This window comes from Campylobacter concisus, assembly GCF_003048555.1.
In the GTDB taxonomy this organism is placed as follows: Bacteria; Campylobacterota; Campylobacteria; order Campylobacterales; family Campylobacteraceae; genus Campylobacter_A; species Campylobacter_A concisus_AO.
In genome coordinates this window covers 1-42238 of record NZ_PIRR01000015.1, presented here as the reverse complement: position 1 = coordinate 42238, position 42238 = coordinate 1, and the positions used below count along the sequence as shown (strand labels likewise).

Annotated in this window: 40 protein-coding genes and 1 pseudogene; 15 read left to right on the top strand and 26 right to left on the bottom strand. The window is 36.5% G+C overall.

The features are described from left to right. Positions 1–183 precede the first annotated feature (183 nt). The 7 genes and pseudogenes from fdh3B to selA form a co-directional block, all read right to left on the bottom strand. Entirely contained in the window at positions 184–744 is a 561-nt protein-coding gene (gene fdh3B / locus CVS92_RS04190) for a formate dehydrogenase FDH3 subunit beta (RefSeq protein WP_103560538.1), read from the bottom strand. 11 nt (positions 745–755) lie between these two features. Beyond that, complete coding sequence (locus CVS92_RS04185; protein WP_234398698.1) at positions 756–3410, bottom strand: formate dehydrogenase subunit alpha; 2655 nt, start codon at positions 3408–3410, stop codon at positions 756–758. Between the two features lie 60 nt (positions 3411–3470). Continuing rightward, positions 3471–3665: pseudogene (locus tag CVS92_RS09155) on the bottom strand (hypothetical protein); the annotation flags it as partial. Between the two features lie 77 nt (positions 3666–3742). Further along, positions 3743–3949, bottom strand: coding sequence for a twin-arginine translocation signal domain-containing protein (locus tag CVS92_RS04175; protein ID WP_009294906.1), 207 nt, complete (start codon positions 3947–3949; stop codon positions 3743–3745). 302 nt (positions 3950–4251) lie between these two features. Continuing rightward, complete coding sequence (locus CVS92_RS04170; protein ID WP_107686256.1) at positions 4252–4992, bottom strand: thioredoxin domain-containing protein; 741 nt, start codon at positions 4990–4992, stop codon at positions 4252–4254. A 53-nt stretch (positions 4993–5045) separates the two neighbouring features. After that, positions 5046–6866, bottom strand: coding sequence for a selenocysteine-specific translation elongation factor (selB, locus tag CVS92_RS04165; RefSeq protein ID WP_107788609.1), 1821 nt, complete (start codon positions 6864–6866; stop codon positions 5046–5048). Beyond that, positions 6863–8188 (bottom strand): L-seryl-tRNA(Sec) selenium transferase, encoded by a 1326-nt coding sequence (gene selA / locus CVS92_RS04160; protein ID WP_107788608.1) that lies wholly within the window; start codon positions 8186–8188, stop codon positions 6863–6865. Before selA ends, selB begins: the two co-directional genes overlap by 4 nt. A 154-nt stretch (positions 8189–8342) precedes the next feature. Between selA and CVS92_RS04155 the strand changes: the two genes are divergently transcribed. Further along, a complete protein-coding gene (locus tag CVS92_RS04155; RefSeq protein ID WP_107788607.1) occupies positions 8343–10016 on the top strand; it encodes a 4Fe-4S binding protein in 1674 nt (557 codons plus the stop codon). Beyond that, positions 10009–10722 (top strand): molecular chaperone, encoded by a 714-nt coding sequence (locus tag CVS92_RS04150; RefSeq protein WP_107788606.1) that lies wholly within the window; start codon positions 10009–10011, stop codon positions 10720–10722. Before CVS92_RS04155 ends, CVS92_RS04150 begins: the two co-directional genes overlap by 8 nt. A gap of 34 nt (positions 10723–10756) precedes the next feature. On the opposite strand, the gene CVS92_RS04145 is transcribed toward CVS92_RS04150, so the two are convergent. The 6 genes from CVS92_RS04145 to gltX all read right to left on the bottom strand — a co-directional run bounded on the left by CVS92_RS04145 (position 10757) and on the right by gltX (position 15577). Further along, the gene (locus CVS92_RS04145; protein ID WP_107788605.1) at positions 10757–11455 is read right to left on the bottom strand and encodes an MqnA/MqnD/SBP family protein; all 699 of its coding nucleotides are present in this window, start codon (positions 11453–11455) and stop codon (positions 10757–10759) included. Next, positions 11452–11724 carry a barstar family protein gene (locus tag CVS92_RS04140; RefSeq protein ID WP_107788604.1) on the bottom strand — a complete coding sequence of 91 codons (273 nt, stop codon included), beginning with the start codon at positions 11722–11724 and terminating at the stop codon, positions 11452–11454. The genes CVS92_RS04145 and CVS92_RS04140 overlap by 4 nt, the downstream gene beginning before the upstream one ends. Beyond that, positions 11721–12227, bottom strand: coding sequence for a ribonuclease domain-containing protein (locus tag CVS92_RS04135; protein ID WP_107788603.1), 507 nt, complete (start codon positions 12225–12227; stop codon positions 11721–11723). Before CVS92_RS04135 ends, CVS92_RS04140 begins: the two co-directional genes overlap by 4 nt. A gap of 9 nt (positions 12228–12236) precedes the next feature. Further along, a complete protein-coding gene (gene upp, locus CVS92_RS04130) occupies positions 12237–12863 on the bottom strand; it encodes a uracil phosphoribosyltransferase (protein ID WP_004317747.1) in 627 nt (208 codons plus the stop codon). A gap of 84 nt (positions 12864–12947) precedes the next feature. Continuing rightward, the gene (locus tag CVS92_RS04125) at positions 12948–14201 is read right to left on the bottom strand and encodes a malic enzyme-like NAD(P)-binding protein (RefSeq protein ID WP_107788602.1); all 1254 of its coding nucleotides are present in this window, start codon (positions 14199–14201) and stop codon (positions 12948–12950) included. Further along, the gene (gene gltX, locus CVS92_RS04120; RefSeq protein ID WP_107788615.1) at positions 14198–15577 is read right to left on the bottom strand and encodes a glutamate--tRNA ligase; all 1380 of its coding nucleotides are present in this window, start codon (positions 15575–15577) and stop codon (positions 14198–14200) included. Before gltX ends, CVS92_RS04125 begins: the two co-directional genes overlap by 4 nt. Before the next feature lie 70 nt (positions 15578–15647). Between gltX and CVS92_RS04115 the strand changes: the two genes are divergently transcribed. Further along, entirely contained in the window at positions 15648–16478 is an 831-nt protein-coding gene (locus tag CVS92_RS04115; protein WP_107788601.1) for a peptidylprolyl isomerase, read from the top strand. A 136-nt stretch (positions 16479–16614) separates the two neighbouring features. Continuing rightward, positions 16615–16764 carry a hypothetical protein gene (locus CVS92_RS08985; RefSeq protein ID WP_159070347.1) on the top strand — a complete coding sequence of 50 codons (150 nt, stop codon included), beginning with the start codon at positions 16615–16617 and terminating at the stop codon, positions 16762–16764. 242 nt (positions 16765–17006) lie between these two features. Here CVS92_RS08985 and yedE read toward each other — a convergent pair whose 3' ends face one another. Next, on the bottom strand, positions 17007–18065 hold the full coding sequence (gene yedE, locus CVS92_RS04110; RefSeq protein ID WP_107788600.1) for a YedE family putative selenium transporter: 1059 nt from the start codon (positions 18063–18065) through the stop codon (positions 17007–17009). A 134-nt stretch (positions 18066–18199) separates the two neighbouring features. Here yedE and CVS92_RS04105 point away from each other — a divergent pair, with 134 nt between their 5' ends. Both CVS92_RS04105 and CVS92_RS04100 read left to right on the top strand, forming a co-directional pair. Beyond that, positions 18200–19399, top strand: a complete 1200-nt coding sequence (locus CVS92_RS04105) for a molybdopterin molybdotransferase MoeA (RefSeq protein ID WP_107788599.1) — start codon at positions 18200–18202, stop codon at positions 19397–19399. 18 nt (positions 19400–19417) lie between these two features. Continuing rightward, complete coding sequence (locus CVS92_RS04100; protein WP_107788598.1) at positions 19418–20419, top strand: TerC/Alx family metal homeostasis membrane protein; 1002 nt, start codon at positions 19418–19420, stop codon at positions 20417–20419. A gap of 120 nt (positions 20420–20539) precedes the next feature. On the opposite strand, the gene CVS92_RS04095 is transcribed toward CVS92_RS04100, so the two are convergent. From CVS92_RS04095 to nspC, 10 genes are all read right to left on the bottom strand, one after another. Further along, on the bottom strand, positions 20540–21103 hold the full coding sequence (locus tag CVS92_RS04095; RefSeq protein ID WP_084109057.1) for a MotE family protein: 564 nt from the start codon (positions 21101–21103) through the stop codon (positions 20540–20542). Then, positions 21103–21525: a flagellar export protein FliJ gene (locus CVS92_RS04090; protein ID WP_107788597.1), complete on the bottom strand. Its 423-nt coding sequence runs from the start codon at positions 21523–21525 to the stop codon at positions 21103–21105. Before CVS92_RS04090 ends, CVS92_RS04095 begins: the two co-directional genes overlap by 1 nt. After that, a complete protein-coding gene (locus tag CVS92_RS04085) occupies positions 21522–22772 on the bottom strand; it encodes an adenylosuccinate synthase (protein ID WP_107788596.1) in 1251 nt (416 codons plus the stop codon). The genes CVS92_RS04090 and CVS92_RS04085 overlap by 4 nt, the downstream gene beginning before the upstream one ends. 2 nt (positions 22773–22774) lie before the next feature. Further along, on the bottom strand, positions 22775–23641 hold the full coding sequence (locus tag CVS92_RS04080; protein ID WP_107788595.1) for an ATP phosphoribosyltransferase regulatory subunit: 867 nt from the start codon (positions 23639–23641) through the stop codon (positions 22775–22777). After that, on the bottom strand, positions 23641–27735 hold the full coding sequence (locus CVS92_RS04075) for a diguanylate cyclase domain-containing protein (RefSeq protein WP_107788594.1): 4095 nt from the start codon (positions 27733–27735) through the stop codon (positions 23641–23643). Before CVS92_RS04075 ends, CVS92_RS04080 begins: the two co-directional genes overlap by 1 nt. Before the next feature lie 146 nt (positions 27736–27881). Further along, the gene (locus CVS92_RS04070) at positions 27882–28511 is read right to left on the bottom strand and encodes an NAD(P)H-dependent oxidoreductase (protein ID WP_107788593.1); all 630 of its coding nucleotides are present in this window, start codon (positions 28509–28511) and stop codon (positions 27882–27884) included. Positions 28512–28603: 92 nt separating this feature from the next. Continuing rightward, entirely contained in the window at positions 28604–29626 is a 1023-nt protein-coding gene (gene selD, locus CVS92_RS04065; RefSeq protein ID WP_413784236.1) for a selenide, water dikinase SelD, read from the bottom strand. Then, the gene (yedF, locus tag CVS92_RS04060) at positions 29623–30222 is read right to left on the bottom strand and encodes a sulfurtransferase-like selenium metabolism protein YedF (protein ID WP_084041655.1); all 600 of its coding nucleotides are present in this window, start codon (positions 30220–30222) and stop codon (positions 29623–29625) included. The genes selD and yedF overlap by 4 nt, the downstream gene beginning before the upstream one ends. A gap of 149 nt (positions 30223–30371) precedes the next feature. Further along, positions 30372–31319, bottom strand: a complete 948-nt coding sequence (locus CVS92_RS04055; protein ID WP_021090567.1) for a formate dehydrogenase subunit gamma — start codon at positions 31317–31319, stop codon at positions 30372–30374. 777 nt (positions 31320–32096) lie between these two features. Continuing rightward, the gene (gene nspC, locus CVS92_RS04045) at positions 32097–33236 is read right to left on the bottom strand and encodes a carboxynorspermidine decarboxylase (protein ID WP_107788591.1); all 1140 of its coding nucleotides are present in this window, start codon (positions 33234–33236) and stop codon (positions 32097–32099) included. Positions 33237–33319: 83 nt separating this feature from the next. Here nspC and CVS92_RS04040 point away from each other — a divergent pair, with 83 nt between their 5' ends. The 9 genes from CVS92_RS04040 (at position 33320) to CVS92_RS04000 (ending at position 40759) form a co-directional block, all read left to right on the top strand. Next, positions 33320–33541, top strand: a complete 222-nt coding sequence (locus CVS92_RS04040; protein ID WP_087578320.1) for a MoaD/ThiS family protein — start codon at positions 33320–33322, stop codon at positions 33539–33541. Between the two features lies 1 nt (position 33542). After that, entirely contained in the window at positions 33543–33977 is a 435-nt protein-coding gene (locus CVS92_RS04035) for a molybdopterin synthase catalytic subunit (protein WP_072593913.1), read from the top strand. 11 nt (positions 33978–33988) lie between these two features. Further along, entirely contained in the window at positions 33989–34450 is a 462-nt protein-coding gene (locus CVS92_RS04030; RefSeq protein ID WP_107788590.1) for a molybdate transport repressor, read from the top strand. A 239-nt stretch (positions 34451–34689) separates the two neighbouring features. Further along, a complete protein-coding gene (locus CVS92_RS04025) occupies positions 34690–36543 on the top strand; it encodes a TonB-dependent receptor domain-containing protein (protein ID WP_107788589.1) in 1854 nt (617 codons plus the stop codon). 11 nt (positions 36544–36554) lie between these two features. Next, positions 36555–37520, top strand: coding sequence for an ABC transporter substrate-binding protein (locus CVS92_RS04020; RefSeq protein ID WP_107788588.1), 966 nt, complete (start codon positions 36555–36557; stop codon positions 37518–37520). Beyond that, the gene (locus CVS92_RS04015; RefSeq protein ID WP_054196111.1) at positions 37517–38314 is read left to right on the top strand and encodes an ABC transporter permease; all 798 of its coding nucleotides are present in this window, start codon (positions 37517–37519) and stop codon (positions 38312–38314) included. The genes CVS92_RS04020 and CVS92_RS04015 overlap by 4 nt, the downstream gene beginning before the upstream one ends. After that, a complete protein-coding gene (locus CVS92_RS04010; RefSeq protein WP_107788612.1) occupies positions 38314–39003 on the top strand; it encodes an ABC transporter ATP-binding protein in 690 nt (229 codons plus the stop codon). The genes CVS92_RS04015 and CVS92_RS04010 overlap by 1 nt, the downstream gene beginning before the upstream one ends. Beyond that, entirely contained in the window at positions 38996–40102 is a 1107-nt protein-coding gene (locus CVS92_RS04005; protein WP_107788613.1) for an NnrS family protein, read from the top strand. The genes CVS92_RS04010 and CVS92_RS04005 overlap by 8 nt, the downstream gene beginning before the upstream one ends. 111 nt (positions 40103–40213) lie before the next feature. Further along, positions 40214–40759 (top strand): hypothetical protein, encoded by a 546-nt coding sequence (locus CVS92_RS04000; RefSeq protein WP_087585424.1) that lies wholly within the window; start codon positions 40214–40216, stop codon positions 40757–40759. 239 nt (positions 40760–40998) lie between these two features. Here the strand turns inward: CVS92_RS04000 and CVS92_RS03995 are convergent, their stop codons facing one another. Continuing rightward, complete coding sequence (locus CVS92_RS03995; RefSeq protein ID WP_107788587.1) at positions 40999–41982, bottom strand: TIR domain-containing protein; 984 nt, start codon at positions 41980–41982, stop codon at positions 40999–41001. Then, a complete protein-coding gene (locus CVS92_RS03990; RefSeq protein WP_107788586.1) occupies positions 41919–42122 on the bottom strand; it encodes a hypothetical protein in 204 nt (67 codons plus the stop codon). Before CVS92_RS03990 ends, CVS92_RS03995 begins: the two co-directional genes overlap by 64 nt. Between the last annotated feature and the right edge of the window lie 116 nt (positions 42123–42238).

The window sequence follows — 42238 nt, the reverse complement described above, 5'->3', positions numbered from 1 at the left end:
GAGCAAATTGAGATAATAAAGAGAAATTTGTCCTCAAATAGCCAATTTTAAATGGTTTTAGAAATTTTCTAATGTAAATTTAAAATTTATCTTTTGAATAAAAAATAGTCGCTTTATAAAAAATGAAAAGGTTTTTAAGTTTAAAATTTAGAATTTAAAGGAGAGCAAATGCTCTCCTTCTTGTTAGGCATTTAGCCCAGTATTTCTTAGCATAACGCGTTTGCGATATACATTTGATACTTCAGCTGCATCTCCAACTAAAAGTGCATTTGTAGCACAGATGGCCGCACACATAGGCACTTTGCCCTCAGCCATTCTATTTTGGCCGTAAAGCTCTCTCTCCTCGTGTGAATTTGTTGGCTCTGGACCGCCTGCACACATTGTACATTTATCCATTACACCTTTTACACCAAATGCACCATCTTTAGGGAACTGTGGTGCACCAAATGGACAAGCATATAAGCAGTATCCACAACCTATACACTTATTTTTATCATGAAGTACGATGCCATCGGCTCTAATATAGAAACAATCAACCGGGCAAACTTGCTCACAAGGTGCATCAGTACAGTGTTGGCATGCAATAGTAGTTGAAACCTCTTTACCTTCAATACCATCATGAAGTGTAATGACCTTTCTTCTATAAATTCCCACTGGAAGTTCATGAGCAGAAGAGCAAGCAACTTGGCAACCATAACAACTAATACATCTATCAGTATCTACGAAAAATTTCATTCTTGCCATTTTATTCCTCCTTACTCTTTACCCATGGCGTCTCTCTCGCCATATTCATGGAAAAACGATGTTTTAAATGTATTTTCCTCAGCTTTTTCTATACGGCAAAGACCTGCGTTAAACTCTGAAATTTGAGTAACTGGGTCAAATCCGTAGTTAGTAACTGTGTTAAAGCTCTCGCCAATAACATAAGGCTTAGTGCCCTCTGGATAGCGAGCTGAAAGATCAACGCCTTGCATAATACCAGCGAAGTTGTATGGCATACAAATTCTATCTGGAGTTACCATCTGGCTGTGATAGCATCTTACTTTGATCTTTGTGCCTTGTGGGCTGTGAATCCACATCATATCGCGATCTTTTATGCCGTATTTTAAAGCTAGCTCTGGATTAACATTAGCAAACATCTCTGGCGTAATAGCTGATAGATATTTACTAGTTCTTTCGATCATTCCTGCACCACTTAAGTTTACGACGCGTTGCGTGCTAAACACGATAGGGAACTCTTTTGACCAATCTTTTGCTTGTTGCTCTGACTTAAACTTAGTAGAAACACGGAAATTTCTAGCTTGATCTTCAAATGTCGGATACTTTTGAACAAGATCCCAGCGTGGTGAGTGAACAGGCTCTCTATGTTTTGGAATAGGATCAAGGAATTCCCAAACGATAGCTCTTGCTCTTGCATTACCATAAGGTACAACACCTTTTTCGCGACATTTTTCAAAGATAATACCACTATAATCCATACTCCAGCTTGGTCCCATCTTAGCTTTCTCTTCTTCAGTTAGAGTTATGCCTAAGACTTTTTCTATATTCTCTTTTGTGATTTGTGGATATCCACCTTTTATAGCTGAGCCAACAAGTGTTGTCTCTTCACTAGCTAGCTGACTAACGCCGTTGTGCTCTAGACCAAAGCGATTTCTAAAGCCTGAACCACCTTCAACATAAGGCTTGCTCATATCATATAGTATTGGTGTTCCAGGGTGTTTTTCATCCCATGCTGGCCATGGTTTACCGTAGTACTCGCCTTTAACTTCACCAGCAATACCCATTAGTGTATCTGGGTCAAATTTATCCCAGTTTGCTTGATGACGTCTAAACATCTCGGCTGTTCTACCACCATAACCTATAGAATTTCCAACTCTTGCTATCTCATTTGTCGCATCATCAGGCCATACAAAGTCATCTTTTACTTGTTTTATTTCACGATCTACGATACCCATTTTCATGCCTTTTACGTATTCATCGTAAAAGCCAAATTTCTTAGCAAATAAGAACATTACTTCGTGATCGCCCTTGCTCTCATAAAGTGGATCAACAACTTTTGTTCTCCATTGACCTGAGCGGTTTGTAGCACTTAAGTGACCTTCATTTTCAAATGCAGTCGCTACTGGCAAGATATAAACGCCATCTTTTCTGTCTGAAAGGATAGAAATTTCATTTACAAATGGCTCAGCTACAACGATCATATCTAGTTTTGAAGCTGCTTCTTGAATTTTAGCTAGGTGCGCCATAGACGTTAAACCAGTTCCTTGAACCCAAAGAACTCTCAATGCACCACTACTAAATGTGTTCTCCTCTTTCAAGACGCCTTGCCACCATTTTGAAAGTGACCAGCCTTTTTCGTTTCTCCAGTTCCTATCTTCTGGATGTTTAGGATCGTGGTAATAATACTCTTCAAAGACTGTGTTTTTAACAGGAGTGCCGCCTTGTTTTGGCTCTTTTGTTGAGACCGCAAAGCGTTTAATAAATTCATCATAATCAACGCCCCAGCCTTTGCAGTAATATTTCCATGCTGCATCAGTTAAGCCATAATACATTGGCAAGCTATCTGAAAGGTTACACATATCAGTTGAGCCTTGAACATTGTCGTGACCACGAATGATATTACAGCCGCCGCCTGCTTTACCCATATTTCCTAGAATTAGTTGAAGGATAGGTAAAATTCTTGTATTTGATGTACCAACTGAGTGTTGAGTAATGCCAAGTGCCCAAACAACAGTACCCGGTTTTGTATGAGCTAGGATATCTGCGGCTTTTAGTAGCTTATCAACTGGTACTCCAGTAACATCAGATGTAACCTCTGGTGTCCAGTGCTCAGCCTCTTTTCTTATCTCATCAATACCATAAGTTCTATTTTCTATAAATTCTTTATCTTCCCAGCCATTTTTAAGAATGATGTGGATAAGACCATAAACAAGTGCAATATCAGTTCCTGATCTTTGTCTCAAATAAAGATCAGCATGTGCAGCTGTCTTTGTAAAATTTGGATCAGCTACGATTACTTTTGCATTGTTTCTATCTTTTGCTTGCAAAGTGTGCTTCATACCGCCAACTGGGTTTGCCACAGCTGGGTTTGCTCCAATTATAAATATACATTTTGAGTTTGCAGCCATATCTCCAAAGTGGTTTGTCATTGCGCCATAACCCCAAGTATTCGCCACACCGGCGACTGTTGCGCTATGTCAAATTCTTGCTACGTGGTCGTTGCTGTTTGTGCCCCAAAACGCAGCAAATTTTCTAAAGTAATATGATTGCTCGTTGTTAAATTTCGCAGATCCTAAGAAAACTACACTATCAGGTCCATCTTCTTTGCGGATCTGAAGCATCTTATCACCGATCTCATTTACAGCTTGATCCCATGAAATTCTTTGCCATTTGCCATCAACCTTTTTCATAGGATATTTGATGCGCTGTTTACTATGTGTAAGGTCGATTTGATCGATACCTTTTGAACAGTGTGAGCCCTGAGATATTGGGTGGTACATCGCCATATCTTGGCGAACCCAAACACCATCTTTTACCTCAGCCTCGATACCACAGCCTGCTGAACAAATAGAACAGATAGTTCTAACCTTTTTCGAGCCAGGGAAAGGATCTTTTATCTCTTCCGCAGTTGCCTCTCTGATCGTATCATTTTTTCCAAAAGCCATTGTGGTGCCAGCACCAAGTGCAGCTAGCTTTAAAAATGAACGTCTCCCTATACGTGCATCACTCATGGTTTTCTCCCTTAGTAAGCGATTTTATAGTAGGTTTCCCAGTTCTTGCTTTTTTTATAAAGCACCTCTTTTTTGTTTGACTTGCCAACGACGACACCATTGTCATCAGGAGCTAAGTCGTCACTAGTCACTTTTGCTACGGCTGAGACTGCGAGTACACCGCCGGCAGCACCGACTTTTAGAGATTTTTTTAGAAAATCTCTTCTTGATCCTTGCATTTTTTCTCCTTAGCTCTCAAACTTAAAAATTTGAGAATTTGGTTTGATTGGTCTTCACAATTTGCAACTTTAGAAATTCTAAAATATTGCAAGGCCTATTTCAGGGCTTTTTATAGCCTAGATTTAAACTCTGCAAATTTAGCATAATTGCAAGATAATCAAAGTAAATATAAAGCTTTAATTAAATATGTTAAGTTATTGTTAAAAATATAAGAAAATATATTTAATATTTTAACTTTTATGAATTTTGAGAGAAAGGCTAATTTAAAGTATAAATTCTAGGGAGAGCTCCCTAGAAAAGATTATTTTAGATCACTTTTGTTTATGATAAATGGCACTGATCTAACTCCAGCTGAGAAATATTTTTTACGTAAAGTATCTATCTTGTCGCTCTCTTCTTTGCTAACATTTTTTTCATCTACGTTATAATCTTCAGAGAAATACTTTCTTAAAATTTTAACCTTATCGCTATCACTTTTTGCATTTTTTATATCTTTATAGATCAAAGCACTTTTTTGTAAAGACGATAATTCATGCACTGGAGTTAGGATGATTTCAACGTTATTGTCTTTTAATGTCGTTTCGATCTTTGCTAGCTCGGCTCTACAATATGGGCATTCAGGATCTGAAAACATGATAAGAGTTGGCTTTTTGCTATCATTGCCAAGAGTTATAACATTTGCCTTGTCTTCATTTTTATAAATTTTAGCTAGTGACTTTACTAAATCAAGTGCTGCTTTTTCTGCGATTACCTTTTTTTCTTCAGCCAAATAAGACTTTTGCTCCTTTAAATTTACAACATCAGGAAACATAAGATCGCCCTTAACAAAAGTCACATCTTCTTGAGACATATCTCCTTTGCTAAATTTTAAGCTTACTTTTTCTATATCATCTAAAATTTTAGTGCGTTCTACGACTTTTACATTAACACCATCGATATTTTGATTTTTAAAAACTTCTGAGTAAAAATCTTCTATTTGCTTATTGCTAGCTGCCATTAGGCTAGTTGCCGCTAATATTGAGGCCAAAACCACTTTTTTCATTTTTTTCCTTTTAAAAAATTTGGCGGATTATATTTGCTTTTTGTAAATGAATACTAACCGCGAAAGACTCTATCATTTCCTTGCTTCATTATGTCACTCTCAAGATCGAGCTGCTCAAGATAAGCGATTACATATTTTCTACTTAGATTTAGTGCATCCTTGGCGTTTGTGACATTTACAAAGCCTTGATTTTTGATGATCTCTCTTAGTTTATCAAGTGCCATTTTTAGCGAATTTCTAGTGATAAAAAGATTATGCTCCAGCCTTACAACTCTGCCCATTGCAGTTAGTTTTTTAAGGGCATTATCACCACTTAGCCTATCTATTTCCAGCTCATCATATATATTATAAGGTGCCGTAGGAGCTAGTTTTCCGCTTTCTAAAATTTCATAAATTTTCTCTTCAAGCCTTACTTTTAGTTTGCTTATATCAACGCCCTTTTTTGTATAGACGCCATCATTTTTAGAGATTAAGTTTATACTTTCAAGCTCATCAAGTGCTTTTTGAGCCAAATTTTGACTAGCCCAAGCAAGCTTTAAGCTTATACTTTGAGCTGAAAAGACAGCAAATTCATTTTTCTCTATCATAAATTTAACCACAGATTTTATCCGCTCAACCGCGCTTAGATCGTAGATATTTAAAGCCTTTTCATCAACAAAGACGTTTGAGACTTTTTTGGCCACATTTACGGCCTCTTCGTGACTTAGTCCAAACCTTTGATAAGAAGAGATGATGCCAAAGCCATTTTTGTGAGCCTCTTTTAAGATAGAAAAGGCTCCAACAAAATCATTCTTTAAAAGTGCAGCCAAAAAGAGAATTTTGCCAGCTTTTTTTAGTGGCTCAAGCACAGGATTTAGCACTCTGCCACCGCCTATCACGCGTGCGTCTGAGATGAGCACAAATGCCTCGTCAAATTTCAAAAACATATCGCTTTGAAATTTAAATGTTACAAAGTAGCTATCATCTTTTTGGCTAAGGATTAGCACCTTTGCAGGGACGTTTTTAGCACCCACGCAAAAAGTTACACTTTGAGAGTGGATGAGATTTTTAGCAGTTACGACCGCATCAACCTCTCTAAATCCCCTAAAAAAGCCCTTTTTACTAAGTAACTGCCCTTTTTTTAACTCATTAAGCTCAATTCCTGTCAAATTTAGCGCCACTCGGCTGCTAACCCCTGCATTATCTACAAATTTATCATGGCTTTGCACGCTTCTTACTAGCACCTCTTTGCCAGCATCGTAGTTAAAAAGCTTCTCGTTTTTACTAACGCTTCCCTCTATAACGGTGCCAGTTACGACATTTCCGATACCTTTTAGGCTAAAGACCCTATCGATGTAGTATCTAAAAACACCTTCCTCATCGCGTTTTCTAGCCCTTAGTGTAAAGAGATAGTTTCTAAGCTCGTCAATGCTTGCCTTATCCTTTATACTAACGGCAAAAATTTCTAAAATTTGTAGGTTTTTAAATTTAGAAATTTCATCTCTTATCTCTTTTTTTCTTAAATTTATAGTCGCTTCATCTACGAGGTCACACTTTGTAAGTGCCACGATCAAAGACTTCACACCAAGAAGATTTAAAATTTCAAGGTGCTCCAAGCTTTGAGGCATAAGGCCGTCATTTGCCGCCACCACAAACAAGCACGCATCAAAGCCATACGCGCCACTTATCATCGTTTTTATGAGATTTTCATGCCCAGGCACATCGATAAAGGCGATATTCTCATCATTTTTACTTAAATTTGAAAAGCTTAGATCGATCGTTATGCCACGCTTTTTCTCCTCTTCAAGATTGTCCCCCTCAAAGCCATTTAACTCTTTTATGAGTGCGGTTTTGCCGTGGTCGATATGCCCTGCTGTTCCTATTATTAGACTCATTTTTCTTCCGTTTCATTTATTATTTTTATTAGTTCATTTACATCTTCATCTAAAAGTGTTCTTAAATCAAGCAAAAATTTATCATTTTCTATGCGGCCGATCACCTTTTTTTGTCTAAATTTCTGCTCATTTAAAACTGCATCTCCACTAACTGCCAAAGCCACGCTTGGGATCTTTTTATTTGGCATCGCACCACCTCCTACAAAGGTTTGTGTGCGAACTATCTCAAGCGGGGTTTTTAGATTTTTATTTATAAAATTTGCTAAGTTTTCAAGCTCTTTTATGCTTTTGTGAAGTAGTTTTTGCGTTGTGATTAGCTCAAATTCTTTATTTAAATAAGCTTTCATGCTCTCAGCCAAGAGCGAGATGATCACTTTATCTATGCGAAGCATTCTTAAAAGCTGGTTTTTTCTAAGTTTTGCGATGAGCTCTTTTTTGCCAACAATGATGCCACACTGCACCGCACCAAGCAGCTTATCACCGCTAAAACTAACTAGCGAAACATCTTTTAAATTTTTTAGATCTGGCTCATTTTTGTCTAAGTTAAATGGCAAATTTCCGTAAAATCCACTGCCAAGATCAAAATAATCTATCAAATTTTGCTCACATGCCAATTTACTTAGTTCATTTGCTGTAACCTCTTCGCTAAAACCCACAATGTCAAAATTTGAGCGATGAACCTTTACAAGCATCGCCGTATTTTCACTAATTGCCTCTTCGTAGTCTTTTAGCTTAGTTTTGTTTGTCGTGCCAACCTCTTTCAAAAAGCAGCCCGCATTTGCCATCACCTCAGGCACCCTAAAACTACCGCCTATCTCGACTAGCTCGCCTCTGCTAACGACGACCTCCCTACCCTTTGCAAAGGTGTTTAGCACCAAAAACACAGCGCTTGCGTTATTATTTACGACGATGGCGTCTTCAAAACCAAATGCTCTTGCGATCATCTCACCGATATAGTCATATCTGTTGCCACGGTTGCCTGTTTTTAGGTTGTATTCAAGGTTTGAATACCCTGTGATTACCGGAGTTGCACGACTTAAAATTTCTTTATCGATGACACTTCTAGCAAGGTTTGTGTGAATGGTCACACCGGTTAAATTTAGCACTCTTTGAAGGCTTGATTCATTAAATTTATGATATTCGTTTAGGATTAAATCTATTATTTCTTGCAACGCAAAATTTGCATTTTCATTTAAAATTTTAGCTCTAACTTCATTTAAAATTTGCCTTGCAAGCAATGTGACTAAATTTATATCAAATCCTGAAAATGCTTCGTTTTTTATGATCTTATCAACTTGTGGGATATCTCTTAAATCGCTCAATTCGTGCTCCTAGTAAGTTAGTTTTACCAAGCCGTGATTTTAACATAAAAAATATTATAAATTAAACCTTAGAGCAAAAAGGAACATATAAAATTCAGAGTCCATTAATCCCATTAATATTAAAATAAGCCTGTTTTTGATAATAGGAGAAATTATGAAAGAATTTGGCTTTTATAACGATTTTGACGATACTTTGATGTTAAATGAACAGATAGAAATAAATAACGAAAAGGAAGAATATCTAGTTTCTAACTCACCAAAGCTTAAAGCAAACATTACCGCACCTGAGATAAATTTTTATCTAAAAAATACAACCGCAAGCGTCTTAGAAAAAGCTAAAAATACACTTTTGCTTTATGAAGCAAGAGCAACTGCATTTGACATGGCAAAGGATGTTGATTACGAAAAAGAAGTCGGCAAAAATGTCGTAATAGTAAGCAACTCAGGCCGTGAGGAACTAGCAAATTTATTAAAAGAAAATGGCTATAAAGTCATTGAATTAACGCATTTTGAAGTGAAATTTATTTATGGCGCAGCTGGCGAACTTAGTGTTTTGATACTTAGAGCAAATGACGAATTTGAGGTCGATTGTGACTTTTTCTTGGTTGAAAATGCAAGGGATTATATGCTAAAGCAAAGCGGCTGTTACGAAATAGCTGGGCTAGAAGATGAAGCTGTGCTTAAAATCTTAAATGAAAAAACTCCAAAATTTAAGTACAAAAGTCTAACTCAATACGACTCTTCGATCTGTCAATATCACGAACGACGAAATGAAATTTGTGGACGCTGTGTCGATGTTTGTCCAACTGTGGCCATTTTAAAAGAAGATGAGACAAAGCATCTTGTTTTCTCACAAATCGATTGCGTAAATTGTGGCAACTGTATTAGCGTCTGTCCTAGCGGATCTCTTGACTCTACACTTATGCCACAAAACTCATTTGCTACTATTGCCAAACTTTACAAAGGTAAAATTCCACTAATAATCTCTAATGAAACAAATTTAGACGAGCTAAATATAAGCCTACCTGAAAATGTCTTGCCTTTTTTCATATCAGCACCACATATGTTAAATCAAGCGCATCTTCTTACATTGCTTCAAGAAAGTGGTGCGAGTGTGATTTTATTTAGCAAAACTCTTGGCAAAGGCGAAAAAGACGCCATTAGCATCTTAAATCAAATTTATGAGCTTAAATTTAAAGAGACGGCGATCTATCACGCTAAAGATAAAAACGAGCTTGAAGAATCGCTCAAAAAAGCAAAATTTATAGCTGACTCACAACACACAATAAACGAATATGCCTTGCCAAAAAGGGAAATTTTTGCAAAAAGACTCGAGTTTTTAGTAGGTAGCGAAGATCTTGGCGTTGTAAAAAGTGGCGAGATGATAAGATATGGCGATGTCAAGATAAATACTGATAGCTGTACGCTTTGTCTAAGTTGCGTTGGCGCTTGTAACGTAAGCGCGCTAGTGGCTGATAAAAAGACAAATTCGATTTTATTTAATCCAAGCGTCTGTACAGCTTGCGGATACTGCGAACTAAGCTGTGCTGAAAAAGATACCATAAGCCTTGAGGTTGGAAAAATTTCTCTTAAGCCTGAGTTTTTTACCTATAACGAGCTAGCACGAGATGAGCTTTTTGCCTGTGTTGAGTGCGGAAAAGAGTTTGCGACTAAAAAAGCGGTCGAAAAGATCGCAACTATAATGCAACCAAGATTTGGCAACAATAGGGTCAAGATAAAAGCGCTTTACTGCTGTGCTGACTGCAAGGCCAAACTAATGGTTCAAGCCCAAATAAACGCGATGAAAGAGGATTTATTAAATGGATAAAAACATCATAAAAGCAAGATCATATTTTTACGAATTTCTAGCATATCCTATGTTTTTTTACACAAATGATGAGAAATTTTCAAGGTGGAAAGAGCAGTTAAGATACTTAAGCGCAAATCCTTTAAGCGAGGATAGTGATGCTGCATTTAAAAATTTAGATAAATTTAGCTTTGAAGAATTTTCAAAAGAACAAAATGACGTTCTTTTTGGCTTTACAAATATCCCCTTAAGCGCTTCATTTTATGAAGAGGGCAGAGACAACGGAGCAGCTAGGCTTAGGGTTATTGAATGTTTAAAACTAAGCCCATATAGACGTGATAGCGAGCTTTGCAAAGATAGCGAGGACTACGTTGGATTTATATTTTTAGCAATGGCTACATTTTTAAAAGATGAGTTTGATGATGCAAAAAATATCAGCAATAAGCTATTTTCTGAAACCTTAAATTTATTTGTAGACGAGTTTGGCTCGCTACTTTTGGCTCACAAAGAGGCAAATTTCTTTAAATCATATACTATTATTTTAAAAGACTTCATCGAGCTTGAGCGCTCTATACTAAACGTAGAAGCACCAGCTAAACCAAAAGGCGATAGTGTCGCTATGGCAGCTCTTAAAAAAGAGCCATTTCAAAGCAAGATGCCAACATTTAAAACAAAGCTTCATTGGGAGGAATTTTCTCCAGTCATCTCACACGAGTTTAAAGACTAGCTTAAATTTACTCTTAGCCTGGATAGGAGTAAATTTATATCTTCTTAAATTTTGTAGCTATTTTTGGTGTTTTTAATAGTCTATTTTCTTTAAAAAATTTTCTGAGTGATTTTTGCTCTTTTGGACCAATCTTATAGCTTATAAATTTAAGATACCACTTGATATCTTGCTCGCTTATACCGCGACTTTTAGCATACTGAGCCAAGATATAGTTTGGGATCTTTATATTTTTTTGTAGAAATTTTGCGACCAGTTTTTTGTAAAACGAGCCATTTTTTACGTAAGAAAATCTACCAAAAACAAATGGCAAATTTGTCTTTTCGTACCAAATTTTACCAAGGTCGTAAAAGCACTCTTTACCCTCTCTTAAGTATGCCTTTAGCGCCCTGTCGCCTATGATCACCTCGCCGTTTAGTCGAAGCACCTTGGCTAGGGCATTTGAGCTAGCTGAGGCAGGATCTGGCTTTGGGGCTGAGTTTTTGCGCACAAGCACGCTTTTTACTTCTTTTTTGGCGACTATCCCAAAATTTAGCTTCTTTAAATTTGCCTTTTTACTAGCTATGCTTGAGATCACCGCGGCGTCGATCTTTCTAGCGTTTAGCGCCCTATTTAGCTTGCTTGGCACACCTTTTTTAAACTCGATCGCCTTTTTTATCTGAGAGCTTAGTGGGGCTGATTTTAAAAAAACGTGAAATGGAAGTAAATTTAGATAATCAATCTTTCCAAATATCATTTTTCATCTTTTACAAGCTCAAATTTAACTAGCTCGTTTTCATTGCAAACATCGCGAAATAGCTGGGTTAAGCTCTCTTTTGCACTATCATCCAAAAAATTTTCATTTTTTAGCTTTATAAGCGTTGGCTCATTTATCTCGCAAAGGCAGTCAAAAAGTGCGTCTAAATTTCTGCCGTAGTACTCTGGTAGCTCAAATTTCTTGGCAATATACTCATGCATCTTCTCTTTTTCGAGTATCTTTTTGGCATCTAAGTTCACGCTTTTCATTGCATCCTCTTCTCATAAAGCAGGTAAAAATGCTCGTAGTGATCGGGTGTGTAGTAGATAAGCCCGTCGTTTGAGTATAAAATTCTCTCAGCGCCGCGCCTACCACCATTATAATTTACATCGCACTCAAACCACTTTCTACCATCAGCCTCTGGCAGCCTTTTTTCTCTGTTTGAAAATCTATCTCCGCCGATACTTTTGCCACCGCTTATCTGCCATAAATTTCCGCTTTTTGTATCCCAGCCAAGATTAAGTGCCTCTTTTTTGGTTATGAAATTCTTTGGTAGCTTGTTAAATTTATAGATATAAAGAGCGACCTCATCTTTTGAAGTGTACGAGCCATTTTCTGTAATGCTCTGGCTCTTTTGTCCCTCTTTGTTTAGTTGCTCAAGTAAAATTTGAGCGTTTTTATTTGCCTCACTACCATTATTTGAAAAAAAGAAGGTGCCAACAATAATAGCAATGATAAAGGCGACTAAGGCTGGCAAAAGTCTTTTATTCAAATTTAGCCCTTAAAGCGTATTAAAAACTCTATCGCCAGCATCACCAAGACCTGGAACGATATAGTTTTTCTCGTTTAGTTTTTCATCAATCGATGCCGTATAGACCTCGACATCTGGGTAAATTTCACTAAATCTCTTTAGCCCCTCAGGAGCAGCGATGATAGAGATAAATTTGATCTCTTTAACGCCCTTTTCACGCAAGAATTTGACCGCATCTATAGCCGTGCCACCAGTTGCAAACATAGGGTCGATGATGATCGCCATGCGCTCTTTTGCGTCTTTTGGAAGCTTTGCGTAGAAAAACTCAGCCTGCGCTGTCTCTTCGTTTCGCTGAAAGCCCAAAAAGCCCACGCTTGCATCTGGAATGATAGTAAAAACGCTATCAAGCATACCAAGTGCAGCCCTTAAAATAGGACATATCATCACTTTTGTAGTAAGCCTTTTTGCATCTGCCACCGCAACTGGTGTTTGGACTTTGACATCTTTTACCTTTAAATTTCTGGTCGCTTCAAAGATCATAAGATAACTGATCTCATCAACTAGCATACGAAACTGAAAAGGCTGGGTATTTTTATCACGTAGAATGGTTAATTTATGCTCGATCAGTGGGTGCGAGATGAGCTTCACGTTTTGCATTTTTTATCCTTAAATTTACTGTTTTTAGAAGGTTTATCTTTACAAAATGCCAAAAAGAGTTTAGCCCAAAATTTGGGCTAAATTTTAAAATCCTTTTGCAAGTTTGGCTTTGTAAGCCTCAACATCAAAATCTTTTACTCTCGCCACGCCATCTTCAACCGCAGCTTTCGCAACTGCTGGAGCAACTGCTGTTAGCACGCGTTTGTCAAATGGTTTTGGGATGATGTACTCTTTGCCAAATTTTAGCTCACTAACACCACTTGCCTTTAAAACTTCAGCTGGCACTGGCTCTTTTGCAAGCTGCGCAAGCGCTCTAGCTGCAGCCATTTTCATATTTTCAGTGATCTTTTTAGCTCTAACGTCAAGCGCGCCTCTAAAGATAAATGGGAAACCTAGCACGTTATTTACTTGGTTAGGATAGTCGCTTCTGCCTGTACCCATCATAACGTCACTTCTTACAGCCTCAACATCCTCTGGATAAATTTCAGGCACTGGGTTTGCCAAAGCAAAGATGATAGGCTCTTTATTCATTGAAGCAACCATCTCTTTTGTAAGTACGCCAGGCTTAGAAAGGCCTAAAAACATATCAGCGCCCCTCATCGCATCAGCCAAAGTTCTATCCTCAGTTTCAAGCGCGAACTCTACCTTTTCAGATGTAAGATCTGTTCTTTTTGAGTGGATGACGCCTTTACTATCTATCATCACGATGTGTTTTGCACCAAGCGCTTTATACATCTTCGCGCACGCTATGCCAGCTGCACCTGCGCCACTAACTACGATATTTATCTTTGAGATATCTTTGCCAGAAATTTCCATCGCATTTATCATGCCAGCACTTGTTATCATCGCCGTGCCGTGCTGATCGTCATGCATGACTGGGATATCGACTGCTTCTTGAAGCTTTCTCTCGATCTCAAAGCACTTTGGAGCACGGATATCTTCTAAATTTATACCGCCAAATGTCGGAGCAAGAGCCTTGCAAATCTCAACGATCTTATCTGGATCATGCTCGTCTAGCTCGATGTCAAAGGCATCAACATTTGCAAATTTTTTAAATAAAACTGACTTTCCTTCCATAACTGGCTTGCCAGCGATCGCACCGATGTCGCCAAGCCCAAGGACAGCCGTACCATCGGTGATAACGGCTACTAGATTTGCTTTATTTGTATATTTATAAGCTAGTTCATTATCAGCTTCTATCTCTTTGCAAGGCTCTGCAACGCCAGGTGTATAGGCCATTGAAAGGTCTCTTGATGTCTCGCAAGGCGTCTTTACCTTTATCTCGATCTTACCGCCTATGTGGTAGTTTAATGCTTCTTCTTTAGTTACATGTGTCATTTTTCTTCCTTTAATAAATTTTGTATTCTATTTTTTGTCTCACCGCTGCCTACTACTTCAAGCACCTCAAATATGCTTGGGCTCACGCTTGAGCCAGTTAGCGCTATCCTTAGAGCCTGAGCTAGGTCTTTTAGCTTTAAGCCATTTTGCTCTAAAAATTTATTTGTTAGCTCCTCGTAGCCCTTTGCGTCAAGGTCACGATCTAAAATTTGAGCAAATTTAGCCAAATTTTCTTTACTATTTTCATTTATAAATTTAGCCCAAGCTTTCTCATCGTAGCTTTTTGGAGCGTTGATGATCGTGTTTGCGCTATTTGCCATTTCGATTAATGTCTTTGATCTCTCACGGAGCGAATTTAGCAGTAGCTCGCCCTTTACCAAAGCCTTAAAATCAACGCCAAACTCGAGCATATCGTGAGCTAGTCTCTCGTAAGGCAGGGTCTTAATGTAGTGAGAATTTAGCCAGTCAAGCTTTTGAGCGTTGTAAGTGCTTGAGCTTTTGTTGATATCGTTTGGATTGAAGTATTTAAGCATATCCTCAATAGTAAAAATCTCATCATCGCCGTGGCTCCAGCCAAGACGAACGAGAAAATTTAAGAGCGCTTCAGGCAGGTAGCCCATCTTTTTATACTCCATAACGTCAGTTGCGCCGTGTCTTTTGCTAAGCTTTTTACCATCCTCTCCGTTTATCATAGCGACGTGATAAAATTTTGGTACCTTAAAGCCAAGTGCCTCGTAAAGAACGATCTGTTTTGGAGTATTTGAGAGGTGATCGTCACCACGGATGACGTCTGTTACGCCCATTAGTGCGTCATCTATCACAACCGTGAAGTTATAAGTTGGTGTGCCGTCGCTTCTTGCGATGATGAAGTCATCTAAGATATCTTCAACCTTAAATTTAACCTCGCCCTTTATGCCATCATGTATGACGATCTCGCCACTAAGTGGGGCTTTGATACGGATGACTGGCTCGATGCCAGCTGGAGGCGTGCCAGTAAAATCTCTATATCTATTATCATATTTTGGACGCTCTTTTCTTGCCTCTTGGCTAGCTCTAAGCTCTTCAAGCTCGTCCTTGCTCATATAGCATTTATATGCTTTGCCTTCTTCAAGTAGTTTTTTAACATACTCTTTGTAAAGATCAAATCTTTTTGATTGATATGTCACTTCGCCGTCGTGATCTAGCTTACACCAAGCAAATGCCTCTTTTATGGCTTGCGTGGCCTCTTCTGAGTTTCGTTTTAAGTCAGTATCTTCGATGCGAAGTAAAAATTTTCCATTATTAGCTCTTGCATATAAATAATTATAAAGGGCTGTCCTAAGTCCGCCTATATGTAGGTATCCAGTAGGCGACGGAGCAAATCTAGTAACTATCATTTTGTGCCTTATTTTTATGTTATAATTGCCCAAAATTATATTTACTAAATACTTAAATAAAGGTTTTATTATGAAAAAATTGCTCTTTTTGGCTGCTGGCATGCTAAGTGCTTTAAATTTATATTCGGCTCAGATGATAAACGGTATCGCAGCTATTGTAGAGAACGAACCAATCACGCTTTATGAAGTTTATAGCTTGAAAGAACAGCTAAGAGCTAGCGAACAAGATGCTTTAAATTTACTCATAAGAGATAGGCTCGAAGATGCTCAGATAAAAAATTTAAACATTAGTGTAACGCCATTTGAGCTAAACGATAGAATCGAATCGATCGCAAAGCAAAATGGCATGACAAATTCGCAGTTTAGAAGCTCTATCCAAGCCCAGGGCATGGACTTTTTGGAGTTTAAAAACAACATAGAAAAAAAGATGCTTCAAGAAAAGCTTTATAAAAGCATCTTGGCTGAAGCTGGCAAAAATGTAAATGAGCAAAAAGCAAAGATGTATTTTGATGCTAATCCTGATAAATTTAAGGTCTTTAGCACTGCTAAAGTAGTCCTTTATAGGGCAAAGAATCCAGAAGAACTAGAAGCTCAAAAAACAAGTCCATCACTACTTAACAGCGTACGAATGCAAGAGCTTAGCCTAGACTATCAGAGCATAGATCCAAGGCTAGCTGCCATCATAGCCGGTACAAATAATGGCGAATTTACCCAAATACTACAAGGTGCTGATAGTTTTGATATGTTTTATGTAAAAGAGAAAATTGGCTCATACACTCCAAGCTTTGCAGATGTTAAGGATAATGTTATAAACGAGCTTTATCAAGGCGAACAAGAAAAGCTTATGGCTGATTATTTTGATAAACTCCGCGCAAAAGCAAAGATTCAAATTTTAAGATAACTTCTCTTAGCCGTCATTTGGCGGCTAAATCCTCTCAATAGAATTAAACTTTTTTCAATTTTAACTCCCATAAATATACATTTTAGCTTTAGCATAAGCTACCTAAAAGTAACAAATCTTATCCCAAAAGCCATATTTGGTTAGATCTAGCCTAAGAGAACTCATCTCCTATCCGAACAAAAATGAGCAAAATGATAGTGAAATTTATAAAATTTTAGCCAGAGTTGGCCTTAACAAATTTAAAAATTTAGATGAAATTTTAGACTATCCTAAGATCATGAGTTGAGGCGAGGCTCAGAGACTAAATTTTGCCAGAGTCTATCTTGCAAAGCCTAAATTTTTATTCTTAGACGAGGCAACCTCGGCACTTGATAATACTTCAGCAGCTAAAATTTTGAAAAATTTAAAGAGCGATTTTAAGGAACTTGGCGTGATGATCACACATCAACGCGAGCTTTTTGAACTTTTTGATAAGGTGATAGATATAAAAAGTGAATAAATTTGACTGCAAAGGCAGCCAAATTTATATTATGCTTTTTTAGTAAAAACTCCAACATAAATAGCATAGATAAAGCCGATCGCTACGGCATATGGAGCGTAAGGAGTGATGCCAGCTCCAGAGCTTGCAAGTATGAAGTTGTGGCTTATCGCAGCACCTGCTCCCATACCTAAAACAAATACAGCTGAGCTTAAATTTCCAGCTCCCATTTGCACTAAATGTTTGCCTGGGCAGCCATAACTTAGGCTAAAGCAAAGACCAGCCAAGCTCATGCCAAGGAAATTCCAAAAAACATCATTATGAGCGATAGGTTGAGCTTCAAAGCCAAATTTATATTGTCCAAGAGCTAAATTTGTGATACTTGCAAAAACGATGATAGATACAATGCCATAAAACATTGAAAGATCACGCTCAAAAACTTTGCTAATCGCACCAACCGAGCAAAATTTACTTCTTTGCATAAAAATGCCAATAACAATGGCGCAAATAAGTGAGATAAAGATATTTGCATGCTGTGAGCCTGGGCCTTTTTCTGAGCTAAATAATGCACCATTATCGCCAAGTTTTAAACCAAAGACAAGGGCTATTAAAAGCAAAATAGCAATGATTAATGGCAAAAACGCAACTGGCTTTGTCGTGGCATCATTTTCAGGTATGACGTAACCATTTTTTTTGAAAAATCGTCCAACAAAAACGCCAGCAAATAGACCGACAAGACCAGCAATAGCAGTCATATCTCCGCCGCCAAGGCGCAAAAACGCTCTCCATGGACAACCCAAAAAGATAAGGCAACCAATCATAGCAAACACGCCTAAGAAAAATCTAGAAAATGCCGCACTGCCAGATACTGGAGTGAAATTTCTACTCCAAAGCATACTTGCTAGAAAGCCTCCGATGATAAGACCTAAAATTTCTGGCCTTAGATACTGCACGACCTTAGCTTGGTGAAAGCCAAGAGCACCTACGCTATCCCTTAAAAAGCAAGCCGCACAAACGCCCATGTTTGCTGGGTTGCCAAAATAAACAAGCACTGGGCCAAGAATGCCAAGGCTTGCACCTGCGATGATGTAAAGCACTGTTTTATTCATAAATTTTCCTGTGTATAGGGTAAAATCAAACTGATTTCTTAAATGGCATTTTAATAATCATTAAATAAAACAAAGATTAATTTTTTAAGAGCGAAATGGATAGAATATGCAAAAATTTCATAAAAAGGATAAAAATGAAAGATTTTATGAGTTACGCAGATAGCCTAAAAATTCTAAAAGATACAATAAATGCGTGGGAAAAGGTCGAAAAAGTAGCCATCACGGACGCACTTGATAGAAATATCGCCTACGACGTGACAGCCACTGAAAATTACCCAGCAAAGCCGGTTTCAGCGATGGATGGATACGCTTTTGCCTTTAAAGATGGCCTAAGCGAGCTTGAGCTCATCACAGACCTGCCCGCTGGAAGCGACAAAGGACTAGTTATAGAGGGTAGTAAATGTGTAAAAACTTTCACTGGCTCACTAATGAGCGAAGGCACTGATACTCTTGTGCCGGTAGAAAATGTCGAGGTTAACGGCTCAAAAATACTCATCAAAAAGAGTGTGCCAAAGGGCTTTGCCGTGCGCGCGGTGGGAGAAAGCTACAAAAAGGGAGAAATTTTAATAAAAAAAAACACAAAACTTAGTTACGCAGAAATCGCACTTCTTGCTGAGCTTGGCATCTTTCACGTAAGCGTTTTCATCCGCCCTAGAGTAGCGATAATTGCAACTGGTAGCGAGATCAAAGACCTTGGCGAGCCACTAGAAAACGCTGCACAAATTCACAGCTCAAACCACGTAGGGATCGCTATGCAGATACGCAAAATGGGTGCGGAGCCGATCCTTTGCGAGATCGTAAGAGATAAGGCCGAGCTTGTCGAAAAAGCGATCATAAACGCACTAAAATCAGCTGATATATTAGTGACGACTGGTGGCATAAGCATGGGTGATTACGACTTTGTAAAAGGCGCTTTAAATGAAAATTTTAGTCTTATCATCGAAGGTGCTGCCATAAAACCGGGCCGTCACATCAGAGTGGCAAAGTCAGGCGATAAATATATCTTTGCACTGCCAGGATTTCCGTACTCGGCAATGGTTATGTGTGTGCTTTACGTAAGGGTCTTAATAAATGCGTGGTTTGGTCAAGAAGAGCCAAAGATCACGGCAATAATGGACGAAGACTATAAAAAGCGTTCACCATTTTTAGAATTTACGGCTGTAAATTTAGAAAATCGTGAAGGAAAAAATTTTGTAAATCTAAATGGCAAAAAGCTTGGCAGTTCAGCAATCGTAAATAATTTAACAAACAAAGCTGCACTTTTAATGATCCCAATGGATAAAGAATTTCTTAAAAAAGGCGAGATAGTAGAAATCTTGATGATGCCTTGCTAAAAATTTTAAGGATAAAAGTTGAACGCATTAGAAATTCAAACAATTATAGTTTTTCTGCTAATGACATCACTTGCCTTTGGAATAGATCTTTTTGCTCATAAGCATGATGAGAAAATTTCACTAAAACAAGCCGGTATTTGGTCTATCTTTTGGATAGGAGTTTCGGTACTTTTTGGCATATATTTATATTTTGAGCGAGGCAGCGAAATAGCAAGTCTTTATTTTGCAGGATATGCGCTAGAAAAGTCGCTCTCGGTAGATAATCTTTTTGTGATGATGGCGATTTTTTCATGGTTTAAGATACCTGAAATTTATCGCCACAGAGTGCTTTATTTTGGCGTTATAGGAGCTATGATATTTAGGTTCATCTTTGTAGCCGTAGGTACAATACTTTTTGCCATCTCTCCTTGGATGGAGCTAATATTTGCGGCAATAGTCGCATATAGTGCTGCAATGATGATAAAAAAAGATAAGTGTGATGAGGATATAAAAGATTATTCAAACCATATAGCCTATAGGGCAGTTTATCGCTTCTTTCCGGTTTTACCACAGCTTTTTGGACATAGCTTTTTTGTTAAATTTAGCGAAATTTCTAAGCAAATTTCAGATAGTCAAAAAACTACTCTTAACGATCAGATTTTAAGGCTAAAAGCTACTTGGATAGCAACACCGTTATTCTTGTGCCTCTGCGTGATTGAGCTAAGCGATGTGATATTTGCTTTTGATAGCATTCCAGCCGTCATTGCTGTGAGCAAAGATCCTATCATTGTTTATTCAGCGATGATATTTGCGATACTTGGGCTAAGAACGCTTTATTTTGTGCTTGAAGCACTCAAAAATTTTTTAAAGTATCTAGAAATTTCTGTGATAGTGCTTTTATTTTTTATCGCAGCAAAGCTAGCTGTAAATGCGACTGCTCATATATTTCATCATACTTTTGAAATTTCTGCACAAATTAGCCTTTTTATCATTCTAGCCATCCTTGGAGTTGGGGTCGTAGCAAGTTTGGTTAAAAAATAGCTACCACAAAAGTATACAAGCTAAAGTTAGGCGAGCTTAAAATTAAAAATTTATAAGCAGGTGCTTTATATTTTGGTGTCTAAATTCTTTAAAATTTTACTTGCTTGTGTAAAAGATTGATTACTGTATATTTATGCTACCGGCTGGAGTTGGCATATCACCTTTTTCATCAGCAAATGGTGGCCCTTTTTGAAGCAAAGTGGTGATCTCGGATGCTACTTTTGGATCCATTTTCGCCATGATGGTTGATATCTTTTTGGCATCAAGAGCATAAAGTATGGTGGCTGCGTTTGATCTAGGCATTTTAGAGAGCACCTCAGCTGCCGCGCCATCTTTCATCTTAGAATATGACTCATTGACTTTATCACTAGTCATTGTGCGAAGTTCTTTTAAAATTTTCTCATTTTTGGCGACCACTTCATCGATCTCTTTACGTTTTTGCTCGATTACTTTCATTGTCGCATTTAGATCAGCTTCTTTTTTGGCAAGCTTTTTATTATTTTCTTCATAGGCTGCTGCTGAGCTTGCGCGAAATACCTCTAAAGCTTGGCGCTGTTCATCTATAATCTCAAGTTCCTTTGAAATTTCTTCTTTTCTAGCTTCGAAAATTTGCGTACAATCAACTGGTACCTCAAAACAAAATGCAAAATTTAAAATAGTTAAGAGTAATAAAACCGCTCTCATCACAACTCGCTCTTAGTTGTAAATTTCATCACTGCAAACTCATCAAGTGCAAGTGCTTCGGCCTTTTGTATGCGTTTTATCTCTTTTTTAAACTCTTCTTTTTCTAGATATTTCATCTTTTCGTACTCTAAATTTGCATTTTTATATTTATGTTCGTAATGCGAAACCTCTTTTTTGGCTATCTCAAGGCTCTCTTTGCAGGCATTTAGCTCTTGTCTTGCTATCTTTATAAACTCTAAATTTTCCTTTAGCTCACATATATTGCCACTTTTTGGCAAGCAAAACTCCTCAAGTCTTGCTCTTAAATGCACTAAATTTTCTTCAAAATTTCTCACATTAAGCCTAGCAACAGCAAGCTTTGCCTCTACCTTATCCATCTCTTGTTTTTTTACACGGACGATAGAGGTAAATTTGCTTTTCATCTAATGATCGTATCACTTCTTTCAGGGCTTGTTGAGATATAGCCGATCTTTACGCCAGTTAGCGCTTCTATTCTCTCAATATAAGCTCTTGCGTTTGCTGGCAAATCTTCATATTTGCTTATACCTTTTACACTATCCCAGCCTGCAAGTTCCTCGTAAATAGGAGTTGCATTTTCAAGATCTGTTGGCATATAATCGATAGTTTCACCATTATATTGATAAGCTTTGCAAATTTTTACCACTTCAAATCCATCAAGTACATCAAGCTTCATAAGCGCATAAGTATCGACACCGTCAAGCCTTGAAGCATATTTTACACTCACAGCATCAAACCAGCCACAACGTCTGCGGCGGCCTGTTGTTGTGCCAAATTCCTTACCGATATCACACATCTTATCGCCATTTACACCTTTATCTTCTGTCGGGAAAGGGCCAAAGCCAACACGAGTTGTGTAAGCTTTTATAACACCTATTACTTCACCGATTTCTTTTGGATTTAGTCCAAGCCCTGTACAAGCACCTGCACTTATAGTATTCGAGCTAGTGACATAAGGATATGTACCATGATCGATATCTAAGAGCGTGCCCTGAGCGCCTTCAAGTAATACCTTTTTATTTTCATCAAGTGCCTTCCACACTAGGTTTGTAGTATTTGCGATAAATGGAGCCAAAACCTCTTTATATCTTTTTAGCTCTTCAAGCAATTCACTCTCATTAGGAATTTTTACGCCAAGTGCGTCAAATACGCATTTATTTGTCTCAAAATCATGCATCAAAGCATCGCACAAACGCTCTGGTTCAAGTAGTTCGCCTACTCTGTGACCACTTCTACTTATTTTATCAGCATAAGTTGGTCCAATGCCTTTTCCAGTCGTACCGATTGCTTTTTCGCCTTTTAGTCTCTCTTTTGCTTGATCGATTTGGCTATGGTAGCTTAGATTTAAATGTGCTTTATCACTAATATAAAGCCTTCCCTCTAAATTTTCAAACTGCGCCATTTCAGTAATTAACACTTCTGGGCAAACAACAACGCCATTGCCGATAATATTTATAATATTTTTGTGTAAAATTCCGCTTGGAACAAGGTGCAAAGCATATCTAACACCATCGACCCAGATAGTATGGCCAGCATTGTGGCCACCTTGAGAGCGACAAATCATATCATAGTTTAGTCCTAGCATATCAACTATTTTGCCTTTACCCTCATCACCCCACTGAACTCCAACTACTAAATCAGCCTTTCTCATTCTTACTTCCTTAAATTAATTTTTTCTTCTATCAACGCATCTGTATAAACAGCAAAACCACTATTTATTTTTCCGTCTATTTCGTAGCTACCACCACTTGCTATTATGCTGTTATTTCTTAAAAACCTAAAAAATAGACTATCGTAATATCTCATTTTTGAGTAATATAGCGGAACTATTCTTAAATTTTTATATTCTAAAGCGCTGGCTAAATTCCTCAAATTTTCAAGCGGTTCTTTTAGTTTACTTGGAGATATTTTTATTATCTCATCTAGCTCGCTAACTGATTTTAAAAGAGCAAGAGCGCTTAGCCATGGAACATTTTGAGATAAAATTTTCTCCATTTGTCCATTTTCAAAAATCTCAATAGGCACACTCAAAATTTCACAAATCACCCTTGGAATTTGCATATTGCTTACTTGCAAAAATGTATCCATTTTTAGCTCATCAATAAGCTTTGCAACGATATTGATACTTTTTAAAACATCATTTTCGCCAATTAGCTCAGCTCCAATTTGATAAATTTCCTGGCTTGGATAGCGAAAGACTGGCTGGATATAAAACCACCTTTTTGACTCGCTAGCTTTTAGCCTTCTAAGCACGATTCTTACAGTATCGACTGTACTATCAGCCCTTAGACTTATCTCGTGATTTAGGCTGTCACTAAAACGCAAAAGATTTGTAGCATCTACACTTAAATGTTGATGATACGAAAAAAATGGCGTGACAATCTCGCTAAAGCCTTCTTTTTCTAAAATTTCACTAGCTTTTTGTTCGATTTGCCTCTTTAGCTTTGCGCTGTTGGCAAAGTAGAGTTTGCTTCCATTTGGAATTTCATGCTCATAAACATTTAAAACATTTTCATTCATTATTTATTCGCTCCACTCAAATTTAGATCATCATCGCATAACAAAATTGCCTCATTAGCTAAATTTATTACGTTCTCTTTGTCTATTTTTACAAGGATCGTATCTAAAATTTCAGCTAATTTTTCATTTATTGTTCTGATATTATCTACTTGATTTGCTATTTCGATTTTTAATTTTTCGCTTACTTTTTCATCGCATTTAAGCAAATTTATCAAACGAATCATAAGCTCTTTTGCACCTACTATTTTGCAAAGTATATTGTAGTTCTCATCATCTTGAAAATTTCTTACATTTAGTGGAGATGATAGAGTGAATTTGAATTTGAGTACATCATCCAGGCTAAGCTCTGGTGCAAAAAGCCGTCCTTGAAATCTACTAAAGCCAAATCCAACAAAAATTTCAAGCATGCTTTTATCTTCTAAATTTTTTATCATGACATCAAAATTAAATGTATCTGATACATACTTTATCATGCGTATGGTCTTTAGCGCTTCTACTGAATCAAAAATTTGTTTGCAAAATCTCTTATCTATATTAAATCTATTTGTTTTTAACATACCTAACGCTTCTACCGAGCCTGAATAAGACGCAAAGTCATCAAGCGAAAAGCTAACACCTAGCTCCTTATAAGCATCGATATATCTAACAACATCATCTAAATTTACGCCACTTGCGGAGTCAACGATGTCTATGATTAGCCCATTAGCGTCTAGCTGCTCATCTTCTAAAAGCTTTTTAAATTTCTCAAAAAACTCAGATGTCATTAGCTTTTTAATGCATAAATTTACTCTAACTTTTGCATTTATCCCCTCTTTTAGCCACACAGCCCTAGCTTTTAAAGCATCTTTTAGTGTAAATAATGCGATAGCAACAACTGCTTTTGAGCCTTTTGCAAGCGGTAAGAAGTCTGATGGCCTTAATATCTTATCGCCATTTTTCCATCTAATAAATGCCTCAAAGCTACTAACTTCTCCACTTTTTATATCAATCTCAGGCTGATAAAGCAAGAACATCTCGCCAGCATCGATAGCTTCAATGATCTTTGAGTCATCTCTATATTCATTTTTAAAATACGTATCTTTTTTCGAATTAAATACATAATATTTATTTTTTCCATTAAGCTTTGCTTGATACATAGCCCAATCAGCTCTTTCAATTAGATCATCAACGCTAAGCGCATCGCCACTTAAGCTAATACCAATACTTACACTAAGTTTTTTTTCATCATCATCAATAGAAATTTTACTCTGACCCACTCTTAAGATGTTTTCAGCAGTTTCGTAAATTTCTCCCAGATTTTCATAAGACATAGCACCTATAAACTCGTCTCCACCTATTCTCGCAAATATTCCTTGTTTTGGAAAAATTTCATCTATTTTTTTTGAAATTTCTATTAGGATTTTATCGCCTACTTGATGTCCGTATCCGTCATTTATCGATTTAAAATTATCAAAATCGACATAAAAAGCTGCTATTTTTAAGCTTTTTTTTGCTTGTTTTAGTAGATTTTCTAGCTTATTAAAAAGCAAAAATCTATTTGGTAGTCCAGTCAGCGTATCGTGATACGCGATAAATTCGAGATATTCTTTATTATAGCAATCATCATTTGCGCTTGAAGCCAACAATATATATCCCTCTTGATCGCCAAACGCGTTTAAAAGCTTACTTATGCTTATAACTTCGAGTCTATTTTTGCTTCGAACATCATGAATAAGACCTTGCCAAAAGCCAGTTATTTTAAGTGAATTTAAAATTTCATCTTTAATATCTTTTAGTCCGTTTTTAAAATTTATTAAATCTTTTGTGTAAATTTTCTCTATAAAATTTTTATCTCTAGAAATGTCAAGCGTATCGAAAAAAGCGTCATTAGCATCTATGATCCTAAACTCATCATCAAGCATAATAATTTGCTCTTTTGCGTATGAGAAAATTTTTGCTAAAAGGTCTTGATAAGAAAAAAAGCTATTTTGCACACTAAGATCTTGCATTGTGCCCTTTATGACGCTTACTTCACCATCATAAAAAGCTATTGCTTTTGCTCTAATCCTTACATAAATAATCTCTTTATCAGCCCTATAAAAACGCACTTCGCCATCATATACTTCACCTTTTTTTATAAGGTCAAAAAAGTCCTTAAAGCTTACAAATTCATCTACAAATATAGTTTTTGCGCGTTCAAAATTTATACTCATATCCCCATTTAATGCATATCCGAGCAACTTAGCAATAGCATTTGGGATATAAAGGATGTCGCTTTTTTTATCCCATGAAAAGACAAGCGCTTGGCTTGCCCAAAGTATGCTTTGAAAATATTTTAATTCAGCATCGTACTTTTCTTGCAGCTTTGCTATATCACTTAAGTCATTAAAAAAGTAGATGATCTTTTGCTCTTTGTCAGCACCATTATCTATAAATTTTACTTTTATCTTAAATGGAGTTTTGTTGTTTTCATTTGTTTGCATATTGGCTACGAGATTTATTTCGCTATTTTTGCTACCTTTTTCAAAGAATTTTTTAGATTCATTAGAAACATTTACAGCAAACTCATCTAAACTTTCAGGGCTTATTAGATCTTTTAAATTTATAAGCTTCTTATCTTGCGGGACTTTAAGGACACTATCGATATTTTGCGTACTTCTTACGATAGAAAATGGATCGCTACTTAATGCTTCTGCTATTACATTTGGCGATAAAAAAGAATAATCATTTATTGCTTCGTTATCCTTTTTCGTAAATTTTCCATCGTCAAGCTCATGTATAAGCATAAAATTTAGCCTAGAATCCCTTAGCTCAATCTGTGACTCTTGTAAAAATCCCTCTTTAGTGCCACTATCTTTTGTTTTTAGCTTGATTTTAAAACTCATATCACTATTTTGAGCGTCTTGTTTCATCTGCATAAATAATGCAAAATCGCCATCTATTAAATCATTTAAATTTAGCTCTATAATCTCATCTTTTGTATAGCCAACGGAAGATAAAAATGCATTACTAGCATCAATAATATCGCCGCTATAAGCATCATAAACTACTATTTTCAAAAAGCTTTGCTCAAAAATATAGCCGAATCTACTTTTGTATTCTTCTAGTCCATCAGTTGCTTTTTTGGTTTCTATCTTTAGCTTGTTTATTCCATTTTTTATATCTTCAAGTTCTGTTACATTAAGGCTTCGTCTTATCTCGTATTCATCGCCATCTAAAGTATCTCTTACCTCTTTTAAAGCTGGCATTATTCTATTTTTTACAAATTTTACATCTCTAACCCACAAAATTAAAGAAGATATAAAACAAAAGATCGATAGCCAAAATAACACAAACTGCATAAAGATATGAAAATGCTTCGTTGAAGCAGTAATAACAAAAATTTTATACTCTGGCATATAGCTTATGAGATAAAAGCTCATATGGCTTAAAGAAAATATTATTTTATCCTCTTTAAACTCGTCGCCAAGACTCACATAGGGCAAAAACATCGATTCATCAAATTTTTTATAAAACTCATCTCTTGATAAATTTCCATATTTATCTACCAGATAAGCATAAGTTTTGCTTTTATCATCGTAACCTATATTAGTGTAGTTTTGCAAAAATTTTATATCAATTTGAGCTAAAATGCTGCCTCCATTTTTTAGTCCATAAGATGCATAAATGCCTCTAAAACGACTATTTTTATAAACTCGATCTGATACTTTAAATTTCCCAGCATCTGTCTCGTTTAAACTAATCCACGATAGATCCTTTTCGGCTATGTCATCAGCACCTAAAAATCTCTTTGAATAGATTAAATTTCTATTTTTATCAAAAACATAAAAAGCTATATAAAGATCGTTTTTTGTTGAATTTTTATCAAATAGCATATCACTAAGACCTGCTTCAACCATTTTTGATTTTAAAAATAGATCATTTTTTATTATAAAAAAGCTATTTGAGATTGATGATTTTATATTTGAATTAGTTGAGCTAAGATCATACTTTATATCGTTCGTACCGGCACAAACTACAAATAATGCTAAAAATATAAATGAGAGTAAAAGTAAAATAGACTTTGTATAAAACATTTTTACTATTTGAAGGCTGGTTTTTTGTTTCTCAAGCACGATAGACACCTCATTAGTTTAGGTTTTGGCTCTGATTTTATCCCATTTTTACTTGATTTGGGTTTATAAAGGTAAGTATTTATTTAGAATTTATTGATTTATTTAAAATTGAGCCAAAAATTTATTTAAAATTTGGCTCAAATATCTTAATAAACCCAAGTAACGATATCAGAAATTTCTCTGCGAAGTTTTTTTGGTTGTGGATTTAGGCGGTAGCCAAATGGCACCATGATAGCCACTCTTTGAAAGCTCTCATCAAGCCCCAAAAGCTCATTTAAAGCGTGTCTATCAAAGCCTTCTATCGGGCAACTATCAATACCCAAACTCGCAGCTGCATTCATCATATTTGTGGCGATTATCATGCACTGCTCATGTGACCACTGAAATGTTAGTTCATCATCATTTTTAAAATTTGCAAGCAAAAAGTCATGGTAAAATTTTTGCCTTGCAGCAATGGCTTCAGGATCTTTATTGGTATTTCTAGCGATCATTTTATTAACGTATGCGCTTCCAAATTTTACCTCTTTGATCTTAGCTAAAACAACAACTAAATGCGAACAAGATGTGATTTGCGCTTGATTCCATGAAAGAACTTTTATTTTTTCTCTAAGCTCTTTATTTTGAACGACTAAGATATCCCACTGCTCAAGGCCAGTTGAACTAGGGCTTAACCTACCAGCTTCTAGTATAAAATCAAACTCTCCAGCACCGATTTCTTTGCTTTCGTCAAAAACCTTGCAAGCATGACGAAATTTTAAAATTTCAAGATAATTCATCATCTCTCCTTTGTAGTTTTTGAAATTATAGAATGGTTAAGTAAATTAAAAGATTTCACTAACGCAATGGATAGCATGCTATTTTTAAAAATTTATCTTAAAAATATACCAAACTCGCTCTTTGACACCGCAGAGCCAACGATAGCTGAACTTTCATAGCCTACTTCTTTTAAGCGTTTTACTGCAAGCGTCGCGTCCTTTTCACCAACTGCAAGCAAAAGTCCACCAGAAGTTTGTGCGTCAAATAGTAAAATGTCAGCTTCTTTGTCTACAAAATGCTTTGCAAATTCGCGGTTTTTATAGCTTCCCTCTGGGATGATGCCCATATCTGCAAATTCCTTTGCGCTTGCAATGATTGGCACGTTTTTTTCATAAATTTCAAAACTGATCTTTTCATTTAGCATTTCGCTTAAATGTCCCAAAAAGCCAAATCCGGTCACATCAGTAGCGCCGTAGACTTTGATGCCATCAAGTGCTTTTAATGCATAAAAATTTAGCTGTGCCATGATAGTTGCAGCCTCTTTTATTTGCTCCATGCTTAATAAATCAGCCTTTATTGCTGTGCTTAAAATGCCACTTCCAAGGGGCTTTGTAAGTATCAAAACATTGCCATTTATAGTTGTATTATTTGCCCAAAATTTATCAGGATGAACCCTTCCAGTAACGCTAAGCCCATAATACATCTGCTGTGTCTCGATCGTATGCCCACCAACGATAATGCCACCACACTCTTTTACTTTATAGGCTCCGCCTTGCAAAATTTCTCCTAAAATTTCAGGTGCCAAGTTGCAGCTATCAAAGCCTACGATATTTAGAGCATTTATCACCTCACCACCCATTGCAAAGACGTCGCTTAGGCTATTTGCAGCAGCGATTTGACCGTAAATAAAAGGATCATTTACCACAGGCGTTATAAAGTCAAGCGTTTGAACAAGTGCAAGATCACTTGAAATTTTAAAGACACTCGCGTCTTCGTTAGAATTTGTGCTTGAGAGCAGATTTGGATGAGATAAATTTAAACTACTAATCGTTTTGTTTAGACCCGACGGGTCAAGCTTAGCAGCTCAACCAGCGGCTCTAACGAACTGCGTAAGTTTTTTGTCGTGATAGATCATAATTTGATTTGCTCGTGAGTTGAGAGTATGTCGATGATCTCATAAGCATTTGAAATTTCGCCAATCGCAAGATCGCTTACTAGCTTATAAGCCTCCAAGCAGCTTCCGCAGCTTAAAATTTTAACACCAGCAGCTTCAAGATCTTTAAGCGGCTTAAAGCTTGGATGTGAGCGGTTTGTAGTCATCTTTACAGCGTTATTTACGCAGATTATTATCTTTGGTTTTTTCTCAACTTGAAGAAAAGCTCCTAGGAATTTTGATAGTAAATTTATTCCTACTTCGCCACTTCCCGCGCGCTCTTCATTTAGATAGAGTACTTTATTATTTTTTGGTGTTATGTCGCAGACAAACTCATCAAAATTTGTAAGCTCAAGCGCATTTTTGCCTTTTGTAGCTAAAATTTTAGTCTCATTGCCATTGCTTTCGAGGCTAAAGTTTATATTTTGATTTTTTAAAAATCTTGAAATATTTTCTTTTGGGGCTAGTGCATTTACCAAAATTTCTAAGCTTTCGCCTTCACTTAAACTATCAAGTGCATTTTTTGTCATTATGACTGGTTTTGGACACTCTAAATTTCTACAATCAATTGTTGTCATGATTTTTCCTTTTGCAATTAGTATTTCAAACCTTGAAACTAGTTTGGATTATAGCCAAAAAATATTAATTATTTTAAAAATTTTAATGTATAAATTTGAGATAAAAGAGAGCTTTGACCTCGCTACTAGCAAGGTCAAAGTAAAGTTAATTATTTTAAATTTGTATAAGACTTTTCATAATCAGATACTGGAATTTTATTCTCTCTAACGAGCTCTTGATACCAGTAGTGATGAAGAACATAAACTTCTTCTTCCTCTTTATATCCAGTAATCATCGACCAAATAGCACCATGAATAGCAATAGCTGCCATATAAATATGAACTAAGAAAAACACAGCACATGCGATGCCAAGGCAATTATGGATAATTACGCTGTATCTTAAAAGATCAATTTGTGTAAGACCAAACCAAGAAGCAACTGCTGGCTCTTTGAAGTCCGTAAAATACATAATCGCGCCAGTAATTATCATAACGATACCACCAGGGATAGCGATCCAGTACCATGCTTTTTGACCAGCATTAAATTTACCAGCCGGAACAGGTCTCTTTTTCTTTGATAAATAGCCACCAACTATCATCATCCATCTGATATCATAAATTGCTGGAAGCATTCTCTTTGTCCAGGTAAATAACATAGGAAGCACAGAAACAGCAAAGATCACAGTTGCTGTATCGTGCAAGTATCTACAGAAACGCACAAATGTTCCACCGCCAAGCTCTGCACCCCACATAATGATGATACCAGTTGGCACTAAAATGATCCATGAGATCGCCGCCAAACCATGAGCTATACGTATGATCAATGAAAAGGCAAATACCTTTTTACCATCATGACTAAAATGTTTTGGTCCAATGATTAAAAAGTGTAATGCAAATGCTCCAATAACAGCCAAAATGATAGAAAGTGCTGCTATTGCAAAATAATCATTACCTTGGATAAAAGTAAATATCGGTCCCAAACCTTGTTCGTATGGCTTGATATTTTCTATCCTTTCAGCCGCCCAAATGGCACTATTATATTGATTGACGCCAGTTGGTCCTTGAGTTGCCATTGCTGTTACAAATAATGTAAAAAGCAGAGTAAGAATTCTCGTCATTGTAGTCCTTTATGAGTTTGAGCTTAAACAATTTAAGTATTGGTTAAATACGTTAAATCGCATAGCTACGCTATTTTGGTCGCTATTATATCAGAGCTAATCACAAGCAAACCTTAGCAAAAAAGATTACTAAAAAATTTATAAAAAATATTTAAGCTTTGTTAATTTTTATAAGAATATTAAATCTAAATTCATCCTATTTTATAGTTAAAAATTATTTCAGATTTTGCTTTTAAAATTTAAACGAGAACACCAAAGATTTTTAAAATTTCTATCCAAAAAGCAGAGCAATGAATCTATTTTGTCTTCTTTTTTGATGATTATGAGGCGCTTGATCTAATGGCAACGAGTTTATATCGTATCTTAAAAAGTATATTCTGGCTTCAAATTTTTGCCTTAGTCTCTGCACTGGCTCAGCCTTGCTAGCTCGTACTGGAGTGCTTGACGGCTTAAAGGCTACCTCAAATAAAAGATCACTTGGGTCGATGAAAGGATAAGGCGAGGCAGTAGAGTAACAAGAGCATGCCAACTAGGCAAAAGATGATAAATTTTACACGGCTTCAGGCGTGGCTGCCAGTATGGATATGACTCTTGGCTTTATAAGTAATCATTTCGCTAAAGAATTAGCTCAAAGTATCGCAAATGAAACCGAATACAACTGACAAAAGAGTGCAAAGATAGATAAACTTGCCAAAATTTATGGGTATTAATCTATAAAATTTTTATAGATATACATACAAATGAACTTTTAGTATTTAGCTGCCAAAACACTAGTGATTAGTTTCTGCGTCTATACTCTTCGTATCCAAATTCACGGATCATCTTTATCTCGCCATTTTCTTTTAAAAGCACTAAATCAGGCAGTTTTATGCCGTTAAATGTCGTATTTTTCACGATAGTATAGTGGATTTGATCTTCAAAGATGACTTGATCGCCGATTTGTAGCTCGCTATCAAATTTATACTCCGCATCGCCCGCTTCAAGCCCCACTATATCGCCAGCTAGGCAGGTATTGCCACCAAATCTATAAGCAAATTTGCCATTTTTACTCTCGCCTCTAACAGCTGGGCGGTAAGGCATGAGCACGGTATCTGGCATGTGCGCCTCGGCTGAGGTGTCAAGGATGGCGATATCTTTCTCGTTATGAACGATGTCAAGCACACTGCTCATCAAAAAGCCAGTCTGCCAGCCCACCGCTTCGCCTGGCTCCAGATAGACCTCCACGCCGTATTTTTCGCGAAAGCGCTTAACTATCTTTATAAGCAGCTCCACGTCGTAATCAGCCCTCGTGATGTGGTGGCCGCCGCCCATATTTATCCATTTCATCTTTGGGATAAACTCGCCAAATTTCTCCTCAAACGCCTCTAGCACGGTCTGCAAGCTACTCGCACTCTCCTCGCAAAGCGCATGAAAATGAAGCCCAGTGATGCCATCAAGAAGCTCAGGTTTAAAATTTACTCTCGTGATGCCAAGCCTGCTAAACTTACCGCATGGATTGTAGCTGTCAGTCGGTGCTAGCGAGACCTCTGGATTTATGCGTAGGCCACATATGATGCCATTTTGCAGGGCAATACTCTTAAATTTTTGCCACTGAGCAAAAGAGTTAAATGTAATGTGCTTTGAAATTTTTAAAATTTTATCAAAATCCTCATCTTTAAAGGCTGGGCTATACGTGTGGATCTCGCCTTTTACGTATTCACTTGCAAATTTTGCCTCATGAAGCCCACTGCAAGTCGCACCATCAAGATAAGAGCCAACCATATCCATCACTCCACTAAATGCAAAGCCCTTAAGTGCGACTAAAATTTTAGCTCCGCTTTGCTCTTTGACATATTTTAAAAGCTCTAAATTTTTACATACTTTTGCCTCTTCACAAACGTAGGCTGGGGTTTTTATGCTCTTTAAAATTTCGTTCATTTTTGCTCGCTTTTTAAATTTTTAAATAAGTATATCTAAATTTATTTTTAAGTAAAATCAGCAAAAATCTCAAAGGATAAAACGTGATAGAGATCGAATTTCTTGGGCCTATCGGGCTTGAAAATATAAAAGTAGAGGCAAAAAATTTAGGCGAGGTAAAAGCAGCTTTAAGCCAGAAAGAAGAGCTTAAAAAATGGCTAAATATCTGTGCTGTGGCTGTAAATGATGAGATCGTAAGCGATATAAATTTTGCTCTTAAATCAGGCGATAAAATTTCTATTTTGCCACCAGTTTGTGGGGGCTAAGATGCAAATTTATAATGGAAGTTTGGATGTTCAAAGCATCACAAACGAGTGGTATGAACGCTTTAAGGATAAAAACTGCGGTGCGCTCATCACTTTTGTTGGAATCGTAAGAGAAGAAGGTGGTATTTCGGCGCTTAGCTTTGATATCTATGAGCCAATACTTAAAAAATGGCTAGATGCTTGGCAGGAGCGAGCCAAAAAAGAAAATGCCTACGTACTCTTTGCTCACTCAAAAGGCGATGTAGCCGTGCATACGAGCTCTTATGTTGCAGGCGTTGTGAGTCCTCAAAGAAAGGTCGCGCTAAGGCTTATAAACGAGTTTGTCGAGGACTTTAAGGCAAATGCGCCGATCTGGAAATATGACGTGATAAATGGCGAGAGAATTTATGCAAAAGAGCGCAGCCAAGCGATAAATGGTGCTGGAATTTTAGCTTAAAAGGAAAAATGATGATAACAAAAGAGAGTAAAAAAGATGTTTTTTGGGCACTAGCCTTTGGGCTTGGACTTTTTGCCTTTAGCATCGTTGGCTACTTTTATCTAGCTCTTGGTGCAGTGTCTCTCTTTGGCATCATCATTGGTGCTCTCTCAGTGTTCTTTTGTGTTAGAAAAATTTTTCAAAACAACTTTTTACGTATTGAAGATGATGGATTTATCATCACAAAAGGCTCAAAAAGCATAAAATTTTACTTTAAGGATATCGACGAAATCGCCATTAAAAGCTTTGGCGATAAGAAAAAAGTGGAAACTTTAAGCGTAAAATTTAAGAAAAACCGTCTTGATAGAGATGCTTGCTTTGGGTTAGTGCAACCACTTGGTGATGATTTGATCATCATTTTTGATAAATATGAACTCTCAAAATTTACCATTTCAAAAGAGCTAAGAGATAGGCTTAATAATTTTAGAGCCTAATTAAATCGACCTACGATTTAAAATTTTATATAACAATTATCAAAATTTTATACATTTTTCACATTAAATTTACACCATTTAGCTACTCTTACAAAAATAAAATTAAGCATTTTATCTACAATAAGCTCATAAATGTGGATTAAAAATTTAAAAGATGACTTACATCAACTTTTATAAAGGCTTTTACTACTATAATTCTGATAAAAAAAATCATAATTATATCTTTAAAAGGAGTTTACATGAGGCCCATTTTAAGCCTAGCAGTTCTTTCATCACTGCTTCTAGCAAATGAAGCAAATTTAGACATTATAAAGCCTATTAGAGAATTTGCTCCGCCGCCAGTCATCACGCCAAACGTTGCACAAAGCGCCTTTGTGGAAAATCAATTTGACCGCACTCAAAGAAGCGAATATCCATTTGTTACAAATTTGCTTGATAACTCAGCTGATATGTTTCATATTTCGGCTGGAATGTATGGCAAAAGCTTTTACAACTCATCGCTTTTTAAATATCGCGGCGCAAATTTTTATACCATTTTAAATGCAAATTTCACCAAAGCAAATAATTATAAAGATGGAAGTGGCAAAAGATGGGACTATGGCTACAATAGGCAAGGCCAAAGCGCTATCTTAGGCTTCGTGCCAAATGATCTTAGTGAGCTTAGACTTACGTTTTTAAGGGATAATATCGACAAAGACAAGCAGCCAGAGCACGCGATGGACGCCTTTAAAACAACCAGAAAAGTTGGCAAACTAAATATTCGCTTAGGCGAAGAAGATCTTTCAAATACGTTAAATTTTGAACTTATCCTAAAAAAGGTTGAGCGAAAAGCTGATAATTTTCATCTAAGAGATGCCACTCCAAATGTGAAAGTGGATTTAAAAAGGAATATATTTGAGGCAAATTTAAAGTATGATGTTGATTTTTCAAGCTTTCACAATCAAATAGGCGCTGACTTTGAAAAAGATAAACATGATGGCAAAAGATACCTAAAACGTGGCTCTACTTGGGTATTTAACGGATACAGATTTGCTGATGTTAGAAATGATAAATTTATGCTCTTTGATACACTTGCTTATAAATTTAATGAAGCAAACGAAGCCTCCCTTGCCTTAAAATATGAAGAGCAAAGAAGTAAATTAAATGGCATCGACACTAAATTTTTCGTGCCAAATCCGATCGCACCTAATACTACTCGCAAATTAATTCGTCAAATTTACGGCGAGGATGTAAGTGACAAGATCAAAAAAGACGCTTTTAGTGCAAGCTTAAAATATAAATTTACACCAAATGACAAGGATAGCTACTTTGCAAAACTTGAGAGCTTATCTCGCTTGCCAAGCAATATGGAGCGTTTCAATGCACTTTATGGTCCAGACGATAAAGGCTGGATAGCAAATCCGAATTTAGAGCCAGAAAGACACAACAGAGCGGTTCTTGGCTTTAAATTTGGCAGCCAGTTTTACAAAGAATACCTAAACTCGCTTCAAAACAAAGATGCATTTAGCTTTGGAGGACATTTCATCGCTGATAGCGTTAAAAATTTGATTATTTTTGATAGACGCCACTCAAAAGCTACGATGCAACTAAACAAAAATGCCGTCATCTCAAGAAACGTTGATGCAACGCTTTATAGTGTAAATTTCAATACAGAGTATAGCTTTGCAAGGCACTTTGGCTTAAAAAGCTCACTTTACTACAACTACGGACAAAACAAAACCGATGGCAGGCCGCTTTATCAAATAAGGCCTTTTGAGGCAAATTTCGCATTTGACTACAAAGACTATGCAAGCTTTGGTAGCTACAACCTAGGCACTGCACTAAGACTAGTTTCAAAGCAAACTAGGGGCGATTTTAGCAAGCAAAATGGTCTAGGTATCGACAAAAAAGAGGCCGCAAAAGGATTTGGTTTGCTTGATCTTTATGGTGGCATAGAGTTTAAAAATAAAGTTGGCATAAGATTTGGCGTAGCAAATTTATTTGACAAAGATTATGCAGAATTTATCAGTGGCGATCACGTAGCAGCACTTGATCCAGTAGTTGTTCATGCCCCTGGCAGGACATTTTTCATTAGTTTCCACAGCAGTTTTTAAAGGAGAAAAAGATGTTAGATAGAAGAAAATTTTTAGGACTTAGCACAGCTTTAGGCGTTAGCGCATTTGCACCAAATTTATTTGCAAAAGAGAGCTTTACTATGTGGGGCGCGCCAGCGATCCCAAGCGTTATCATGGCAGTTGCTGCGCTGCAAGGTGAGTTAAACAAAACTTACGATGTAAGCCTAAACATCTGGAAAACACCAGATCAGCTTCGTGCAGGCGTAGCTAGTGGGGATATTAAAGTCACGATGTCACCATCAAATGTCGCTGCAAATTTAAGAAATCAAGGGCTTGATTTTGCGATGTTAAATTTACTAACCCTTGGCGTTATGAACGCTATGGTTAAGGATGAAAAGATCAAAAATTTAGAGGATTTTGTAGGCAAAAAGCTCATCATGCCATTTCGAGGCGATATGCCTGATCTTGTCCTAAGAGCGCTTTGCAAAAAAAGAGGCATAGACGTTAGCAAGATAGACATCACCTATACAGCAACACCACCTGAGGCTTTGCTTTTATTTTTACAAAAAGATTTTGACATTTTAATAGTTCCACAACCTCTTGGCGAAGCGACTATTTTGCGCGGTAAAAAAGCAGGCGTTAGCGTGCATTACTCAGTTGATTTTCCAAAAATTTGGGGCGAGAGCTTTGGTACAAAACCGATAATCCCAATGGCTGGCATTATCGTAGAAAGAGGCTTTTACGAGAAAAACTTAAGTCTATTTGATACGCTTCATAATGACCTTAAAAATGCACTTTCATGGATACTTGAAAACAAGCAAAGTGCGGCAAAGATCGGCTCAAGCTACTTGCCAGCTCCAGAAGTAGCACTTGCAAATGCTTTTGATAAGGCAAATCTAACAGTGACAAAAGCAAATGAACTACAAAATGAGATCATGGCGTTTTTTGAAGAAATTTATCAGTTTAATCCAAAATTTCTAGGTGGCAAGATGCCAGATAAAGGTCTATTTTTATGATACTAATCGATGGCATCAAAAAAGATCGCTCAAGCTTTTTAAAAATAATTGACTATTTTTGGGGCGGATTTAGCGGATTTGCCGTAGTTTTTTTGATCTTAGCCATTTGGCAAGTGGGAAGCGAGTTTAGCTCCCCACTCCTACTTCCGCCACCAAAAGATGTATTTTTAAAAGCCTGTGAAATTTTAAAAGATTATAAAAACAGCGAAATAAACATAACGCTTTGCAGATCACTGATCGGAGTTTGCTCGGCAACATTTTTTGGTATATTTTTAGGGCTAATAGCGGGTAGTTTTAAAAGTTTTGCAGCCTTTTTAAAGCCTGTTATTACCTTGCTTTTATCGATGCCACCAATTATCTGGATAGTGCTTGCCATTTTTTGGTTTGGATTTGGAAATTTTAGCACCGTTTTTACTATCTTTATAACCGTTTTGCCGCTTACTTTTGCAAGCTCGGCAGTTGCTATGAGCAGTGTAGATGAGGAGCTAAAAGAGATGTTTGACGCTTATAATCTAGGAATTTTAAAAAAGATAAGACACCTTTACATCCCGCATCTTACGAGCTACATAATAAGCTCTATTAGCGTAGCTGTCGCAATGGGTGTAAAGATAGTCATAATGGCTGAGCTACTGGGTGCAAATAACGGCATGGGGGCAAAGATAGCAAATGCAAGAGCGATGCTTGAAACAACCGAGGTAATGGCATATGTTCTTTTAAGCATCACTCTTATCATGCTTTTTGAATACCTCATCATCGAGCCACTAAAAATAGCTTTGATGCCTTGGAGAAGATGATGCTTGAGCTTAAAAATGTAGAGTATGAAATTTTAAGAGATAAGGTCGTAAGAAATTTTAGCCTAAATGTAAAAAGTGGCGAAGTGGTGACGCTTTTTGGACCATCTGGATGTGGCAAGACAACGATACTTCGGCTTATTAGCGGACTAAATGAGCCTAGAAAAGGAAAAATTTTTAATAACTTTAAAAAGACTACATACTTTTTTCAAGAAAATCGCCTGCTTACATGGAAAAATGCTCTTGAAAATGTACTTTTAGTTATGGATAAACCAGACATTAACGCTGTTTTAGAGCTTTTTAAAAAGGTTGGATTAAGCCAAAAGGACACTTTAAAATACCCAAGCGAGCTAAGTGGCGGTATGAGGCAAAGAGTCGCTTTCGTAAGAGCAGTCGTGACAAAGCCTGATCTGCTTTTGATGGATGAGCCTTTTTCTGGGCTTGATTATGATATGAAAGAAATTTTAATTGAGATTATTGGCCAAAGAGTGAGCGAAGGTATGAGTGTGATTCTTGTCACGCACGATAGAATGGAAGCTGTAAAGATGTCAAATAGAATTTATTTCCTATCAAGTAAAGGTGCAGTCATACAAAGAGAACTTGAAATAGACAAAGATTTCAAAGAGCGCGATTTTACGTTTATTAGCAAGATGATAGATGAAAATTTCAAAGGGCAAATTTATTATGATTAATAACTTTTTTACTCATCCTATGAGGATATTTTTCTTAATGAGTGCCGCCTGTGCGGTGCTTGGCGCTAGTGTGTTTTTTACTCCAACTGATTTTGTGAGCTTGCATAAATTTATATTTTTGCAACTTTTTTTAGCGCTTGCTTATGCTGGATTTTTGCTAACTGGACTAACTGATTGGACAAATTTTCAAGCATCTCTAAAAATACATGCTTATATATTATTTTCACTCTTTTTTATAAGCTTTATCTTGGCATTTTTTAGCCTATTTTTAGCACACTGCTTTATCGCTCTTTTTTGGCTATACTTGGTTTTGCTTTGCCTTTATATGATCTGGCGAGATAAAAACGATGATCAATTTGGCGTACTTGGCTTTTTATTTGGCATTTTAGGCTTTGAAATTTATTATCTAATAAGCGGCAACGAAAAATTTTTAAATTTACAAGTTTTTATCCACGTGATCGCTATCTTACTCATCTCATACCGCGTTAGTGTCGTACTTGGAAAAGAAGCGTTAAAAAGAGAAAAAGGCATGGATGAAGCTGTTTTTGTGCCAAATTTTATCTATAAAAATATCGCTATCTGCTGCGTTTGCGCTTTTTTGCTTTTAAATATATTTTTTGAGGAAAGCTTAGGTGTCTATTATGCTGCGATAGCTTGCGGAAGTGCGGTACTTGCAAAGCTTAAAGAATGGCACTATAAAGAGCTTTTTAGGCATAGTTTTGTGCTTTTATACTATTTTATGCAACTATTTTTAGCGCTTGGATTTTTGGGAATCGGCTTTAGCGGTATTTTTGGGCTCCATCTTGAAACAAATTTTATGCATCTAATAGCGATAAATGCAGTAATTTTTAGCGTGATGCTTATATTTAATGTCGCAGGACTTCGTCATAGTGGACAAGAACTTGAGTTTTTACGCCTTAGTAGAATTGCTTTTATTTTAGTTCTTTTAGCTGGCGTTAGTAGAGGAATTTTAGCTTATTTTTGGAGTGGCTTTTACATTCATTTGCCCGCAATGCTCATAGTAATCGCTTTTGTTTTTTGGCTCATAAATTTTTATGTGATCTTTAGAGATAACGATTTTAGTGATGATCCAGAGTAAAAAGATATTAAAAATTTATTCATTAATTAAAAAGAGTTTTTAAGTCTTTTTTGAAGTAAGTGGGTATATAATTTGCGATATTTATTATCAATATTATAAAAAGGATTCTTTATGAACAAACTTACTTCTGTTGCTTTAGCAGCTTCATTTTTTGCAGTTTCAGCTCTTGCATTTAGCGTAGAAGGTGAACCAAAGGTAACATTTACTGGTTACAAGCTGGCAAATAAAACAGCCGTACCAGGTACTTTTAAAACGATAAATTTTAAAAGTCAAGAAAATGCAAATTTTGCTGATTTTTTAAAGAGCTTTGAATTTAAGCTTGAGCCAAAAGATATCGACACAAAGCTACCTGACCGCGATAAAAGGATTGGCATTATTTTCGATGGCAAGGCAGTAGATGGCAAGATCGTAGCAGTAAATGGCGATGATAAAGCTGGAGAAATGGATGTTGAGCTTAGTATAAATGGCAATTCAAAAATTTTTAAAACAAAATATGAAGTGCAAAATGGCAAGCTAATGGCAAAATTTTCGGTTGATCTTGTAAATGATTTGAAGCTAAATGAGAGCTTTGATAAATTTGCCGCTGCCGCCAAACCATTTCACGGCGGAAAGAGCTATCCAGATGTAGATGTTGGCTTTGAAGCGGTGATAAAATAGATTTGTTAAGATACGCAGCCAGCTAGCACAGCTACCATGATAAGTGGCGTCGTTAATCAAAAAAGAGCGAGTATAGCCGATGAAACGATGCCACTTCCGTATCAAAGCGATTCAGTGAGTACCGTGGCTCTGCCTTTCATCTCTTGTGGGGCTTGATTAAGAGTGGCTGCGTTTGAGCAAGAGGCAATGGTGCCGTTCATGCTAAAGACAAAAAACATATTTTAATAATATAACCTATCTTAATCCAAATAAATCATATCGGTTGTCTTGAAACGACTTGCCCAATTTTCTATGGTTTTTGGAATTTTATTTTTATATCTTTGTTCTGTTGTAAAGTAATATATTTTATCTACATCAGAAAAAGCACCCCAAATTTCTTTATTGTCATCCACCATTAAAATTGCAGCATATTCACTATAAAATCCTGGAGCATATGTTTCAATTATAGTTGCTTTGAAACTGTCAAGATTATCGCTAGGCATGTCATAGCCGAAGCATTTTAAAAAATCGTCCCATTTGGATTCTGGACTATAATTTTCTAAACCATGTTTTTCATCTTTAGTGATTAGTGTATATATTTTTGATAAAACAAAATCATCTATGATGTCATCATAAAATGTAAAAATATCCTTTTGAAATTCATAAGTACCATCGAAATATGCACCTCTGCCACACAAATTTTGACAGTTTATCGGCTCTATTTGAATTCCATCTTTTATTTTCACAAATTTAATTTTACTTTCATCTTCTTCAAATACAGCTTCATTTTTTGATATAAATTTGGCATATTCATTTTTCAATATACCCAAATATGCTCCATTTTGAACCGTTAAATCAAAAATAAAACCATTTTGTTTTACGTCTTTTATAAGCAAAGAACCTGTATTACTAAGCACAATACTATTTCGCTCCCATTTGCCCCACCATCTTTGATTAAAAATTAATCCAATTTTCTTAATAAAAAAATCCGCTATCTCTTTTGGTGTTTTGTTTTTGGCGCTTATATATGCCAAATTTTCATTAAGACCAGGTAATTCTGTATTATCAAATTTAACAGGAAGTATGTATTCTTGTTCTATTTCGTTTAGTGCTCTTACTTGAACAGATCGATACTCATGCCTGGTCCACTTTTTATTTTTATATTGCTCGGAAATAAAAACTATTGTGTATTTAGCCTTATTTTGATAGATATCTTGAAGGTATTCAAATAAATTTTTCCCCAAATTTCATCTTGTTTAAAATCATCATAAAATACTTTTACACCAAAGTTTTTAAGAAAAATAGCAACCTCTTCTACATACTCTCTATTTTCTCCAGCAAATGAGAGTGCGACATCATACTCGTATATTTTATTTTGTTTCACAATCCTTCCTTTAAAAAATTTACACGGTGAGGAATTACGTATTTTGTTAAGATTTGGCTTTAGATTATTATTTTCGACAGGACTTCCTACCCCTATAGGCTATATTAAATAACAAC

Coding starts and splice junctions, on each gene's coding strand:
- fdh3B (WP_103560538.1), bottom strand. CDS start 744: ATGGCAAGAATGAAATTTTTCGTAGATACTGATAGATGTATTAGTTGT.
- CVS92_RS04175 (WP_009294906.1), bottom strand. CDS start 3,949: ATGCAAGGATCAAGAAGAGATTTTCTAAAAAAATCTCTAAAAGTCGGT.
- CVS92_RS04170 (WP_107686256.1), bottom strand. CDS start 4,992: ATGAAAAAAGTGGTTTTGGCCTCAATATTAGCGGCAACTAGCCTAATG.
- selB (WP_107788609.1), bottom strand. CDS start 6,866: ATGAGTCTAATAATAGGAACAGCAGGGCATATCGACCACGGCAAAACC.
- CVS92_RS04155 (WP_107788607.1), top strand. CDS start 8,343: ATGAAAGAATTTGGCTTTTATAACGATTTTGACGATACTTTGATGTTA.
- CVS92_RS04150 (WP_107788606.1), top strand. CDS start 10,009: ATGGATAAAAACATCATAAAAGCAAGATCATATTTTTACGAATTTCTA.
- CVS92_RS04145 (WP_107788605.1), bottom strand. CDS start 11,455: ATGATATTTGGAAAGATTGATTATCTAAATTTACTTCCATTTCACGTT.
- CVS92_RS04140 (WP_107788604.1), bottom strand. CDS start 11,724: ATGAAAAGCGTGAACTTAGATGCCAAAAAGATACTCGAAAAAGAGAAG.
- upp (WP_004317747.1), bottom strand. CDS start 12,863: ATGCAAAACGTGAAGCTCATCTCGCACCCACTGATCGAGCATAAATTA.
- CVS92_RS04125 (WP_107788602.1), bottom strand. CDS start 14,201: ATGACACATGTAACTAAAGAAGAAGCATTAAACTACCACATAGGCGGT.
- gltX (WP_107788615.1), bottom strand. CDS start 15,577: ATGATAGTTACTAGATTTGCTCCGTCGCCTACTGGATACCTACATATA.
- CVS92_RS04115 (WP_107788601.1), top strand. CDS start 15,648: ATGAAAAAATTGCTCTTTTTGGCTGCTGGCATGCTAAGTGCTTTAAAT.
- yedE (WP_107788600.1), bottom strand. CDS start 18,065: ATGAATAAAACAGTGCTTTACATCATCGCAGGTGCAAGCCTTGGCATT.
- CVS92_RS04105 (WP_107788599.1), top strand. CDS start 18,200: ATGAAAGATTTTATGAGTTACGCAGATAGCCTAAAAATTCTAAAAGAT.
- CVS92_RS04095 (WP_084109057.1), bottom strand. CDS start 21,103: ATGAGAGCGGTTTTATTACTCTTAACTATTTTAAATTTTGCATTTTGT.
- CVS92_RS04090 (WP_107788597.1), bottom strand. CDS start 21,525: ATGAAAAGCAAATTTACCTCTATCGTCCGTGTAAAAAAACAAGAGATG.
- CVS92_RS04085 (WP_107788596.1), bottom strand. CDS start 22,772: ATGAGAAAGGCTGATTTAGTAGTTGGAGTTCAGTGGGGTGATGAGGGT.
- CVS92_RS04080 (WP_107788595.1), bottom strand. CDS start 23,641: ATGAATGAAAATGTTTTAAATGTTTATGAGCATGAAATTCCAAATGGA.
- CVS92_RS04070 (WP_107788593.1), bottom strand. CDS start 28,511: ATGAATTATCTTGAAATTTTAAAATTTCGTCATGCTTGCAAGGTTTTT.
- yedF (WP_084041655.1), bottom strand. CDS start 30,222: ATGACAACAATTGATTGTAGAAATTTAGAGTGTCCAAAACCAGTCATA.
- CVS92_RS04055 (WP_021090567.1), bottom strand. CDS start 31,319: ATGACGAGAATTCTTACTCTGCTTTTTACATTATTTGTAACAGCAATG.
- nspC (WP_107788591.1), bottom strand. CDS start 33,236: ATGAACGAAATTTTAAAGAGCATAAAAACCCCAGCCTACGTTTGTGAA.
- CVS92_RS04035 (WP_072593913.1), top strand. CDS start 33,543: ATGCAAATTTATAATGGAAGTTTGGATGTTCAAAGCATCACAAACGAG.
- CVS92_RS04030 (WP_107788590.1), top strand. CDS start 33,989: ATGATAACAAAAGAGAGTAAAAAAGATGTTTTTTGGGCACTAGCCTTT.
- CVS92_RS04025 (WP_107788589.1), top strand. CDS start 34,690: ATGAGGCCCATTTTAAGCCTAGCAGTTCTTTCATCACTGCTTCTAGCA.
- CVS92_RS04020 (WP_107788588.1), top strand. CDS start 36,555: ATGTTAGATAGAAGAAAATTTTTAGGACTTAGCACAGCTTTAGGCGTT.
- CVS92_RS04015 (WP_054196111.1), top strand. CDS start 37,517: ATGATACTAATCGATGGCATCAAAAAAGATCGCTCAAGCTTTTTAAAA.
- CVS92_RS04010 (WP_107788612.1), top strand. CDS start 38,314: ATGCTTGAGCTTAAAAATGTAGAGTATGAAATTTTAAGAGATAAGGTC.
- CVS92_RS04005 (WP_107788613.1), top strand. CDS start 38,996: ATGATTAATAACTTTTTTACTCATCCTATGAGGATATTTTTCTTAATG.
- CVS92_RS04000 (WP_087585424.1), top strand. CDS start 40,214: ATGAACAAACTTACTTCTGTTGCTTTAGCAGCTTCATTTTTTGCAGTT.